Origin of the sequence: Photobacterium piscicola, assembly GCF_900166965.1 — a bacterium.
In the GTDB taxonomy this organism is placed as follows: Bacteria; Pseudomonadota; Gammaproteobacteria; order Enterobacterales; family Vibrionaceae; genus Photobacterium; species Photobacterium piscicola.
Window position 1 is genome coordinate 1 of sequence record NZ_FUZI01000009.1, and the last position, 57671, is coordinate 57671.

Below are 57671 nucleotides of genomic sequence, written 5' to 3' on the forward strand. Positions count from 1 at the left end.
CACCATCCATTTGAGCAGCACCAGTGATCATGTTTTTAACATAATCGGCGTGTCCAGGACAGTCTACGTGTGCGTAGTGACGAGTAGGAGTATCGTATTCTACGTGAGAAGTAGAGATTGTGATACCGCGCTCGCGCTCTTCAGGAGCGTTATCGATAGATGCGAAGTCTTTAGCAACACCACCGTACACTTTTGCAAGTGTAGTACAGATAGCAGCTGTTAGAGTTGTTTTACCGTGGTCAACGTGACCGATTGTACCAACGTTAACATGCGGTTTTAGACGTTCAAATTTTTCTTTAGACACAATTGTGTTCCTTCCTAGTTAAGATACGCCCCCTACTAGGTCGGGGACGGCTCTGAAGTTTGTATTTTATGCGCCAATAGCCATTGACGCAATAATGAAATTAAATACGTTCAGCAATAATTTTGTCAGTAACGTTCTTTGGCATTTCAGCGTACTCGCTAAACTCCATAGAATAAGACGCACGGCCTTGTGTTGCTGATCTTAAATCAGTTGCATACCCGAACATTGCTGATAGTGGAACTTGCGCACGAATAATTTTAATACCCGCGTTGCCTTCTTCCATACCTTCGATCATGCCGCGGCGACGGTTAAGGTCACCAACAACATCACCCATCCAATCTTCTGGCGTGGTAATTTCAACTTTCATCATCGGTTCAAGCAATACTGGAGTTGCATCAAGTGCACCTTGTCGTAATGCCATTGAACCTGCGATTTTAAATGCAATTTCGCTTGAATCAGTGTCGTGGTAAGAACCATCAACTAATGTCGCTTTGACATCAATCATTGGGTAGCCTGCTAGCACGCCACTCTTCATTTGTTCTTCGATACCTGTAGCAACAGCACTAATGTATTCTTTAGGTACGCTGCCACCAACAATTTCATCTACGAATACGAAACCTTCACCCGGTTCTGATGGTTCAAGCTTTAGCCACACATGACCATATTGGCCACGGCCGCCAGTTTCACCAGCTTGACGAATGAATTTACCTTCAACTTTAGTATTACCACGAATAGTTTCACGGTAAGCAACCTGGGGTTTACCCACGTTACAGTTGACGTTAAATTCGCGCTTCATACGATCGACGATGATATCTAGGTGAAGCTCACCCATGCCAGAAATTAGAATCTGACCTGATTCAACATCGGTCTCAACGCGGAAAGATGGGTCTTCTGCAGCTAGTTTATCTAGCGCGATTGTCATCTTATCTTGATCAGCAACAGAACGTGGTTCAACCACAATCTGAATAACCGGTTCAGGGAATTCCATGCGCTCAAGGATCACTTTATGATTTTGATCGCACAAGGTATCGCCTGTCGTTGCAAATTTAAGACCAATGGCTGCCGCAATGTCACCAGCGCGCACTTCTTTGATCTCTTCACGTTTATTCGCATGCATCTGAACAATACGACCTAAACGCTCACGTTTTTCTTTTACAGTGTTGAAAACAGTATCACCTGAATTAACAACACCTGAGTATACGCGCATGAAAGTTAACGTACCTACGAACGGGTCGGTTGCGATTTTGAACGCTAGTGCTGAGAATGGTTCGTCATCACTTGAATGACGCTCAACAGGGTTACCGTGTTCGTCTTCACCAGTAATTGCTTTTACTTCAGTTGGTGAAGGTAGAAAATCAACAACAGCATCTAGTACGGCTTGAACACCTTTGTTCTTAAATGCAGAACCACAAGTTGCCAGTACGATTTCGTTGTTTAGGGTACGTTGACGCAGACCAGCTTTAATTTCAGCTTCGGTCAGTTCACCTTCTTCAAGGTATTTATCCATTAGTTCATCATTAGCTTCTGCTGCTGATTCAACTAAGTTCATGCGCCACTCTTCTGCTAACTCTTGCATGTCAGCAGGAATATCTTCATAAGTAAAACTGGTGCCTTGATCAGCATCAGACCAGTTAATGGCCTTCATTTTGATCAGGTCAATTACACCTTTAAATTCATCTTCAGTACCAATATTTAATTGCAGAGGCACTGGTGTTGCACCAAGACGGTGTTTGATCTGCTCGATAACGCGGAAGAAATCTGCGCCCGTGCGATCCATCTTGTTAATAAAAACAATACGAGGAACTTCATATCGATCGGCTTGACGCCATACAGTCTCAGACTGAGGCTCTACACCTGAAGCACCACAGAACACAACAACAGCACCATCAAGTACGCGCAGTGAACGTTCAACTTCAATGGTGAAGTCTACGTGTCCTGGAGTATCAATAATGTTGATTCGGTGCTCGTCGAACTGCTTGTCCATACCGCGCCAAAAGGTGGTCGTAGCAGCAGATGTGATAGTGATACCACGTTCTTGCTCCTGCTCCATCCAATCCATAGTAGCAGCGCCGTCGTGTACTTCACCAATCTTGTGAGATAGACCTGTATAAAACAGGATGCGCTCGGTAGTGGTTGTTTTACCGGCGTCAACGTGAGCACAGATACCGATATTACGGTAGCGCTCGATAGGCGTTTTGCGAGCCACGGTTGTATCCTCTTACTAAGGTGAACCTTAGAAAATGGTTTAGGCACAGCAGGAAAACCTGCTGTGCCCAAGCGGTATTACCAGCTATATTACCAGCGGTAATGTGCGAACGCTTTGTTCGCATCTGCCATACGGTGAACGTCTTCACGTTTCTTAACAGCAGAACCTTTGTTGTCAGCTGCATCTAGCATTTCGCCTGCAAGACGCTGAGCCATAGATTTTTCACCACGCTTACGCGCAGCTTCAACTAACCAACGCATAGCTAGTGCATTACGACGTACTGGACGTACTTCTACAGGCACCTGGTAAGTTGAACCACCCACACGGCGAGATTTAACTTCTACCGCTGGACGTACATTTTCAAGAGCTTTTTCGAATACAGATAAGTGTTCTTCACCAGAACGCTCAGCCATAGTTTCTAGTGCAGAGTAAACAATTTTTTCTGCAGTAGATTTCTTTCCGTCAACCATTAGGATGTTAACGAATTTTGCCAGCAATTCTGATTTGAATTTAGGATCTGGAAGGATCTTACGCTGACCGATTACGCGACGACGTGGCATGGATTATCTCCGTTGTCTTCTTCAGGTTATCCAAAACTTTTCAGTTTCTTCAAAATTAAATAATTTTAGTGTTTGGCCTTACTTAACGGAATCCATTAAGACTTAGGACGCTTCACACCGTACTTAGAACGACCTTGTTTACGGTCATTAACGCCTGCACAGTCAAGTGCACCACGAACAGTGTGGTAACGAACACCCGGTAAGTCTTTAACACGACCACCGCGGATAAGAACAACTGAGTGCTCCTGAAGGTTGTGACCTTCACCGCCGATGTATGATGTTACTTCAAAACCGTTTGTTAGACGAACACGACAAACTTTACGTAATGCTGAGTTCGGTTTTTTAGGTGTAGTAGTGTAAACACGAGTACATACACCACGTTTCTGTGGGCACGCTTCTAGTGCTGGCACGTTGCTTTTTACAACTTGCTTAGCACGTGGCTTACGTACCAACTGGTTAATAGTTGCCATTAAATAGCTCCTGATTGTTACTTTCGTAAGGTGAAAAATCTGCCTCCCAACAACAGGAGGACGCGAAATTTTAGGCATCGCACCTAAAGGTGTCAAGATCTAACCAACGATCAATTAAGTGATCATTTCTTAAACAATCACTTTTTTGTCCATATATTGTTACTAATAATGGCTTGTTACGCCCATTTCATGTGCTTGTCATGTCTTTCAGTGAGCAAAACAAACCCTTTATAATCAATAACATCTAGATCTTTATCACATTTATCTTGCAAACCACGCGCAATAATATCGGCTTCTAGTAAATAAATTTTTACGCCGATATTTTTTATTAAATCAAAGTAAATATTTTCGCTCAAGGCGACAATTACAGCGTCTTCGAGCAATAAGATCTCATCACCAGCGCAAATAAACTGTAAACATTGTGCCAATGAGTGGCTCTGAAATGGTGATCGGGTCACAGTATGTAACATCGGCACCTCAAAATGTGAGAATTTGGTGGCAACAATGCAATCTTGTCACCAGCTCAGAATGGGGACAGATATTTACGTCAATTAATAAATCATCAACGCTTAATCCGCGTTCAATTAATGACTGCTGACAAACATAAATATTTTCGATGTCATACAAAGGTAGCATTTTAAAAGTCGCGATATAATTACGACTTAAAATAGCGTCTGGCTGCTGATGCTTAACCAGTTGTAATACCCCATCACCAATAAAAAATACGTCTAATGCTTCAGTGTAAGCAGAAGCCGCCAATAGCGCATCTAAACCTTCACGACCACAACTGCTACCATGAGGTGGTTGACGAAAAACAAACCCTAAGTTATTCACTCGATTAACCTCAAAATTGAATCACGCGATCTGCACTAAGTAATACTTCAGCTAAACCACCCAATCCAGCCGCTTCAAACCCATAGGCTAAATTATGACTGGGCAATTGATGTTGTTGTGCTTCTTGTTCACCAATAATGCCACGTCGTAATGCTGCAGCCACGCAAGTATGTAATTCAACCTGATGTGTTTGCGCCAACTGCTGCCATGCAGCAACCAGATCAAATTCATCGGATGCGGGTACTGTCAGCCCATTACCATTTAAAACACCATCTTGATAAAAGAATACGCGAGTTAAGGTATGTCCTAGCTCAATAAGTGCACATGAAAATTGATAAGCTGAACGTGCGGCTTGAGTACCATAGGCTGGGCCATTAACAACAATGGCGTAAGTTAAACTCACTTGTCACCATCCTCTGTTTTTCGCTGACGAATATAAAGATAAACAGTGTGCTTTGAGATATTCAATCGATCAGCAACACGGTTAATTGCATCTTTGATGTCAAAAATACCCTTATCAAATAGCTCCATCACTATCTGACGATTTTTAGCATTATTAGATACATTCTTATCTGCGTTTATTTCTTCAATAGTGCGTTCAACGGTTTGATCCACCAATTCATCAACATCACTGGCAAAGTTTACTTTTGATGCTGCTTGTTTGGCTTCATCCGTTGGCATAAACGATTGCAGTATTTGGGTAAATGGCACATCAAGATTAACGTTAATGCACAACAACCCGATAACTTTATTATCACCATTACGAATCGCAATAGTGATTGATTTCATTAAATCACCGCCTTTAGCGCGCGTGAAATAAGCACGTGAAAAATTCCGTTCTGAATTTTGAATATCACGTAAAGAGCGTAACGCAAGATCGGTGATCGGTGATCCTACTTTACGACCTGTATTCTGACCATTGGCTATTTTGATGGCCGAGGTATTTAAATCGGCTAAGGAGTGCAGAACAATTTCACAAAATGGCCCAATTAATGCGGCTAAACCGTCAACAACCGCTTCATACGCGCGCAGAATATTATCATCGTGTTCAGAAAAAATTCGTCTGTCAACGATGTCACTATCAACAATTATCTCTGTTCCAAAATTATCTACTGAAATCACGATATCACCTTCCATTTTGCTGCTTATCTACAATGCGATCGCCCTGATCTATCACCACAAGCATTCAATATAATTGATAAAATTTAAAATCTTCTCAGTAAGTTTATCAGATAATTGAACAAAAAAGACCCGACATATGCCGGGTCTGGATCAACAGTTACGCTTTTTTGTCACTAGAAAGTGATAACTTATTGCGTTTTTGTCGCTGTAGTTGTTGTTTTTACTGCTTCAACAACTGGCTGTTGAGCTTGCTTAGCATCTTTGATGCTTAATAATTCTACTTGGAAAACTAGAGTAGAATTAGCAGGAATGCTTGGATTAGCTTGTGCGCCATATGCAAGTTGTGGCGGAATAACAAATTCAAACTTAGAACCAACAGGCATTAATTGTACGCCTTCAGTCCAACCTGGAATCACTTGATTTAGTGGGAAGGTTGCTGGTTGGTTACGTTGGTATGAACTATCAAATACAGTACCGTCAGTTAGCATGCCTTTGTACTGCACTTCAACAGTATCAGTTGCAGCAGGTTTTGCGCCTGTACCTTCTTTCTCAACTTTGTACATCAAACCAGATTTAGTGGTAACTACACCGGCTTCTTTAGCAAATTTAGCGCGGAACTCTTCACCTGCTTTAATGTTCTTTTCAGCGTCAGCTTTTGCTTTCTGCTCAACAATCTTTGCAACACGTTGATCAAGAGATTGTAGTGCTTGTTGAGTTTGCTCTTGTGTCATCAGGCTCTTACCTGCAAACACATCTTCAACCCCCGCAAGTACATCTTGACGGTTCAGGTTAAGGCCAAGTTCTTTTTGTTGATCAAGGTTAGCTGATAGGTATTGTGCTAGTGATGCACCAATAGCATACGCTGCTTTTTGATCTTCAGTTTTAAATTCAACTTTAGCAGCATCCGTTGTTGCAACAGCAGCTGAAGCCGTTGTTTGTTCAACTTTTGCAGGCTCAGCAGACTTGTTGGTGTCTGCTTTATTATCGTCCTGACAACCCACAGCAAGGAAGATTGTTGCTGCTAATACAGACATCTTTAAAATAGGCTTCATGTATTTCTCCATCAGTCATTGAGGTCATGCCTCACTTTTACACTGTGTTTATTAGTATGAGTATGAAAACAAAATTATATCAATATACTACTACCAGTCTGATTAAGTAACTGTAAATACTTAGCGCTGCAGTTATTTAATCAGATTCATTTCTTCTATCTAGTTACCCTAATAAAGCGGAACCAGAGCTTAATGTACAAGAAATTTTTGTCAGTTAGTCTACTTTTCTCTACCTTTGCCTTAAGCGGTTGTTTTCTATTTAATTCAGAACTCCAACGCTGGCATCTTGCTCAACAAGGTAGCACGAGCTTAAGCCTTAGTCGTGATGGCCGTTTTGCACTTATTAGTACAAACATACAAGGTATCGCGCTATGGGATTTACAGCAAAACAAAAAGTTAGCTGATTTTGGTTCTCAAGATCAATATCACAATAGCGTGATAACAAGTTATATATCTGATAACAATCGTTATGCCATAACCGCAACAACTCAAAATTTTGCCGTATGGGATTTGGGATGGTCACAAGCCCATGGGTTATGGTCAATTGATAACGCAAAAATTCAAGATGTCGCTATTGCCAATAATGGCACTGACGTATTGTTAGCATTAAATAACGGTAAAGCCTTGTTTATTGATCTGACAAATGGTCGACGGCTCGAATTTTTAGCGCATCGAAACAATGTTAATAGTGTTGCCCTTTCTGCCAATGGCCGCTATGCCCTTTCTGGAGGCAATGATCACCACGCCTATTTATGGGATACCCGCAGCGGACAGATTATTTATTCATTTAAGCATAGCAGCCGTGTCAACCAAGTCGCACTGCAACGCGATGGAAAATTCGCTTTTTCTGCTACCGATAATAATGACAATATTATTTGGGATTTGACTACGGGTAACAAAATCACTCAATTAGCGATGAAAGTACGTTATCAAACCCTTTCAAGTGCACGTTTTTCTGATGATGGTCAATTTTTGGTAACGGGATCACCATCACGCCGAGTCGAATTATGGCGCACAGATAATGGTGAAAATATCAAAAATTGGCGTGCGGAAGTACAGCCAGGGGCTCGACCCGCCACAGCAGTGGTGTATGATGTCGCTATTAGCCCTACAGGTAATGTTGTCGCTGGCTCATCTGCTGGTTACGCTCAAGCCTGGTCAACCGACTGAAAGATATCCCATGAATGAGATACAACAACTACAAAGCCGTCTTGATGAACTCGAGATGAAACTCGCCTTCCAAGAACAGACCATTGATGAATTAAATGATGCGCTAACGAAGCAGCAATTTATGATTGATCGAATGGAAGTACAACTTAAGTTTATGGTCGGTAAAGTTAAAGGTATGCAAACCTCTAATATGGCAGATGAATCAGAAGAAACACCGCCACCACATTATTAAATAGAGGTTCGAGGTTCGAGGTTCGAGGTTCGACAAGATAAAAACAAAAAAGGAAGCCGAGGCTTCCTTTTTTTATGATCACAATAAATGTGATTAGTGAGAACAGCCGCAACCGCCCTTACCTTCGCCACCGCAACAACCTTCGTCGTTACCGTGATCATGGTCGCCGCCACAGCAATCGTCGTCACCGTGATCGCCACAACCGCCTTCACCACCACAACAACCGCCACCTTGGTGTAGGTGACCGTGTTCAATTTCTTCTTCAGTTGCAGCACGTACAGCAACAACTTCAACGTCAAAACCAAGTGTTTGACCAGCAAGCATGTGGTTACCATCAACAACAACTTCGTCGCCGTCAACTTCAGTTACTTCTACAGGGATTGGACCTTGATCAGTATCAGCTAGGAAACGCATACCAACAGTGATTTCATCAACACCTTGGAATACATTTGCAGGAACACGTTGAACCATTTCGTCCATGTGCTCGCCGTAAGCTTCTTCAGGAGCAACAGTGATTTCAAACTTGTCGCCTGCCACGTGGCCTTCAAGCGCTTTTTCCAGACCAGGAATAAGGTTGTTGTGACCGTGTAGGTAATCAAGAGGTACTTCAACTGTTGATTGATCGACAACGATACCTTCTTCAGTTTTCACTTGGTAAGCTAGGCTTACTACTGTGTCTTTAGCGACTTTCATGTTAACTCCAAAATTTAAGCTTGGGGTGATAGTTTTTGTTCCCATATCATACAGGATAATACCATTGAGATGCCATTATCACATTAGTCTGGTTTAAAAATCCCTATCACTTGTTGTTTGGTTGCTGAAGAAAGTTGTTCACTTTCTTTTACTGACTGTGGCAAACGTGTATCAAGGTGATGACACAGTGCACATTCAATATGTTCAATGTCATGTTGTTGCCACCAGCGTAATGTATCTTGTGCTTGGCAATTCGGACACACTGCACCTGCAATAAATCGCTTCTTGATCATTGAATCATTCCTTGATTAATCCCAATCTTGGTGACGTTGTTGCTCACCACGCATTTCACGATCAAAAATATCTTCCAACTCTTTACGAGCCTCTTTTTGACGTGATGCTAAATTGACATCTTCACTATGCTGAGGCAGTAAATCACGTAATGCTTGGCTATCGATTTTACGAAAATGCGCCTGAGCACGATTCGCTTTATAAGGATGTATACCCAAAGATATGAGGGCTTGGCGACCTAAATCAAGGGCACCTTCAAATGTTTCACGTGAAAAACATTCAACCCCATGACTTAATAACTGATGGGCTTCAACTCGACTACGTGCGCGCGCCATTAATTTCAATCGAGGAAAGTGCTGTTGGCATAACGCGACCACTTCCATCACTTCATTTGGGTCATCCGTACAGATAATCAAGGCTTCAGCATTCTCTGCTCCCGCCGAACGTAATAAATCCAATTGCGTCGCATCACCGTAATAGACCTTATAACCAAATTTACGCAAAAATTGAATTTGACTGGGATCGCGCTCTAATACAGTAACGCGAATTTTATTGGCAAACAGTAGCCGTCCCACCACCTGCCCAAATCGACCAAACCCGGTAATAATGACGCGCGGCTGACGATCAATGACATCCGAAACTGGTTGCTGTGAATCTTCTTCTTGAAAGCTACGGCGATACCACTGTTTTTGTAGCTGTAAAATTAATGGCGTCGTCATCATCGATAAACTAACAACCACTAATAACAGCGGTGCTAACTCACCACTTAATAATCCATCAGCTTTAGCTGCCGTAAATAACACAAAAGCAAACTCTCCACCTTGGCTTAAAATAACCGCCATTTGACTACGCGATTTTTCACCAACACCAAACAGGCGCGCCAATAGATAAAGAATGCCAGCCTTAAGGGTCACTAAGCCAATAACTACCGCGAGGATCTGTAATGGGTATTGTAATAACAGCCCCAGATTAACCGCCATGCCAACCGAGATAAAAAACAATCCCAGTAATAATCCTTTGAATGGTTCGATGGCTATTTCAAGTTCATGCCGATATTCACTTTCAGCCAGTAATACACCCGCTAAAAATGCACCAAGTGCCATCGACAAACCGATCATCTGCATTATCAATGCAATACCAATGACTAATAATAACGCGGCCACGTTAAACAACTCACGCACACCACTCATCACCACATAACGAAATAACGGCCGCAACAAAAAGTGGCCAGCAACTAAAAACAGTACAATGCAGCCTAACATCCAAATGCCATCCAACCAGCTGCCACCAGCATTACCTGCCAGCAATGGTAATAACGCTAACATTGGAATAACCGCGATATCTTGAAACAGCAGTACTGCAAATCCTGATTGACCCGTTTCGCTACCACTTAATTGTTGTTCGTCTATCACCCGTAATGCAATCGCAGTTGACGATAATGCCAACCCCATGCCGATAACAATCGCATCACGCCAACTAAGATCAGGAAAAAACCATCGCCAGCCAAGAGCAATTGCAGCAATAACCAGCGTCGAGATCACCACTTGGCTGCCACCTAATCCTAAAATTGGCTTACGCATTTGCCATAATTTTTTCGGGTTAAGTTCCAAACCGATAAGGAACAGTAACAACACCACCCCAAACTCAGAAAAGTGCAATATTGCATCCACATCAGAGATTAATCCCAATCCCCATGGTCCAATACCAATGCCAGCAATGAGATACCCCAATACCGAACCGAGACCTAATCGTTGTGCTAACGGTACCGCAATAATGGCTGCCCCTAAAAAAATCACCATCACCACTAAAAAGTCATTATCCATGGCTGGCTCCTGTGGCTAATGGTAATTGCGGATCGTATTGATGAGGGTTGATTAACCACTGCCGATACCATCGTGCGTACTGTTGTCGCTCCAATTCTGGAATTCGCCGAGCCCAATGCACCACTAATGGCGGCAACCATTGCATTCGGCAAAGATCAGCACACAATTCAAACGGCTTTAAAATATCGTCAATACTACATCGGTTATAGCCATCAGGACTGTAAGCTTCCGCAGCACCGCCAGTGGTGATCACTGAGCGCCAATATTTACCTGCCGTCGCTTTGCCATCACCATGGGCAAACCCTTTGGTTAACACTCGATCAAGCCACTCTTTCAATAGTGACGGACAAGAGTACATATACAATGGATGTTGAAATATGATCACATCATGAGCCACTACCCGTGCTCGTTCAGCGACCTCATCAATAAAAAAATCAGGATAAGTGGCATATAAATCATGCACAGTAACATGAGGTAGTTGCTCTATTTCATTGAGTAATGTTTGATTCGCAACGGATTCTTGAGGATCGGGGTGAGCAAAGATAATTAATATTTTTAAATCGGTCATATTGTCCTTTGCACGTCGTTAAATGATCCAAGTAATACTTTGCTAGAGTATTACGGTGCCCAATTGTTAACTATCATACCTAATTGTTACTTAATATGATCATTTAGTTGGCTTTTCTATTTTATACAAACCAGCATCTCCCCCATGTAAGTACCGTGTTAACTCGGTGTCAGGTTAGCCACTGGTTCAAGTTTGGGTTAGACTCCTGAACATAATTCCAGTTTAATTTTGTGGAGCGGGCACGTCCCCGGCGCTATCGATGATTATCTTCTCAGATATCCAACTTCTACGTGGTGGTAAAGTTCTGCTTGAAAATGCCACAGCAACCATTAACCCTGGCGATAAAGTCGGTCTGGTGGGTAAAAATGGGTGTGGTAAATCAACCCTATTCGCATTACTCAAAAATGAACTCAGCTTAGATGGCGGTAATTGTCAGTTTCCAAGTAATTGGGAATTAGCGTGGGTAGCCCAAGAAACTCCAGCACTGGAGCGAGCGGCAATTGAATATGTGATTGATGGTGATCGCGAATACCGCGAACTTGAACGTCAATTAATCGCAGCAGAACTGGCTGATAACGGCAATAAAGTCGCTGAACTGCATGGTAAAATTGATACCATTGGTGGTTATAGTATCAATGCTCGTGCAGCAGAATTATTGAATGGTTTAGGCTTTTCACAACATCAAATGCAGTGGAACTTAACCCAGTTCTCTGGTGGTTGGCGCATGCGTTTAAACCTTGCCCAAGCACTGCTATGTCGTTCTGACCTATTATTACTCGATGAGCCAACCAACCACTTAGATCTTGATGCGGTAATGTGGCTTGAGAAGTGGCTTCAAAGCTACCGTGGCACGCTAGTACTGATTTCTCATGACCGCGATTTCTTAGATCCGGTTATCAACCGCATTATTCACGTTGAAAACCAAACCATGAACAGTTACACCGGTAACTATTCCTCGTTTGAAGTTCAACGTGCAGAAAAACTGGTATTGCAACAAGCAATGTTTCAAAAGCAGCAGAAGCAAATGACGCACATGCAGTCATATATCGAACGCTTTCGTTACAAAGCCAGCAAAGCACGCCAAGCGCAAAGCCGTATTAAAGCATTAGAACGGATGGAGAAAGTACTACCAGCGCAGCTTGATAACCCATTTACGTTTGAGTTTAGAGAACCCAGCGCACTGCCAAATCCAATTTTGATGATGGATCATGTCGCTGCTGGTTATGATGATTTACTGATTCTAGAAAAGATCCGCTTAAACTTAGTACCGGGAAGCCGAATTGGATTACTGGGGCGTAATGGTGCCGGTAAATCAACCTTAATTAAAATGCTCGCAGGTGATTTACCCGCTAAAGCCGGTGATATGGCGTTCTCACAAGGGGTTAAAATTGGCTACTTCGCTCAGCATCAATTAGAAACTTTATACCTTGATGACACCCCGGTCCAACACATGGCACGTATCGCGCCAAACTCAACCGAACAACAACTGCGTGATTACTTAGGTAGTTTTGGTTTTATTGGCGATAAAGCACTAGAGAAAGTCGGTCCTTTTTCTGGGGGTGAAAAAGCGCGCTTGGTATTAGCGTTAATTGTTTGGCAACGTCCAAACCTATTGTTACTCGATGAACCGACTAACCACCTTGACTTAGATATGCGTCAAGCACTGACCTTCGCGTTGCAATCTTATGAAGGCGCAATGGTTATTGTTAGTCACGACCGTTACTTACTCCGTGCAACGACCGATGATTTATACTTGGTTCACGATCGCCAAGTAGTGCCTTTTGATGGTGATTTAGGTGATTACCACAAGTGGTTAGGCGAACAGCAACGCAATGAACGTCGTGAGCAGCAAGCAGCAAAACCTGAAACCAATAAAGACAATAGTGCTGCATCACGTAAAGAACAAAAACGTTTAGATGCTGAGTTCCGTAAACAAACCGCACCGATTCGCAAAGAGATCACTAAGCTTGAAAAGCAAATGGATAAGCTTAATGCGATCATCACCGCTGCAGAAACAGCATTAAGTGATAGCACCATTTATGAGCCTGAAAATAAAGCGCAAATGAATGAACAGTTGAAGCTTCAAGGCGATGCTAAATCCGATCTTGAAGACATTGAAGTCGCCTGGATGGAACTACAAGAACAACTAGAAGAAATGGAAGGCCAGCTTAACGCTGAGTGATCATTTAACGCCGTAGTGATAGTTTTATTACTCCGGCGTTTTTATTAAGATCAAGGACATTACATGCAACCATTTAGCGCTGCTACCGGATTAGGTAATCCTCACTTACAAACCTTATTACCTCGCTTTATTCGTCGCCAGCCCCTCTTTACCCCTATCACTCAACGCCTTGAAATGCCTGATGGCGATTTTATCGATCTTGCTTGGACAGAGCAGCCAGACCACACTAACCATCACCAGCCATTGATGATTTTATTACATGGTTTAGAAGGCAGTTTTAACAGCCCTTATGCTAATGGCTTATTGATGGCCGCCAAACAGCAAGGCTGGCTTGGAGTAATGATGCATTTTAGAGGCTGCAGCGGTGAATTAAATCGTCATCCACAAAGCTATCATTCCGGTGACATCAAAGATGTACGCTTCTTCATTCAATGGCTACGGCAGCAATTTCCACAACGCCCATTTATGGCTGTTGGGGTATCTCTGGGTGGTAATGTATTGATTAATTACTTAGCTAACTACCGTGACAATAGCGAACTGATTGCCGCTCAAGCGATTTCACCACCACTTAACCTTGCCTCCTGTTCTGATCGTATTCAGCAAGGGTTCTCACGAGTATATCAACGCTACTTACTAACATCGCTTAAACGCACCATTACCAAAAAGATTGAACGTCAGCCTCACACTATGCCCATTAATCAGCAACAGTTAGCATCGATTAACAATGTGTGGCAATTTGATCAAGCAGTAACAGCACCATTACATGGCTTCAAAAATGCTAATGACTACTATCAACGTTGCAGTGGCTTACTGCAACTGACAAATATTCGTCGTCCTTTACGAATCATTCATGCTAAAGATGATCCGTTTATGAACAGCGATGTTATTCCATCACAGCCATTACCCGCCAACATTCGTTATGATTTATCAGCCACCGGTGGTCATGTCGGTTTTATCAATGGCAGCTTACTCAAACCACAATTTTGGTTAGAGCACACAGTGCCTGCATGGTTTCAACAACAATTAGATCAACATCAAACAACCCAACCAAATAATGACTGACTTTCTTTCATGCTAATTTTAAGAATATACTGCAGCTATTATTTTATTAGTCATTTAAGAAGTTGTAATGATTATCCCTTGGCAAGACATCGCACCAGAAACACTCACTAACCTTATCGAACAATTTATTTTACGAGAAGGCACTGATTATGGCGAAGTTGAAATCAGCCTCAGTGATAAAGTGGCTTATGTACGACGCCAATTACAATCTGGTGATGCTGTAATTGTTTTCTCTGAATTGCATGAATCAGTAGATATTAAGCTCCGCAATCAAATGTAATCACTACATTATTGTAGCGATAACCATTAAAACTTGGTATCAGTTGCATTTTTATCACTTAATACCGACATTTTAGCAAACATGTAGTAACATTTATCGCTGACCATTATTTGTTATTAAACCTGTGCTAATCACAACAACAAGGTGAGTTATGTCGGTAAAACACCCTATTATTGCTGTCACTGGTTCATCAGGCGCGGGTACGACCACCACCTCTGAAGCCTTCCGCAAAATGTTTAATATGATGGACATCAACGCCGCATGGTTAGAAGGCGATAGTTTTCATCGTTTTACTCGCCCAGAGATGGATTGTGAGATTCGTAAAGCCAAAGAACAAGGTCGTCATATCAGCTATTTCGGTGCAGAAGCCAATGACTTTGAACAGTTAGCCCACTTTTTCGAGCAATATGCTCAAGACGGCAGTGGCAAGTTTCGGCGTTACTTACATACCTTTGATGAAGCCGTACCTTATAATCAAATGCCGGGTACTTTCACGCCTTGGCAACAGTTAGCTGAAAATACTGATGTGTTATTTTATGAAGGGCTACATGGCGGTGTGGTTGATGGTGAAACCAATGTCGCTCAGCATGTTGATTTACTGATTGGGATGGTGCCCATTGTAAACTTAGAGTGGATTCAAAAGATCATTCGCGACACTCGCGACCGCGGTCATTCAAGAGAAGCGGTGATGGAATCAATTGTGCGCTCAATGGATGACTATCTTAATTACATCACACCCCAATTTTCTCGCACCCATATTAATTTTCAACGAGTCCCTACCGTTGATACGTCAAACCCTGTCAGTGCGAAAGGTATTCCAAGTTTAGATGAAAGCTTTGTCGTGATCCGGTTTCGTGGCTTAAAAAATGTCGACTTTCCACATTTATTGGCGATGATTCAAGGCTCATTTATGTCACGCCACAATACCCTTGTGGTTCCTGGTGGGAAAATGAGTTTTGCGATGGAACTGATTATGCGACCGTTGCTTGAACAACTCATTGAAAATGGAAAAATAGCGTAAGCATTATTTCTTGTATGATACTCAGAAGTAAGTATCAGACGTAGCTCTCACTACTCGTTGATAAACGGTTACTGATATCAGCAACCGTCATCGTCATCGAGTTACGCCACAACAATCTCATAGCTGTGACTCATTTCAACACCTTTACCTAGCATCAAACAAACTGAGCAATATTTTTCAAGCGAGTCAGCCACCACCTTACTCACTAGTGCATCATTTAAATCATGGCCAGTAACAACAAAGTGTAAATTGGCATGAGTGAAAATTCGTGGCGCTTGTTCACGACGTTCGGCGAAGATATTCACTTCACAAGCCGTGATCTGCTGTTGTAAATCTTGTAAACCACTAACAACATCCACAGAGCTACATCCCCCGGCAGCCATTAATACCAACTCCATTGGACTTGGCCCTTTTTCACCACCGTTACCATCTAAAACGACGCTATGGCCCGATGCTGATTGGCCAACAAACGTCATGTTTTCTACCCATTTTACACGTGACTGCATTTTTATATCCTTGAGCTATATTATTTAAAATTTGATCTTATTTTTGTTGATAATTCCATCGATGTAAACGTTATTTATTTTGTTTGATGCTAATTGTGTTGCATATTTCTATTGCTAGAATTGGAGAGCAAAATCACTTTGAAACGGTGCTTTTGGTAACTAAGTCACAACGATGTGATCATGTGCACACTTATCTCTCATAAATGAGCGGGTCATCGAGATCAATATCAAGAAAAAGCCCCAAAAAAAGGATACACTCTAAACCAGTTTAAGTTAGCTCGCAGCCCATCAGCTGAGTGAATAACCCTGCCAACGCACAGTTTTGTCGAGTTATCTTTACAGAACATATTGTTGGGCAACATATGCAGAGGAAGTTAGTAATATGGTTCCAGGTAAACCGCAAACAGATCCAACTTTAGAGTGGTTTCTTTCCCATTGTCACATTCACAAATATCCATCAAAGAGCACGTTAATTCACGCAGGTGAAAAAGCAGAGACTTTGTACTACATCGTGAAGGGTTCTGTTGCTGTATTAATCAAGGATGAAGAAGGTAAGGAGATGATCCTTTCTTACCTAAACCAGGGCGACTTTATTGGTGAACTCGGCTTGTTCGAAGAAGACCAAGAACGTACAGCTTGGGTTCGCGCAAAAAGCCCTTGTGAAGTTGCAGAAATTTCATTTAAAAAATTCCGTCAATTAATTCAAGTTAACCCAGATATTCTAATGCGTCTATCTGCTCAAATGGCATGTCGTCTACAAGTGACAAGTCAAAAAGTGGGTGATCTTGCGTTCCTTGATGTTACAGGTCGTATTGCACAGACATTACTGAATCTTGCAAAACAACCTGATGCAATGACACACCCTGATGGCATGCAAATTAAGATCACTCGTCAAGAAATTGGTCAGATCGTAGGTTGTTCTCGCGAAACAGTCGGCCGTATTCTTAAAATGCTAGAAGAGCAAAATCTTATTTCTGCTCATGGCAAGACTATTGTGGTTTACGGTACACGCTAATTATTTTAGTCATACCAAAATCACCGATGAAACCGCAGCTTATGCCTGCGGTTTTTTTTTTATCACTCCCCAGATGATCACCGTAAAACAATCATTGAACACTCAGGCATTAGTGTTAAATTTTAACTTGTAATAACATCTATTTATGCTACATTTTGCTCACAAATGGATTTTAAATCGATGATGGTCAATATGGATATTGAACGCTTTTCAGTTAACAGTTACACCACGGTACCTGGGATATTAACTAGTCAGCCAACAACCATTGAAATGACAGGGTTTAGTGATAGTCGCTGTTATCTCGAACAACAAACCGGATTACGTCGCTGCCCTGCAGATGAATCAGGTGTTTGGGCTTCACCACTGGATAACTAACCCTTCAACAACAGTGCTTATGCGCTAAGCACTGTTTATTTGGCTTACAATTAACGATCTGTACTTTCAAAAATTTTATTCGCCGAAGCAACCACAAACCCTGAATATAACTCACCATTCGCTTGGGGATGGCGTTTTGCAAATTCATAAAATCCACCAGGGATGTTATGAATACCGTCTCGAAAACTGACCCCCACCTTGTCAGCCATGGTTGCTGATTGTTCCAACATCACCTCAGCATTACCTTTTATCTCCCCGCCCGCTTGATTAATAACAAACTGGTTATGGCGCAATAAATGATTAACCTCTTCAAGATTAGAGAACTGTTCTAATTGATTAATACTCACCGTAAAATGGTTAGCGCCAAAACCGTGTGCCGCAACCCACGCTGCATATTCACTTTCAGCCGCTAAAAATTGATAGGTCGCAAAGTCAAGTTGCCATGGACGGCCACGATAAATAAAATCAGGTTGGCGAAAATAATCATCATCAACCTGATCAAGCAAGGCTCGTATCGTATGTTGTAATTCAGCCGAGCACCCCGCTAATTGTAATTCGCTAATAAAGACTTTTGGCAACACCGGGTTTGCATGAATAAAGGATTCGGCATACAGCTTTTTGGCACTAAAATGATATTTTGCTTGCGGTTGGTAACCCAAAGCAATAAATGGCGCAGCCAGTACGGCTAAGCCACACTTCGGTAACCCAAAGCTGCGCAATGCAATATGATCATTAAGTAATGCTGTGTCCTCGGTTAACAACTGCTGTATTTGCACCGCTGAAGGGCATAAGCGGTGACTATAATCGTGCCATAAACCATCAAAAAGTTGGGTAATAGATTCCATAATCAGCCTGCCTATTGAAAGCATTATCACTCATTAAACCTTAGCTCAAGCTTACTCCTGGCGCTAATTGAGACGGTAATTGCACATCATCCCCTTCAACAGACGCCATAGGATAAGCACAATAGTCCGCAGCATAATAAGCGCTTGGGCGAAGATTTCCTGATGCGCCTGGGCCACCAAAAGGTGCATCACCACTCGCTCCCGTTAAGGGTCGGTTTCGATTCACAATACCAGCACGAATATGTTCAATAAAATAGAGCCATTGTTGCTCATCGGTTGAAATGAGCCCTGCCGCTAAGCCATAGCGAGTTTGATTGGCACTGACTACCGCTTGAGTAAAATCAACATAACGACTAACGTGTAATAGTGGTCCAAAATATTCTTCATCCGCAAGTTCAGTAATAGCACTAACATCGATAATCGCAGGCGTCACAATTGCGCCTTGTCCCCGCGTTGCCGTTAATAAAGCAACGCCACCAGCATCCAAAAGTTGTTGTTGATGCAATATGATGTGATCCGCCGCCACAGCAGAAATTAATGGCCCCATAAACGGTACAGGGGTTGCAAAGGGATCACCCACCAGCAATTGTGAAGCGACCGTCACTAAACGGGCTAACAGAGCATCGCCAGCTTTTCCTGTGGCGATATATAATCGCCGTGCACAAGTACAACGCTGTCCAGCACTTAAAAAAGCCGATTGAATGATGGTATATACCGCCGCATCAATGTCACCATACTCTTGGCCGATCACTAATGGATTATTACCTCCCATCTCTAAAGCCAACATAGTTTGCGGTTGCCCCGCAAATTGTTGATGTAACAAATGCCCCGTTTGCGCACTCCCGGTAAACAATACTCCAGCCACTCCCGTTGCCATGGCTAACGCCGCTCCCGTTGTACGTCCACCTTGTACTAAATTAATCACCCCATCAGCAATACCCGCTTGTTGCCATAATTCACACATTCGTTGAGCGGTATTAGGTGTCAACTCTGAAGGCTTAAATACCACGGTGTTACCCGCTAACAATGCTGGAATAATATGGCCATTAGGTAAGTGTGCGGGGAAGTTATATGGTCCAAATACCGCCATCACCCCCAAAGGACGATGGCGAACAATCATGGTAGTTCCGGCCTGCTGACGCTGACGAATACCCGTTCGCTCATGATAAGCTTGCGTTGATAACCCAACTTTGGCAATCATCGCCGCGATTTCCGTGGTACTTTCCCATACTGGTTTACCTGTTTCTGCCGCAATAATATGTGCCAATTGTGATTGATGTTGTTGCAGTAATTGAGCAAAGCGTTCAATAACGGCTAAGCGCTCATTAAACGTCGTATTTCGCCAGTTTAAAAACGCTGAATTTGCAGCAGCAACAGCATTCTCAACTTGCTCTACACTCGCAGCATTACCTTGCCAAACCACATCATCATTATAAGGATTGAGTGATTGAAATCGCTCACCATCGCCCACTAGCCATTGATTATTAATCCATAAGCTCATTCGTCTCTCCTTTTATGGTTGGGCTATTAACCTTACTTCATCACCCATTTCCACATTAAGTGCAGCGGCAACCTCAGCGGTCATCATGGCTTGTCCTTGTGCAGTAATCGCAATAGGAGCCACAACCGCTCGAAACCCTGCTAACTGACCATTTGAGATAAGATAATGTTGTTGGCTGCTATGTTCACCAATATTGACCGAATAACGCTGCGAATGACGCACAGTTTCAATATTACGCACGTCACATTCAACACTAGGACCGGCATCAAAAATATCAACATAACCGCGACAACAAAATCCTTCTTGTTCTAACAGTTGTAACGCGGGACGAGTATTGGTATGTACTTTCCCAATCACCGCTTGTGCTTCTTTGCTGAGTAAATTGACGTAAATCGGTAATTTCGGCATTAAATCAGCAATAAAGCCTTTGCGACCAATACCGGTTAAATAATCTGCATAAGTAAAATCAATCGAAAAGAAATGCTCTTTCAACCATTGCCAAAAAGGGGAATTCCCCTGTCCATCAGAGACACCACGCATTTCAGCAAAAGCCACCTTAGCAAATCGCTGTTGATGATCAGCCATCAATAAGAAACGTGACTTTGACAATAAGCGTCCGTTAGTACCTTGACGCCACTCGGGCAATAAAAATAAGCTACACAGCTCAGTTTCCCCAGTGTATTGGTTACCCAATGTCAGTACCTTAACGATGTTGTGTACGCCTAACTGACGCGAAGCATGGGTCACCGTACTTAAATGGTAATTATAAAAAGGCACATCAAGTCCAACCGTCGCTTCAATTGCTGTTGTACCAACGACTTGATTGGTATCACTATCAACGGCGACCAATAGATAACTTTCCTGGCCTGGAGAGGTAACACTGGCATTAAAACTGGCTTGAGAATGTTGGATACGGCGACGAAGTAAATCTTCATTGATGGGTAATGATGTAAAACCATGACCAGAGGCTTCTGCACATTGCATCAGTGCAGGATAATCAGCGGCAGTAATAGGACGAATAATGAGCATGGCATTCCCTCCTAAATATAGACAATGACTCCTGCCATTGTCTCGCTCAACATCAGCGTTAGAATGGGGCTATTGGTGTTAACTAACCCCGTAATAGCAATTCAATCACAGCTCAGCAGAATGCAGTTCATATAACGTTGCAATTGCCGCTTCTAAGCGTTGCATTCCTTCATCGATATCTTTTTTATCAATTACCAATGAAGGCGTAAAGCGCACCACATCAGTGCCCGCAACTAATACCATTAACCCTTCTTTACCTGCGGCAACTAAGATATCTCGTGCTCGGCCTTGCCATTGTGGGCATAACACCGCCCCAAGTAATAACCCTTTACCGCGAATTTCACTAAAAATAGGATAACGATGATTAATCTGCATGAGCCCATCACGGAACCATTGTTCGCGCTGTTTCACGCCGGCTAATACTGCGGGCTGACTAATGGTATTGATCACCGCTTCAGCAACCGCACACGCAAGAGGATTACCGCCATAAGTTGAACCATGGGTACCCACTTTAAGATGGGCTGCAAATGCCGTTGTTGTCAGCATTGCAGCAACAGGGAAGCCGCCACCTAATGATTTTGCTGTGGTCAAAATATCTGGGGTAACACCAAGACCTTGGTAAGCAAACAAGTCTCCCGTACGGCCATTACCCGTTTGCACTTCATCAAAGATCAACAGCGCATGGTGTTTATCACACAGCTCACGTACCCCTTGCACGAACTCAATCGTTGGGCTAATGACCCCACCCTCACCTTGTAAAGGCTCCATCATCACAGCACAGGTTTTATCTGACATTAATTCAGCAATTGCCGCTAAATCATTATAAGGAATATGGGTAACTGCTTGGGGTTTAGGACCAAAACCATCGGAATAAGTACTTTGGCCACCGACCGTCACGGTAAAAAAGGTACGTCCATGAAAACCATGATGAAAGGCGATAATTTGATCTTTATCGGCACCAAAGTTATCAACGGCATAACGACGCGCTAATTTTAATGCGGCTTCATTGGCTTCTGCGCCAGAGTTAGCGAAAAAGACTTTATCAGCAAAAGTGAGTTGGGTCAGTGTGTCAGCTAAGCGCAACGCGGGCTCATTGGTCATCACATTACTTAAATGCCACAATTTTTGTGCTTGCTCTGTTAATGCTTCCACCAGCACCGGATGGCAATGGCCCAAACAACTGACCGCAATCCCCCCCGCGAAATCAATATATTCCCGTTGCTGTTGATCCCATAAGCGCGAGCCTTGTCCACGAACGGGAATAATATCCATCGGCGCATAGCAAGGTACCATGACCTCATTAAACAATGAACGTTGCAGCTTCTCTTCTGTTGCCATCACACTATCCTTCTGTGCTGTATGCCGTATTATTAATAGTATTTACATTTTATTAACCTTTTGCCAAGCAAGTTAATGCTTTTTATTTCAGCAAAAGTGTTAATAAATGAATACACTAGCAATAGTTATGCATTATTTACGGAAGATTATTAACCACTATCATTGACCAACACTCTTTCCTCTAAGGAAATAATTCTTATCAAATGCATAAAATTGCATTTCAACAAAAACGAAACGACTCAAATAACGAAGATACGCAGTGATAACAACAGAAAAGCGTACTTACTCACGCAGTAATAAGTACGTTAGAAGAACAGTAGAGGAATTAGCGTTGCAGAAAATTAGCCAGCAATTGATGGCCTTGTTCGGTCAAAATGCTTTCTGGATGAAACTGTACCCCTTCAAGTGCCAGCGTTTTATGTCGAATACCCATAATTTCATCAAATTCACCGTTTAATTCTGTCCAAGCGGTGATCTCAAAACAATCAGGTAATGTTGCCGCTTTAACGACCAAGGAATGGTAACGCGTCACTGTTAGAGGATTATTAAGCCCCTTAAAAACACCACAATCAGTATGATAGATAGGTGACGTTTTACCGTGCATAACTTGGCGAGCACGTACTACATCGCCGCCAAATACTTGCGCAAGTGATTGGTGCCCAAGACACACACCGAGAATCGGTAATTTACCTGCGAAATATTCAATAGCTTGCAAAGAGATACCCGCTTCATTAGGCGTACAGGGACCAGGAGAAATGACTAAATGCGTGGGAGCTAACGCCTCAATTGCCGCAATATCAATTTCATCATTACGCACAACAACGACTTCAGCGCCTAATTCACAAAAGTATTGATAAAGGTTGTAAGTAAAGGAATCGTAGTTATCAATAAGTAACAACATACTACAACTAAGCTCTTATTCTTTTACTGCCAACGGCAGTAATTAACCCGCGATAAAAAAGCAGAGCCTTAGCCCTGCTTTATTATCATTGTTATTGCCTGCACTTATGGGCGAGCAACAAAACCGACTGCATGATAAGCTTTTTTCAACACTTCAGCAGCACGCGCAGATGCTTTATCCGCACCGGCTTTCATCACGCTATCAAGGTAAGCACGATCATGACGAATGCGTTGGTATTCAGCCTGTACAGGCTCAAGCATTGCGACTAATGCTTCACCGACATCTTTCTTAAATGGACCATACATTTCAACACCAGCATACTGCGCTTCAATTTCAGCAAACGTTTTGCCTGTTGCGCCAGAATACAAGCCCATTAGGTTTGAAATACCCGCTTTTTGTTCAATATCATGCGCGATACGAGGCGGCATTTCTGCGTCTGTTTGCGCTTTATTGATTTTCTTTAGAATTGACTTAGGATCTTCAAGTAACGTAATAACGTTCTTACGGTTATCATCTGACTTCGACATTTTCTTAGTCGCATCTTGTAAGCTCATTACGCGTGCACCTACCGTTGGAATATACGGTTCAGGTACTTGGAAAATTGGGCTTTGCTCTGTGCCATAAAGATTATTAAAACGGGTTGCGATATCACGTGCTAACTCTAAATGTTGCTTCTGATCGCTACCTACAGGCACTTGATGGGCGCCATACAATAAAATATCGGCAGCCATCAGTACTGGATAACCAAATAAACCCGCGTTAACGTCATTTGCGTGACGGGCTGATTTATCTTTAAACTGAGTCATGCGGCTTAGCTCACCCATTTGGGTATAGCAATTTAATAACCAGCCCAACTGTGCATGCTCAGGTACGTGAGATTGTACAAACAAGGTGCTTTTCTTTGGATCAACACCAACGGCTAAGCAAATCGCAAGAGCATCGAGAGTTGCTTCATGAAGGGCTTTGGGATCTTGGCGTACAGTAATGGCATGTAAATCAACCACGCAGTACTGACAATCATAATCATCCTGCATCTGTTCCCACTGACGCAGCGCACCAAGGTAGTTGCCGATACTCAATTCACCAGAAGGCTGTACGCCACTTAATACAATGGGTTTACTCATGATCAGGCTGTCCTGTTAATATCTGTAATTGTATTGACGATAGGTGCTGATAACACCGTTACCTGCACCTAATGTTATTGATTTTTTAGTGTACACCGTAATGTACTAGCAGCCTAGTTTAACCACATCAAGTAATTGCTTGAAGTGATCACAAACAACATCTGGCTGACTATCACTGATCGGTTGACCATAGTTATAACCATAAGTCAGCCCAAGCGAGCGACAACTGGCAGCTTGTGCCGCTAAAATATCGTTACGCGAATCACCCACCATCAGCAATTCAGTGGCTGCAACATGGTGTTTTTCCATCAACCAATGTAATGCGTAAGGATCTGGCTTTTTCAATGGAAAGGTATCACCGCCAATCACATCAACAAAGTAAGCACTCAAACCATGTTCTTCAAGTAAGTGAGGCACAAATTGTGATGGCTTATTCGTCACCACTGCCATCAAAACACCCGCTTGGTGTAAATCAGCTAGCGTCGTTTTCACATCCGCATATAGCGCACTTTTTTGATGACCACCCGCGGCATAATAATGATCAAATAGTTCACGCGCTTGACGCTGTAATTGCGGATCAATCTCAGGATCAATATCGATACTACGGCTTAATGCGCGACCAATTAAAATATCAGCCCCGTTGCCAATCCAAGTCGTCACCTGTTCAACCGTCACACCTTCACGGCCAAGATGACGCATAGTCAAATCAGCCGCATCGGCTAAATCAGGTACGCTATCTAACAACGTACCGTCTAAATCAAACGCTATAAATTTAATATTTTCAATCATGTTTTCAGAAACCATTAACGCTTAGCCTCAGCTAACTGTGCACGCATATTATCAATCGCAATTTTATAATCAGGTTCATTAAAAATAGCAGACCCCGCAACAAACATATCCGCACCTGCTGCTGCGATTTCCGCAATATTATTAACGTTAACACCACCATCCACTTCTAAACGAATATCTCGCCCTGAAGCATCAATACGCTGACGTACTTGACGTAATTTATCTAACGTACTTGGAATAAATGATTGACCACCAAAACCAGGATTTACTGACATGATCAAAATCATATCCACTTTATCCATAATGTAATCAAGGTGGTGTAATGGTGTTGCTGGATTAAATACCACCCCAGCTTGGCAACCATGTTCTTTAATCAGTTGCAAACTACGGTCAAGGTGATCGGTCGCTTCAACATGAACAGTGATCATGCTAGCGCCTGCTTTGGCAAAATCAGGAATAATACGATCGACAGGTTTTACCATTAAATGAACATCAATCGGCGCGGTAATACCATAATCGCGTAATGCTTGACAGATAGGCGCACCAAACGTCAGGTTAGGGACAAAGTGATTATCCATAACATCAAAATGCACCACATCAGCACCAGCGGCCAATACGTTTGCTACATCTTCACCTAAGCGGGCAAAATCAGCAGACAAAATAGATGGAGCGATCAAAAAGTCCTTCATGGTTAGCCTCTTTACACTAGCGATAAAAACACAGGCTCGGCGTACCAAGCTCATAAATTGCTGTCAGTCTACCCGATCCCCTAGGTGTTGTCTTAATGGATTTATTTATTACTGTAGTTAGCCATAATTATCAGTGTTACTACCAACATAGGCACTACAATCTAGCTAGCATTTAAATAAAACACTCACAGGAAAGTTGATGAATAAACACAGCAAAGCGATGTGGCAAATAATAAAGAGTGTCTTAGCTGCATTGTTTGGGGTGCAATCACAACAACAGCACCAACAAGACTTTCAACATTCAAGTCCATGGTTATTTATTGTCATTGGAGGGATTGTTATCGTGCTGCTAGTGAGCATATTGATTGCTATCGCTCATCAAGCAATAGCAATCTAAAAGCAGGGAGGGTTATTCGTTATCGGCAATAAGCGGGGTTTTAAATAACGCCAGTAGTTCATCAACCTTATTGCGGCTACTGCCATTACGACTAATCGTGCGCTTAACCCTTACTACGGATAAATCAGCACCGGTATATAAACGGCGGGTTAACGGCGTATCATGATTAGAAATCAATACCGCTATATCACGTTCAGTCGCGGCTTTCTCTGCAATATTAGCTAAGGTCGCCTGATCATCCAAACTAAAGCCATTACCAGAATAAGAGGTAAAATTAGCCGTAGTTGATAATGGCGCATACGGTGGATCGCAATAAATCACACTGCCTTTACGCGCCCGTGAAAATGTCTGGCTGTACCCTTCACAAATAAACGTCGCACGTTTAGCTTTTTCTGAAAAATAATACATTTCAGCTTCAGGGAAATACGGTTTTTTGTAAGAGCCAAAAGGCACATTAAACCCGCCCTTTTTGTTATAACGGCATAAGCCATTAAAACCATGTCGATTAAGATAGAGAAAATAAATCGAACGCTGGTAAGGATCAGTACTGTTATTAAAGTCTTCTCTAATACTCAAGTACGCCGCTTTAGTATTATATTCAGGCGTAAATAATCGACGTACATCTTCAATGTATCGCTCAGGCTCTTGCTTAATAATATTATATAAATTAATCAGATCTGGGTTGATATCTGCCAGTAAGTAATGCTCATAATCAGTATTTAAAAACACCGAACCAGCACCTACAAAAGGCTCAACCAATTTACGCGCAGGCGGTAGGTGTCGTTTAATATCCTCGACCAGAGAGTACTTACCCCCAGCCCACTTCAGGAATGCACGATGCTTTTTCATTAAGCTGACCCACCACCACTTACAAGAATGTCACGAAAGGTCGCGGATTGTACCTCATTTACACCCTGCGCTGATACCAATTCACATAAATAACTACTATTTATGGCTTTATTTTAAGCGATCTATTTCTTGCGTGATCTTACGATAAGATTTTAACCATGGTTTTAGCTGTTGTAATGCAGGTGATAATTGATTTTTTGCAGTGCGTGCCTGACTCGCGGTAGCGTAATCTCCGGTCACAACAATAAACCATGACTGCTGATTACGTACCGTTTGGTAAACTATCGCATCCATTACATTATGGGTTGTAATAAATTCTGCAGCGGCGGCAAGGCTCTGAGTTGCCGCCAGTTGTAACGCATAATGTGTTGGCTTTACGGCAATTAATCGTTGTTTATCTGCGGCTAATTTAAGTGACCAATCTAACTTAGAGACAGGCGATGATGTAACACTAACAGCCGCTGGCGTTTTGATTGCTTCTGTCGCAATGACAGGCGATTTTTCAGTCATTTCTGTAGCTTCTGTAGCTTCTGTAGCTTCTGTAGCTTCTGTAGCTTCTGTAGCTTCTGTAGCTTCTGTAGCTTCTGTAGCTTCTGTAGCTTCTGTAGCTTCTGTAGCTTCTGTAGCTTCTGTAGCTTCTGTAGCAGCAGGATGATCGTCCAACGTGTGATCGTCAATAATGGCATCAATTTGTTGATCAGAGATAACAACCCGCTCTTGACCCTTGATGTCATCTTGACGCCCCACAGTTAACCCCTGTGGATTAACTTGTGGTGGTAATGGCTCTTTATCAATTGTTACCGCCGCAGGCACAGGAGGCTGAGGTGCCGTTATCGTTGCAGATGCAGACTCACTACCAGAGCGGGATGCCATAAAGAAATAACCGCCCGCAATTAAAACAATGATCACGCCACCAATTACAATCGGTAATAACGGCTTCTTTTTCATATTTGAATTCATGGTTATCCCTTCTGCTTGCGGAAGATTATGTAATACGCCCGGACGAGGAAGCGCCATTAGTAAGCGCTGTTTTAATGAACGCCGACAAGGGGCATCTAATCCATCGGACGTCATTAGCATATCACTAAATAGCATCACTTCTTGCTGACTAAAATCATCAATATCAAGTTCAACAGGAGTAATACCTGAGCCATGAGCGACATGGGCTAAAGTTTGATTCAACTCGCCACGATTGGCAAATAGCACAATATTCAGTTGTCGCTCTGGATGTTGATTGGCATATTGTGCCAATGCCCACAATTCAGCAATTAACGTTGGGCTCAGACACTGGGCGTCATCAATCACCACCATTAATTTATAATGTTGGTTCGCTAATAGATGCTCAACACTCTGACATAAAGAGTCATGTTCATTAAACATAGCGTGGCTAACAAATTGTTGTAGCAGTAAGGTACGATATTGAACGTCTGTTTGTCCATGCTGACACATCAATAATACTTGATGACAATCGGTGGCGTAATCTTCAAGAAAAGCATGGGCAAGCCAAGTTTTACCTGAGCCAGGAGCACCAGAAAGGTGAATAAGGTGAGAGCTAAACCGAGTAATGAACTGTACTCGAGTCAGCAACTGGATCTGACTTTCCAGATCCAGACTTTTTCGTTTTGTCATGCGAGTTATCAATTGGTTACAGTTTAGCGACCAATTACATCCTGAAGCACATCAAAAGGAACATCAGCCACAACCTCAGCACTACCAATCGATGTTGGCAACACTAAGCGTAGCTGACCTGACAATACTTTTTTATCACGCATCATATGCTTAATAAAATCGTCAAAAAACATTGTATCAGGAGCAACAACGGGCAAATTTGCTCGTTGATGTAATGCAATAATACGCATTACATCAGCATCACTGATTAATCCCTGCTTTGCGGCAGTATGTGCTGCGAGAATTGTACCTACTGACACCGCTTCGCCATGCAGCCAATTACCGTAGCCCATTTCTGCTTCAATCGCATGACCAAAGGTATGGCCAAGATTAAGTAATGCCCTAACGCCTGATTCTTTTTCGTCGGCAGCAACAACATCGGCTTTAATTTGACAGCAACGGCTAATGGCGTAACACAACGCCTCGTTATCCAGTGCATGTAACCGTTCGATGTTATTCTCTAACCAAACAAAAAAATCATGATCGGCAATAATGCCGTACTTGATGACTTCTGCCAATCCTGCTGCTAACTCTCGTTGCGGCAAGGTATGTAAACAATAATTATCAATAATCACTGCTTTAGGTTGGTAAAAGGCACCAATCATGTTTTTACCCAGACGGTGATTAACCGCAGTTTTTCCACCAACAGATGAATCAACTTGTGCTAACAACGTGGTTGGCACCTGAATAAAATCAACCCCTCGCTGATAACTCGCAGCCGCAAAGCCAACGATATCACCAATTACGCCGCCGCCTAAAGCAACTAAAATCACATCGCGGCCATAATTACCTTCCAGTAAAAATGTCATGATGTGATTAAACGTATCAAGGGTTTTGTATTGTTCACCATCAGGCAGAGAAAGTAGTGCCACTTGGCACGATAATGAATTGATGGTTGCTATTACCTTATCCGCATATAACGGGGCAACAGTATCATTACTGACCACAACTACTTGCTTGCCTGCAGATATCGCAGATGCAAACAACGCCGAGTTGTCGAACAACTCGGCGCCAATTGAAATAGGGTAGCTTCTGTCATCTAAATTGACATTGATCCGTTCCATGGTCAGCTTCTCTTTTTAATGAATTAACGCTCTTCCAACATCTTGATGATTTGGTTAGCAACTACCTTCGCACTCTGATCATCAGTACGAACAACGTAGTCAGCAACCTCTTCATACAATGGGTTACGCTCTGCTGCTAGTTCTTCAAGTACTTCACGAGGTGTGTCAGTTTGAAGTAACGGGCGTTTTTTATCACGTTGAGTACGAGCTAATTGTTTTTCAATAGTCGTCTCTAGATAAACAACAATACCACGAGCAGAAAGGCGATTGCGGTTCTCTTTGTTAATAACAGAGCCGCCACCCGTTGCGAGAACAATACCTTGTTCTTGTGTTAGGTCATCAATTACAGCTTCTTCGCGAACACGGAAACCGTCTTCACCTTCAACATCAAACACCCAACTAATATCAGCGCCAGTACGTTCTTCGATCACAGTATCTGAATCAAAGAATTCCATATGCAGCTGTTGTGCAAGGTGTCTACCAATAGTGCTTTTGCCGGCACCCATAGGGCCAACCAAGAAAATATTTCGTTTTTCAGCCATTTTTAGCAATTTACGCGCGGTTAATAAAACGACACCACCCGCAGGCTCTATGTAATATAAGCCCGAGGCGCCAAGTTCCTCACATATAATTCGTGATAAGACAGAAAATTATCTCAGGACTGACTACTATTTTGCAATAGCTAGTCGACATCAATCGATATTTTATTAAGCCTGTCTTACCCACAGAGGTTGCCATAATGGCTTACCCGAGGTCAGAGGTCAATCGTATTAAGCTCGTAAATATCCTAATAATTGCCGAATAACATGCTCAACACCCATTCAACGGGCAAAGGTAACCAATAGAAATAAAACAACTTTTAGCGAGACTCACCCTGCTGAAGCATTGTTTAGAAGCATTATCAGCAAGGTGATTAGGTAAGTGAAAAATTATTGCATCACAATCTTTGGCGTCACAAAAATCAATAATTCACGTTTTCCAAGTTCTTCCATTTTATGCCTAAATAATGCACCAAGTACTGGAATATCACCAAGAATAGGCACTTTACGAACACTATTGTTGACTTGATTTTGATAAATACCACCTAATACAACTGTTTCACCGTTATTGACTAACACCTGTGTTCCAATACGTTGCGTTTTAATTGCAACCGCCGTACCGACGCCAGTTGGCACTTCTTCACCTTTACTGTCTTGCGTGACTTCTAAATCCAATACCAATTTATTATCAGGCGTGATTTGAGGGGTTACCATCAAGCTCAGCACCGCCTTTTTAAAATCAACCGACACCGCACCACTTGATGATGCTTCAAGATACGGAATTTCGGTACCTTGCTCGATATAAGCCGCTTTTTTATTGGTGGTCATTAAGCGCGGACTGGAAATAATCTCAGCTTTACGCTCTGATTGTAATGCTGATAATTCTAAATCTAACAATACATTACCCAGTTTTGCCACCTGAAAAGCAATACTAGAAGCACCCGCTTGAGTCGCACCTAAGTTCACATTAAGGAAATCATCAACGGTGGTATCATCAAGCAAACCAGAACTACCAAGGTTACCTTCAATTGAACCACCAATGGTAGTATCACCATCAATACTCGACACGCCCCAACGAACACCAAGCTCATCAATATTACCTTCATCAATGGTAACGATACGCGCTTCAATCTGTACTTGTTTGACTGGAATATCAAGCGCAACTACGATGTCTTTAATACTGGCTATATTCTCAGGAGTATCTTTAATTATCAATGCATTAGTACGTTCATCAACATGCAAAGAACCTCGTTCTGACAGCATTCCCACACCATCACTCGATCCACTTAATAACGCCGAAATGTCCGTTGCCTTGGCATAGTTCACTTGAATAAGCTCAGAGCGTAAACTCGCTAATTCTTGTTGTTTGCGTGCAGTTTCCATCACTTGATGTTCATTAGCCGCTAATTCAGCTTTAGGGGCAACTAATAACACTGAGCCACGGACACGTTTATCTAATCCTTTCGCTTGCAGGATAATATCGAGCACTTGCGGCCATGGCACATTATCTAAACGCAACGTAACGTTACCGCTCACCGTATCAGCAACCACCAAGTTAAAATCATTATAATCAGCTATTAACTGTAAGACATTACGCACCGGAATATCTTGAAAGTTTATAGAGATAGGTTTGCCTTTGTACGACACATTACCTTTGTTTGCCGTTGTTGCCGTTTTAGCTTGAGTACGTTTAATTAACGTCACTTCAAGGTTATTGCCTCGAATACGATAATCGTAATCATAACCACCAGTCATATTAAACATAAACCGCGCCCCACGAGGCACATTGCTAGTATCAATGCTATTAACGACCGTAGCAAAATCAATTACATCTAAAGTGTGTATTTGCTCATTGGTTAACTGAGTATCAAAAATATCCAGCTGTAATTGCTTACCTTGACGGCGAATATCAACCAATGACTGCGGCTGTTTTAACTTAACAGTTAATACGCCTCGACCTTTACCATCACGATGAAATTCAATATCTTGAACTTGATTAGTAATGCCACTCGCTGGCGCTGCTGTAACACTGGTTACCGTCAGCAACCCGCAGCACATTAACCATACACTGACGAAAATCTGGCGGCTAAGCCCCCATGTATTCCCTTTCATAACTCATCCTTGATTAATGCTGAACTAAAGCCAGCTTTGCAGGCCGTGTTAGCCAACAACCTTTGCCATCGGGTAATGTTTCTTCTATTTCAATGAGCTTATCACTCACCTTTATTACTTTGCCGCGATTAAGCCCAACAAACTGTCCTGGCTTAATTTTTACTAACTCGCCTTTAGGGGTATAAACCAGCCCCCACAATTGATGCTGATGTCCAATCGCCCCTTTCATCGAAAGTTGCTCTAATGGAAACGTTTCTAACGGCGTTGGCTTGTGATCAGCTAATGGTTGCCAACAACTACTATTCGCTTGTTTCGCCAATAATAGCTCTGGCCTTGGCCGTAAAAATGGCACTCGTTTACTGGTCATTACAAATGATTCAGCGACAAAAATATAAGGATCAGCCAATGGTTTTACTTTTGCTTTAGCATTGGTATGTGTTTTGGCAATAAACTGCTCAATTGAATCAGTGTTAGCCTGACACCCCATTAATCCGAATCCTAACGGTAACAGCCATAATAGTGTTCTCATAAGATCCTCATTACTGTGGGGTTTTAAAACGGTATGTCGTAGCAGAGACTGTTAACGACAACAATTCATCAAAACCTTGCTTATCCACCCGTCCCAACTCAACATTACGCAAGTTAACTATTCGTGGCAGCTGGGCTATCGCTTCAGCAAACTGACCAATCTGTTGATAAGAGCCCGTTAGCTGCATATTTAGCGGCAATTCATAATAAAGGTCATGTTCGATGCGTGATGCCCACTTAATTGACTGGAAGATCAATCCGTTTTTAACACCAATATCGTTAATACTTGCCAGTAAGCTCGCTAATTCTTGCTCTTCCGGTAATTGCTCTATCACCTCTTGATAGCGACGATTAAGCTCCGCAACTTGTTCTTTTACACGAGGTAAAGCAGCCACTTGAGCAGCACGACTGACCAACTGAGACCGCAACGTTATTTCCTGCTGTTTTTGCTGTTCTAACGCCTCAGTTAATGGTGTTAACCAATACCAATAGCCTAACATTGAGAGCAATATTGCCAACACCGCAGCAATTAAACCTTGTGGCAATAATGGCCATTCCGTGATTTCATCAAGCTCTAATTCACGCCAATCAATCATTGTTTTTCTCCACTATTGCAGTAGGAAAGGTCGCCTTTAACGGCTTGTTATTAATTACTGGCGTAGTTAAATCAAAAGAGGCATTGAACTGTGATTTTTGCTGTTTATCTGCACTTTTAGTGGTAACTAAAGAGTGCATCTCAATATTTTGAAACCACGGTGATTGCTCCGCTTTACCTAATAACGCGGCAAGGTGGCCATTGGTATCACCAAAGCCGTCAACTTTGACCCGCTGCGAAGCTAAATTGACGCCATCTAGATATACGCCAGCGGGTACCACTTCGGGTAACTGATTAAGTAACTGCGTGACGCGATTACGCGATAATTGAATATCGACAATCACCTTTAATCGCAACTCAATAGCATCACGCTGTTTATCTAATAACGGTAAGAAAGCCAATCGCTGCTCTAAGCTGTCCAATTCTTGCTGTAACTGATCATTACGGCTTTGCTGCTGCAATTGTTGATTTTCAATGTATTCACCAATTGCGCCATTCCCTATAAAGGCCACCACCACACTGACCAACAATAACCCGATAAAACGCTGTTTATGTTGTTTGCGCCGCTGCTCTCGCCACGGCAATAGATTGAGTTTATCGATCATGCTAGCCCTCGCAGTGCTAAGCCTGTAGCAACGGCATATTGACTCGACATCGAATGCGGTAATTCAACTTTTTTAGCACAGCTAAAATGCTGAAATGGGCTCACCCAGGTTACATCCAGTCCAATCAAACGTTGCAGCAAAGATTCAGACACCAAACTTTGCCCGCCGCCACAGAGCCATAAACCTTTAATGCCACTACGCGGATGAGTTGAGTTATACAATTGAATTTGGCGCTTTAATTGTTCCGCTAATTGTTTGGTAAATTGTTCTGAATGGTTGCTTCCAAGATCGGTTACTGCTTCTTGATCCTCAAACAAACCCGTACCAAATCGAATTTCACGATGATAAGCCGCACTACCTTGAGGTTTCATACAAAACTCAGTATGACGTTTACCTACATCAACGACGCCCCATTGGTTATAATGGCTGCCCATTTCAGCAAGGTATTCCGCTAACCATAATAAAGCATGAGTTTGCAGTTCCATTACCTTAGGCTTAAAACCTAACTTTAATAATGAGTTTAAACGGTTATCTATAGTCTCTCGGCGAGAAGCAAACACTTGAAATGGTGTCGTCGACGCTGAGTCACTAAAGCGATCACTGATAAGAGGAAAATAATCGAAACACAGCTCTTCCACCGGGAACGGCGAAGCCGCACCCAATGCTTGCACTATGGCGAATTCAGCCTCTTCTTCGCTGAGGTTGGTATCTAATTGAACAACTTTGCTGATCACAGCACTATCAGGTAAGGCTAAGGTAACGGCTTTGGCTTGCCATGGTAATTGCTTTTTAATTTGACGCATTGCTGACAACAGCTCAGCATTATTCACGCTATGCTGATCGTTTATGACAGTTTTAGTCAATTCAACTTCAACAAATGCAGCTAACTCAAACTGCTCTTTTTTTTGTTGTAGCACCACAGCTTTTATACTGTGATTACCAATATCTACCCCAACACTTAATGGGTTCCGAAACATCCGTGTTATGCTCCCATGTGGCGAAAAAACAAACTATTTCGAATAAACACCATCAACGGCATTAATTAATTTTTTGTTATCTTTATACTTGAAGGTAAAAGATAATAGATAATGACCGCCAGAACGATGGCGTAACGGGAAATCTCAAGTGAAGTTCATAAAGCGATTACTAATACTTGCAATAATTTGCATCACTCTTGGAGTGGGTACAATTTTTGGTTTTTATTTATACCTAAAACCAGACCTACCAGATGTTGCTAAATTAAAAAATATAGAACTGCAAACACCATTAAGGGTGTACAGTGCTGATGGTGAACTGATCTCACAGTTTGGTGAGAAACGTCGTATACCATTAACGCTAAAACAAATGCCACCACTACTGGTCGATGGTTTTATTGCGACCGAAGACAGTCGTTTTTATGAGCATCACGGTGTCGATCCGATTGGTATCGCTCGCGCCGCTTTTGTGATGCTAACCTCTGGTCACGCTCGTCAAGGTGCCAGTACGATCACACAACAGCTTGCACGTAACTTTTTCTTATCCAATAAAAAAACCTTCTCTCGTAAAATTCGAGAAGCATTTATTGCGATTCATATCGAGCAAATTTTAACGAAAGATCAAATTCTTGACCTTTATTTGAATAAAATTTACCTCGGTTATCGTGCTTATGGTGTCGGTGCTGCTGCACAGGTTTACTTCGGTAAAAGTGTTGATGAGCTAACATTAAGTGAAATGGCTGTTATTGCCGGCTTACCTAAAGCGCCATCAACCATGAACCCTATTTACTCCATCGATCGCGCAACAACTCGTCGTAATGTGGTTCTTGATCGTATGTTTAAAGAAGGTTACATCACTCAAGCACAAATGGATCAAGCGCGTTCAGAGCCGATTGTTTCCCATTACCATCGCGCTGAAATTCAATTGTATGCACCTTACGTTGCAGAACGAGCACGTGCATGGATGGTTAACCGTTATGGTGAAGATGCTTACACCAAAGGGATGGATGTTTACACCACCATTAACGCCAAGCTACAACATGCAGCTCAGCAATCTGCCGTTGATAACCTGCTAAGTTACGATGAACGTCATGGTTACCGTGGTGCAACTGCGGTGATATGGAAGCCGGGGCAAACACCACTGAATGCCAATCAAATTGTTGAAAAGCTAAGTAGCCAGCCAACTTACGGTGAGTTAATTCCTGCGGTCGTTACTCAGGTTAAGCAACAAACTGCAACAGTAGTGACCAAACAAGGTCAAACCATAACCTTAAATTGGAATGGTATGAAATGGGCGCGTAAGTTCCAGACAAATAGCGCTCAAGGACCAGCACCAACGACAGCGGCTCAAATCTTAACTGCAGGTCAACAAATCTGGGTTCAAAATAAAGCCACAACAGTTGCAGCAACGGCTGACACCGCCGCGGTAACAACTGACCATTGGGTATTGAGCCAAGTACCAGGAGCCAACACCTCGTTTGTTGCAATGTCACCAAACAACGGCGCCATATTGGCGATGGTCGGTGGTTTTAATTACACCCAAAGTAAGTTTAACCGTGCTACACAGTCAATTCGTCAAGTTGGTTCTGGCATCAAGCCCTTTATTTACTCAGCAGCCATTGAAAAAGGAATGACGCTAGCCACGCTAATTAATGATGCGCCGATAACTAAATGGGATAAATGGCAAGGTACCGCATGGCGACCAAAGAATGCTGATGGTCGTTATGGTGGCCCGACCCGTGCTCGCATTGGTCTAGCACGTTCTATCAACGTAATGGCAATTCGTGTATTACGTCTAGCAGGTTTAGATTTCACCATTAACTACCTCACTCGGTTTGGTTTTAAACGAGCTGATCTTCCTCGCGCAGAACCATTAGCGTTAGGTGCTGGTAGTTTAACGCCACTAGAATTAGCCCAAGGTTATTCTGTATTTGCTAACGGTGGTTATGCGGTTAAACCATTCCTTATCAATAAAGTTGATAATAGTAATGGTGAATTGATCTACAGTGCTAATCCTAAAATTGTTTGTGACGATGTTTGCCAAAGTGAAAATCCACAAGCGAAAATGCAAGTAGCACTCGCAACTGCCGCTCAAAATGCGCCAATCCAAAAAGTGCCATCATCGACAGCTGAAAAACCAACATTGGCACAGTTAGAGCAAGTGATCACACCACCTGAAGTACGTTATGCACCTGAAGTGATCAGTGAGCAAAATGCATTTCTTGTTCGTCAAATGTTGACCAGTAACATTTGGGGTGAGCCCGGTCATCCGTATGGAACTGGCTTTAGAGCTCGCGTATTAGATCGACATGATATTGGTGGTAAAACAGGTACAACTAATGATTCGAAAGATGCTTGGTATACCGGTTTTGGGCCTAATATTGTTGCAACTACTTGGGTAGGTTTTGACGATCACCGTCATGCATTAGGTCGTACTAGCTATAATAAAAACCTTGGTAAAAATCAGGTAATGGGGGGTGAATACGGTGGTAATGCCGCACAACCAGCATGGATTAACTTTATGCGTACTGCATTGAAAAATACGCCAGAGCAACCACTACAGGTTCCTGCTGATATCGTTAAAGTCCGTATTGACCGTGCAACGGGTAAACTGTCTGATCGAGATGGTTCAAGATCAATGTATGAGTATTTCATCAAGGGTACTGAGCCAACACAATCAGCTCGCCAAGTAACCTCTGAGCAAAAGTTTGATACTGAAACGGCTGAAGAGCTATTCTAATTACGGTTTCTAACCGCAATCAAAAAGAGCGCCTATTGGCGCTCTTTTTTTGCTCAAATATCATGTTTGATAATGAGTATTAACTATTGTTGTTTCTTATTGCTGCACATGCTTTTCAAAAATATCAGGCATTTTAGCCTTTATCACTGCTGCTAATTTCTCATAACGTGATTTTAATGGTGAGCCAGGACGATAAGCTAAGGTTATTAAACGGGTTGGCTGTGGATGCTCAGCTTCGATGTAACACACACCATCACGACAATGTTCTTTAGGGGTTGCTAACTGAGGCAATAAAGTAATCCCACTGCCCGCAGCGACCATATTACGTAATGTTTCGAGACTGGTCGCTTTAAAACGACCATCATCACGGGCACCAGCAGCAAAACAAAAACCTAATGCTTGATTACGTAAACAGTGGCCATCTTCCAACATTAATAAGGTTTCACCATGTAAGCGTGACATATCAATTTCTTTCTCTTGTGCCCATTGATGTGTTTCAGGCACTGCAAGCATCATAGGTTCATCATACAAAGGCAACTCAATAAACGGCTCGCTCTCTTTGACTGACGCTAAAATCATGCAGTCGAGCTTACCCTCTTCAAGTTGTTGAACTAATTGATGTGTTTGCGCTTCATGTAAAAACAGCTCTAACTCAGGAAAGGCTTCTTTAAGCGTTGGAATAATTTGCGGCAATAAATATGGACCAACCGTTGGAATAAAGCCAATATGTAACGGGCCGGCCATGCTTTCTCCTTGTAAACTAGCAAGTTCGGTCAATATTTTGACCTCAAGCAACACTTTTTGAGCTTGGGCGACTAAACTCAATCCCGCATCGGTAAAAAGTACGCGACGACTGGTTCGTTCTAACAACGACACCCCTAGTTCATCTTCTAATTTACGAATTTGACCACTTAGGGTTGGCTGACTGACGTAACATGCTTCAGCGGCTTTACGAAAATGCTTATGTTCAGATAGGGCGACAAGGTACTCAAGATCTCGAATATTCATTAGCTAAGGTTACCAATAGGAATCAACTATCAAAACCATAGCAGTAAACGATTAGAACTATCAAGAGTAAAATCGCATAATTACTTCATCAATATGGAGAACATATTTACGAAGCTCCGATTGCATTAAATTTATTTATATTTTTTAAGGAATCACATTATGTTCGCATCTAAAGAAGGTCAGCCAGTACCTCAAGTTACTTTCCACACTCGTAAGGGTGATCAATGGGTAGACGTAACAACTAATGAGTTATTTGCTAATAAAACAGTGGTTGTATTTAGCCTGCCAGGCGCATTTACACCAACATGTTCTTCTAGCCACCTACCTCGTTATAACGAGCTAGCATCAGTATTTGCTGACAATGGCGTTGACGACATTCTATGTGTATCGGTTAACGATACGTTCGTAATGAATGCATGGAAAGCAGATCAAGAAGCAGAAAATATCACTTTTATTCCTGATGGTAATGGTGAGTTCACTAACGGCATGGGCATGTTAGTTGAAAAAGACGACCTAGGTTTTGGTGCGCGTTCATGGCGTTACAGCATGCTGGTTAAAAACGGCGTGGTTGAGAAAATGTTCGTTGAAAACGAAGAACCAGGCGACCCATTCAAAGTTTCTGACGCTGATACAATGTTAAACTACATTGCACCTGAGCAAAAACTACAAGAATCAATCACTGTATTCTCAAAGCCTGGTTGCCCTTTCTGTGTTAAAGCAAAACAGAATCTAATCGACAAAGGCCTACAGTATGAAGAAATCATTCTGGGCAAAGACGCAACCACAGTTTCTCTACGTGCAATTACAGGCCGTAGCACTGTGCCTCAAGTCTTCATCGGTGGTAAACACATTGGTGGTAGCGAAGAACTGGAAATTTTCTTAGGCTAAGCAATAGTCATTAGCTACAAAAAAGCCCTTACTTTACAATAAAGTGAGGGCTTTTTGATATCAATCCATCGCGAATATTGAGCTAAGCAACATTCACCGTTGGAATATGCTGAGCTTGATCAAGCCAGACCTCTAGAGCGACCTCATCACATGCATGTTGACGTGGGCAACGATCACAGTCTTTCATTACTTTCTCTGGTAATAAGGCTTTTGAGGTTGGCGTAAAACCACGTTTCATAAAGAATTCAGGCACTCGAGTTAACACAAATACTTTTTTAATCGCCATTTGAGTGGCTTTATCAAGCAAATGTTCAACAATCGCTTTTCCTTGGCCTTGCTGTTGCCAGCCCGCTTCAACCCCTAAAGATCGTATCTCAGCCAGTCCAGAATCATAGACATACAATGATGCACACCCGGTTACTACACCATGATTTTCAGCCACTGCAAACGAGCCAATATCGCGCACTAACTCATTACGATTACGCGGTAAATTCTCACCTAGTCCCGCCCAATACACCACCATGCCTTCAATAGCATCAAGATCGGTGAGTCGTGCGCCTCGTACTTTAACATTAGGCGAATAACGCTTATCAAGCCGCTTCTCTGCTTGACCAATGGCATAGTCAACTTGGTTTGGTGCAACACCACCTAAAGCACACCGTTTATCTAAACATGATTCAATGGTCAAAATCGGATAGACATCATTTTCAATCACCGTCGAAAATTGTTTCATCTCCTCAAGAGAGAGTTCTTCTAACGCACAGCCTTTGGCAATCGCGGCCACCACAGCCACCCCAACAATATGATGCGCTTCTCGAAAAGGGATCCCTTTCGCCACTAAATAATCGGCTAATTCGGTCGCATTTGAATAACCTTGCATCGCCGCTTCTAAAGTACGATCTTGATTAATCTTGATCCCTTCAAAACATAATGCAGCCATTTCCATACAATCATGCCAGCTATCTAACGCATCAAATAGCCCTTCTTTATCTTCTTGCATGTCCTTATTGTAAGCCAGCGGTAATGCCTTAACGGTCATCATCATCGCCGCCATCGCGCCATACACTCGGCCACACTTGCCACGAATAAGCTCTAGGGCATCAGGATTTTTCTTTTGCGGCATCAATGATGAACCAGAGGTCACCGCATCATCAAGTTCAATAAAATTAGATTCGCCAGAATTATAGAAAATTAAATCTTCTGCCATTCGTGATAAATGCAACATTGAAATTGATGCGGTGGATAATAATTCCATCACGTGATCACGATCAGACACCGAATCAAGACTATTACGGGTTGCGCGCTGAAAACCAAGGTTATGGGCTAACACTTCACGATCTATCGGATACGCCGTTCCCGCCAGTGCGCCAGAGCCTAACGGGCAGGTATCAAGTCGCGTCATTGCATCATTCAACCGTGAATGATCACGCTCTAGCATTTCAACATACGCTAAACACCAATGGGCAAAAGTGACGGGCTGCGCTCGTTGCAAATGGGTATATCCGGGTAATACCGTTGCTTGATGCTGGCGGGCGACGGTAACTAACTGTTGCTGTAATTTATCCAACATCAACAATAATTGCTGACCTTGCTGACGACACCATAGTTTAAGATCCGTCGCCACCTGATCATTACGAGAACGACCGGTGTGCAGTTTTTTACCCAAATCCCCCACTTTAGCAATCAGCTGTTGCTCCACCCAACTGTGAATATCTTCAGCATCGGAAGCGAGAATTTGTTCAGGATCTTCCATTACCGCTAATTTAAGTTCATTTAGTGCCAATTCAAGCTGTTGTTGCTCTGTTTCAGTAAGTACATTCACTTGGCGCAGGGCTTTTGACCAAGCTATTGAACCGACAATATCTTGCTCTGCGAGTCGATAGTCAAAACGCAACGAATCATTAAATTGCTTAAATCTGATGTCAGCTGCCTGACTAAACCGCCCACCCCATAATGCCATGCTGAATCTCCTGTTACTGTCTAAGCGAAGTCATATTGAGAAGCTTACGTTGCAATGAATAGCGTCATCATTACAGCGCAAGCAACAATATTGATTGGATTATTTATTTTTGACTATTAAGCGCACGAATACGGCTAGCCAAAGAATACAAACGAATAAAACCGCCAGCATGACTATGATCATAAACATCATCTTCACCAAACGTAGCAAACTCTTCCGAGTACAAACTATTGCCTGAACGCTTTTGAATAACGGTGGCTTGGCCTTTATATAGTTGAATCACGACTTCACCCGTTACATCTTGTGCCAACGTATCAGCCGCGGCTAACAACGATTGGCACAATGGCGTAAACCAGCGGCCATCATAAATAAGATGCGATGCTTTAAGACCAATGGTTTGACGGAACTCAAACGACTCTTTATCAAGCACTAATTGTTCAACAGCACGCAATGCTTCCATCATGATGGTGCCACCTGGGGTTTCATAGCAACCACGAGATTTGATTCCTACGAGACGGTTCTCAACAATATCAATCCGTCCAATTCCGTGCTCAGCACCTTTGCTATTGAGATAATTAAGCGCGTTATAAGGCGTCATCGGCTCACCATCAACCGCAACCACTTCACCTTTTTCAACTAAAACAGACACCGTTTCAGCGATATCAGGCGCCTGTTGTGGATCTTTAGTCCACACCCAACATAACTCATTAGGTGCATTCCACGTATTTTCAAGTACACCACCTTCAGTTGAAACGTGCCATGCATTAGCATCACGTGAATAAATTTTTTCTAACGATGCAGTACAAGGAATATTACGCTCAGCCAAATAATCAAGCAGTGCTTCACGGCTACGTAAATTCCATTCACGCCATGGTGCAATCACTGTCAATTGTGGCGCAAGAGCCGCAAATGCCCCTTCAAAGCGCACCTGATCATTTCCTTTACCTGTACAACCATGACATAACGCATCAGCACCAACTTCTAATGCACACTCTACTTGCGCTTTAGCAATAATGGGACGCGCCATTGAAGTGCCCAGTAAATATTTACCTTCGTAAGTTGCTCCCGTTTTAAGGGATGGATAAATATAATCTTTGACCATCTCTTCTTTTAAATCAGCGATGTAACATGCAGATGCACCAGAGGCGAGTGCTTTGGCTTCAATGCCAACCAACTCTTCTTCACCTTGACCGACATCTGCCACAAACGCGACCACTTCACAGTCATAGTTCTCTTTTAGCCATGGAATAATGGCTGAAGTATCTAAACCACCTGAATAGGCCAATACCACTTTGTTAATCTTGCTCATCTGCTGCTCTCCTTTTCAGCCTTGTCGCGGTCATCCCGTTCAGGCACTATTTTCAAAAATATTAATTCGTCGTAATACATCAATGAACTGTCATCAATACAGGCTAATCACCCATTACTGGCACCGTAAATCGAGTCCCGATACTGTCGCCCGCTAATAAAGCATTAAGCTTGTCGGGATAACGCCAACTGGCGACTTCAATCGAACGGCCTAACGCTTTAGCCGCTGTAAATGCTGCTCGTACCTTTACGATCATGCCATCGGTGATCACAGCTTGTGCAATTAATGCTTCTGCTTCCGCTTCCGTTAACTGCTTAATTAAATTACCTTTACCATCAAGTACACCCGTCACATCAGATAGCAACACCAACTCACCACCAACAGCCGCAGCAACGGCAACCGCCGCTTGATCAGCATTAACATTCATCATTTCACCCTGAGCATCGAGCCCAATAGAGCTAATGATTGGTACAAAACCTAACTGCATAATTTGACCCACTAAAGCGCCGTTATTTGGTTCAGCATGTCCCACAGCGCCTAACTCTGGATCTAATTGACTAACTGTACATAAACCGCCATCAGCTAAACTTAATCCTACGGCTGCCACGCCAGCTTTAACCGCTTGCCCTTGCAGCATTTTATTGGCAGTACCAGCTAACGCACCGGTAATCAAGCCAATTTGATCACTAGGAGTAACCCGTAACCCTTGTTTTTTAACTGTCGACAATTGCAATTTTTTCATTAGGTCGTCAACAAGATAGCCACCACCATGAACAAATAAGATCGAGCGTTGTGACCGCGATTGGTACGCATTGATGGTTGAAAACAATCGCTCTAAGGTGACATTACATTCCAATGCAGCACCACCAAGTTTAATCACTAAAGGAACTTGATTCATTGTGTTACTCCTATACCAACGCGGTTAATTGAGGGAATCCATTGCGAATATTTATGCATTGAACTGCTTGTGATGAAGCCCCTTTCAATAAATTATCAATCGCGGCAGTTAAAATAATATGCTCACCTTGAACCTGCCAGCCGATATCACAAAAACAGCTACCAACAACATCATCCAACTTAGCGGTATTATGGTTAAGTAGCCGTACCGCATGTTGATCGGTCGGGTTTAGATAAGCTGATGCCATTGCTGCAGTCACTTCTTCTGCGGTTACACCATCGGCTAATTTAGCGATAATAGTGGCTAAAATACCGCGTTTAAAATTCCCGAGATGAGGCGTGAAAATAATATCGCAATTAAGATGATGGGCAATTTCAGGCTGGTGTCGATGCGTAAACAAGCCATAAGCCTGTAAGCTCACCTCACAAAAACTATTGGTCATGGTGGCTTTACGACCCGCACCCGACACACCACTGACGGCATTTATCACTGGCCATTGATCGCAATCAAGCAGACCTGCAACGAGCAATGGTTTTAACGCTAATTGAGATGCGGTGGGATAGCACCCAGGAACCGCAATTAATTGGGCTTGGCGAATTTGATCATGATTCCATTCAGCTAACCCATAAACAGCACTGTCTAGCAATGCCTCATATTGGTGCTTAAAACCATAATATTGATCATAGAAACCATCCGCTTTCACTCTAAATGCACCTGACAAGTCAAACACCTGACAACCCATATTTAGACATTCAGCTGCAATATCATGACTCACTTCGTGGGCAGTAGCTAACAACACAATATCGATGTTTGCCACTGCCATTCTAATATCTGTTAGCGGCTGCAACGGTAAATCAACCACACCATGCAATTGACCATGCAGCGCACTTAATGGTTTTCCTGCATCAACACTGGTGGCTGAAACATACAAACCGCAAAGTGTTAATTGCGGATGACGACTTACTATTTTTGCCAGTTCTGCGCCGGTATACCCACTGGCGCCAACAATAACCGTGTTTAACATCGCTCATTCCATATCATTGTAGTGTTATCGAGCCGTCATCAAATAATTGGAGCTATGGCTAAGTAGTGATGATTGTCATAACGGCTAACAGAGGTGTGCTGTAAACAGCATAGAAAAGGCACGTAAAAGCACCTAAGGCAAAAGACTTAGCGTCGTCGAAGGGAGGAGATAAAGGCAGAGGTATAGATTTGGTTCATGATAATAACTTCCTGCATCGAACAATAAACCCTGAGCGTTCCGTTGCTCAAGGATAAATAAACAGCTAACACCATTTATTCATAAATTTGAATTAATATGTTTACTGGTTAAATTACATACTGTCAATAGTGCAACGATAAAAAAATATATTTTATTATCTTTTCATTAACTTTTACAACATTAAACCATAACAGAACTGATTATTTTTAATGGCGTTTTTTTGCCCTATCTCTTTAATAATGAACAAAAATGTGGGCTGACACAGGCAGGAATGAAACAAAATTACAAAATTCAATCAAGATTATGACCAAAATCAATATCGATAGTTTTTATTAGCGATAAATACAATCTCTGTTGACCTGTTACTAACTTCACGGCTAGATTGTGGGGTAAAGGTTAAATTGGATGTAACAAAATTACGAGATGGATACGATATGAACGAGAAATACAGTGCGTTAACAAGTAATGTCAGTATGCTTGGCCATTTGCTGGGTAATACGATCAAAACAGCCTGCGGTGATGAACTCTTAGAAAAAGTTGAAACGATTCGCAAACTTTCTAAATCAGCAGGCACAGGTAATCAAGATGACCGCGAGAAACTGATTGCTGAATTACAAAACCTACCCGATGATCAATTACTTCCTGTAGCTCGAGCTTTTAGTCAATTCCTTAATCTCACCAATATTGCAGAGCAATACCATACGATTTCACGCCAACGTGAAACGACATTATGCAGCCCAGATGCACTCGATGAATTGTTTACTAAATTAGTCCAGCATGATGTTAACCCTGCTGATTCTTTAGTGGCGATTAATGAATTAAATATTGATTTAGTTCTTACCGCGCACCCAACAGAAATTGCACGCCGTACCATGATCCATAAATTGGTACAGATTAATAAATGTTTATCACAATTAGAATTAAGCGAATTATCAACCGCTGAACGTGCACGTGTTGAGCAACGCTTAGAACAACTGATTGCTCAAGCATGGTATTCCGATGTTATTCGCCAGCAACGCCCAACCCCACTTGATGAAGCAAAATGGGGTTATGCCGTGGTTGAAAATTCATTGTGGCAAGCGGTACCAGAGTTTGTACGCCTGTTTGATGAAAAACTGCAACAGCATTTAGATAAGAAACTACCATTAGACGCAGCGCCAGTAACCTTCTCCTCATGGATGGGCGGCGACCGCGATGGGAACCCATTTGTAACGTCTGATGTTACCCATGAAGTTTTACGCCTTTCTCGTTGGAAAGCGGCCGAACTTTATCTTGGTGACGTGCAAGAATTGATCAATGAATTATCAATGATTCAATGTAATGCTGAGGTGCGAGAGCTCGCAGGTGAAGCACATGAACCTTACCGTGCAATTTTAAAACAACTACGTACTAAGCTGATTATTACTCGAGACAGCTTAGAAGCACAAATCAACGGTAATGCTCCCCTTTCTAAACATATTATTAATGATGTTGCTGAGCTATGGGATCCACTATTTGCGTGTTACCAGTCATTACATCAATGTGGTATGGCGATCATTGCTGACGGCTTACTGCTTGATTCACTACGTCGTATCAAATGTTTTGGTGTGCATCTGGTTAAACTGGATATTCGTCAAGAAAGCACTCGCCACGAAAATGTTATTTCAGAGCTAACGCGTCACCTTGGTTTAGGTGATTACAGTCAGTGGTGTGAACAAGATAAGATCGCGTTCTTAGTTCGTGAATTATCGTCTAAGCGACCATTACTACCACGAAAGTGGGAACCATCAGCTGACGTTCAAGAAGTACTCGAAACCTGTAAAGCAATTGCAGAACAACCACGTGAAGCATTGGGTGCCTATGTTATTTCAATGGCACGTACAGCATCTGACGTATTAGCCGTTCACTTATTACTGCAAGAAGCAGGTTGTCCATTCCGCATGGATGTGTGTCCATTATTTGAAACACTTGAAGACTTAAATAACGGCGCTGATGTTATTGAACAACTGCTTAATATTGACTGGTACCGTGGTTTTATTCAAAACCATCAGATGGTGATGATTGGCTATTCTGATTCAGCCAAAGATGCCGGTGTAATGTCAGCGGGATGGGCGCAATACAGTGCGATGGAAAAACTGGTCGATGTCTGTGAAAAAGCAGACGTTGAAATTACCTTATTCCATGGCCGTGGCGGTAGTATTGGTCGTGGCGGTGCACCCGCTCATGCGGCATTGTTATCTCAACCACCACGTAGCCTAAAAGGTGGTTTACGTGTAACCGAACAAGGCGAGATGATTCGTTTTAAGCTCGGTTTACCTGAAGTGGCAATTAATAGCCTCAGCCTTTATGCCAGTGCAACGTTAGAAGCAAACTTACTACCACCACCAGCACCGAAACAAGAATGGCGCCATATTATGGACCAACTTTCTCATGTTTCCTGTGAATCGTACCGTAATGTAGTTCGAAACACGCCGGAGTTTATTCCTTATTTCCGCGCCGCAACGCCAGAGTCTGAACTAGGTAAGTTACCGCTGGGCTCTCGCCCTGCAAAACGTAATCCTAATGGTGGCGTTGAAAGTTTACGTGCTATTCCATGGATTTTTGCTTGGAGTCAAAACCGTCTATTGTTACCAGCATGGTTAGGTGCGGGTGAAGCGATTCAACACTCGATTGATAATGGTGATACTGCACAGCTAGAAGAAATGTGCCGTGAATGGCCATTTTTCTCGACTCGCTTAGGTATGCTAGAAATGGTGTACAGCAAAACCAGCTTGGGTATCACAGAGTACTATGATCAACGTTTAACTGATGAAGCTTTATGGCCGCTTGGTAAACAATTACGTTCACAGTTAGTGCAAGATATTAAAGCTGTATTAACCGTTGAAAATAATGATCATTTGATGCAGCAAGACCCATGGGGTGCTGAGTCTATCCGTCTACGTAATATTTATGTTGAACCACTTAACATGTTGCAGGCTGAATTACTTTACCGTACTCGCCAGCAAAAAGAGTTACCAATAGAGCTTGAAGAAGCATTGATGGTAACCATTGCAGGTATTGCAACAGGTATGCGTAATACTGGCTGATCTACAATAAATGACACTAAGGCTATCTTCGGATAGCCTTTTTTTTTAATCGTTATTTACAATGTTGTTAAAATATATTGTAAATTCTCAACTATGACACAGCATTATATTGCTCATAAAGACTAAGATAGAAAAGTATCAATATGAGAAAAGATGAATATATTTCAATCAAGTTATTATTTTTTTAGCGCTAAATTAACTTAGTGATAGTTCACAAGATAATAAATTGAAACGCCTCAGTAACAGATAATTGAACTAGAAGTATCGATATTGAGTCAATTAATGATATTCTATGCGACCGCAATTAGGCAGTGCAATAGCACGATTATAAATTAAAAACGTCACCTGAAGCGTTACATAATCTAAGCCCTATTGTGTTTTTTATTTTATATATTTAACGGATAGAAGAGATGTCACTACCACATGTAATTTTAACAGTGCTTAGCACTCGCGAAGCGACTGGTTACGATATAACCAAAGAATTTTCACACAGTATCGGTTATTTTTGGAAAGCGAGCCACCAGCAGGTGTACCGTGAACTCAATAAAATGGCGACGAATGATCAAGTAACCTGCCGTCTTGAACCTCAAGATGGTAAACCTGATCGTAAGGTATATTCGATTACCGATCTTGGCCGTCAGGCACTATTTGAGTGGTTCCAAGAACCAGCACGTAATCCAACCACGCGTGATGAGTTTTCTGCAAAACTATTGATTTGTGGTGTTCACAATTCAGTACCAATGCAGCAGCAACTTGAAGCTTTAATTGATGAATCACATATTTTAATGGGTCATTATCAAGAGCTAGAGCAAATTCATTTTAGCGATTACAAAAACATGGATCGTCAACAACGTCTCGACCGTTTAACCTTACGCCGCGGGCTTCATAACCGCCAAGCTTGGATATTATGGGCTGAAGAAGTTCTCGCTGAACTGAAAGATATGGACAGTGAAAATAGCGCAATCGCTATTAACTAAATCAATATCAAAAAATAAAGCCGCAGTTTAAACTGCGGCTTTTTTATTACTACTAATACGGTATACGCCTACAACATCGTCGCTAAGCGATTGATATCAGATATTAACGCCCCAGCTGTTACATCTCGTCCAGCCCCAGGACCTCGAATCACTAATGGATTCTCGCGATACCATAGGCTTTCAATTGCAAAAATATTATCACAAGGTAGTAAGTTTGCTAATGCATGCTCATGAGGTAATGCTTCTAAGCCAACATATGCTTTACCATGGCGATCTAAACGGGCCACATAACGTAAAACTTTATCTTCACGAGCTGCTCGTGCTAATTTTTCAGCTAATACACCATCAAGTTCTGGTGCTTGCTCAAAAAACGCATCAACCGTTAATTTACGTAAACACGGCGGAACCAATGATTCAACGTGCACTTGCTGTGGGTCAATTTCAAACCCCGATTCACGAGCAAGAATAACCAGCTTACGCATCACATCGCTGCCATCCAGATCATGACGCGGATCGGGCTCAGTTAACCCCTGCTGCCACGCCTGTTCAAGCAATTCAGAAAACGGCTGTCGACCATCAAATTGTTGAAACAACCATGATAATGTGCCAGAAAAAATACCCGAGATAGCTAAAATACGATCGCCACTTTCGCGCAGATCGCGTACGGTATGATTGATAGGTAAACCTGCACCAACCGTCGCGTTATACAACCAATAACGGCTACTTTTAGCAAACGCATCAACCACCGCCTGATACTCTATCGTCGCCGCTGATCCTGCGATTTTATTAGCAGAAATAAGGTGTAATCCACTCGCTGCAATATGTGGGTATAACGCAGCTAACTGATGACTTGCGGTTACATCAACCACAACCACATCATCATAATCAACCGCTGCTAGCTGAGACAATAACTGCGGTAATTGATAATCTGTTGCCTGATCTTGAAACTGCTCTAATGCTGTTTGCGGCGTAATTCCAACACTATTAATCCAACATTGATGCTGACCAACAATGCCAATCAAATTAAATTGCATGCCGTGTCGTAGCTCTAATGCCGCTTTTTCACGACCAAATAACCCCAACCAATGTTTCCCTATATTGCCTTTACCACACAACACAATACCCACGCTTTTTTGCGCTTGAAATAACGCTTGATGGATATCATTGACTAACTTATCCGTTTCAATATCACGTAGCACTGCCACTAAACTTAAACCTGATTCAGCCTCAGTCATAAATTCAACGGGTAAGCCTTTAAGTTGCTGATAGAAACCATGGCAATGATTAGGATTATTCAACACGCCAGCACCAACTGCCGCAACCATTGAAAAGCCTTCTCGTAATCGAAGTTCAGCCGCAACGCCACTATCTTGCAATAGCCCTAGCACGCTATTTACCATTTCTTGGGTATAGGCCAAAATAATTCGCCGCTTACCTTTATCCATAGTTTGAGCCAACGGCTGTAATTGCGCTCGATCTAATAATAACTGCACATCTTGTTGAGTATGTGCCAACGCCATTCCTTGCGGTACATCAAGCTCAATTAAACACACATCATTGAGTGATGAAATAATTTTAGCCCCACGACCAGATGCTAATACCCTTTCAACCCGTGTTGATCCAGATTCAGGTTGATGACTACAACGTAAGGTTAAATCAAGACTACTTTGGGCGACGGGTTGAAGTGTTCGGCTATGTAAAACTGGCGCAGCAAGACGTGCTAATTCATTGGCTTCATCTAATCGTAATAAGGGCAATAGACAAGCATTGGTGACCTTATGAGGATCGGCACTATAAACACCCGCAACATCACTCCAAATTGTTACTCGGTCAACCTTGGCTAAAGCACCAATAATCGTCGCAGAATAATCAGACCCATTACGACCAAGTAACACCGTTTGCTGGTGCTGATTCGCCGCCATAAAACCAGTGATCACTAATCGTTGCTGTTGATATTGCGCTAACAATTGATCCAATAATGGTGCAGATAAGACTTTATCCACTTCAGGCTGCACCGCATGATCGGCCCGTAAAAATAAACGTGAATCAATATCTATCGCCGCTAATTGGCATTGGTTTAATAAGGCACTTAATAACCGTGCAGACCATAATTCACCATGACCTAAAACCGCATTTTTCACCTCGGCCGTCATGGTTAATTGTCCCCACTGAGCAATTAACGCCAACTCCGCATATAACTGCTGTTGTAGTGGCTCTGCGTCTTGAGGATCAAGTAACTCATTGATCAATTGCTGCTGAAATACTCGAATAGAGAGTAAGGTTTCATGGGCTAAGCGGCCATCAGTGACTAATTGTTCTAGCCATAATAATAATTGATTGGTGGTTTTCCCTGCCGCCGATACCACCACTAAATCATTATAATTAGAATACGCACGTAAAATATCAGCGACACGACGATAACAATCAGCATTGGCAAGGCTACTTCCGCCAAATTTATGTAATTGGCGCAGATCTTTTTTCATCAGCAGCCCTCCTTTGCAATAGCGAACGCCTGTTTAAGATCAGCAATCAAATCTTGTGGGTCTTCTAAACCTACCGATAACCGTAACAAAGAAGTAGAGATCCCAGCGGCTCGTTGCGCTTCATCACTCATGGCACGGTGAGTCATTGAAGCGGGATGAGCAATTAAACTCTCCGTCCCCCCTAATGATTCTGCCAATGAAAACAATTGTAATGTTTTAACAAACAACGCCAGTTGTTGATAACTTCCAGCAAATTCAAAACTCATCATCGAGCCAAAACCACGTTGCTGACGCTTCGCTATCTCATGCCCAGGATGGGTGGGCAAACTTGGATGATAAATAGTGCCAACCAAGGGTTGTTGCTGCAAATAAGCCAGCACTGCTGCCCCATTTTCTTCATGCATCCTCATTCGAGGCGCCAATGTTCGCAATCCACGCAAGGTCAAATATGCATCAAAAGGGGCTCCTGTCGCCCCAATACAATTAGCCCACCAACTTAGATTTTCAGCTGCAGCTTGGTCTTTAGCAATTAAAACACCCCCGACCACATCAGAGTGACCATTAATGTATTTAGTGGTTGAATGCACCACAAAATCAGCCCCAAGCGATAACGGCTGCTGTAATAATGGCGATAGGAAAGTGTTATCAACGGCAACTTGGCAACCAACCACCTGTGCTTGTTGGCAAACCACCGTAATATCAATCACGCGCACTAAAGGATTTGAGGGAGTCTCAAGCCATAACAACGTCGGCTTTTGTGCCAATGCTGCCGCTAAGGCATCAGGATCCGACTGATCTATAAACAGGACCTTAAAGTCCCCTTTTTGAGCACGGGTATTAAACAATCGATAACTGCCACCATAACAATCATGGGGAGCTATCAATAAATCATCAGGTCCTAAAAGCGCAGACACCAATAAATTCATCGCAGCAGTACCACAACTGGTGACGACGCCCCCCGCGCCGCCTTCCATATCACTCAGAGCATCAGCTAATGTATTTCGAGTTGGATTGCCTGAACGAGAATAATCATATTGCGGTAACTCACCTAGTGCAGGAAAACTGTAGGTGGACGTTAAGTAAATTGGCGGCACAACTGCATTATATTGTGAATCAACGTCAATACCGCTACGAACGGCAATAGTCGCAGGCTGCTTATCACTCATAATAACGTTCCTTGTTATAAGGGGGTGAACCCTGTAAATAAATAATGATGGCTGTTAACAACCTTAACCACATCAAAACAAGACGTCAACACCTCTAGACGTCTATATGTCTTTGCTTATAGCGGTAAATCCCGCTAAAATTCAGTCATTGAAAAAAATAGTCGTGATCTAGCAACTGTTGTCTATCACTGTAGAGGACAAATCAGTGATGTTCACGTAATATCGCCGCCTATCATGACTATGTACTAACAACCGTCATCGCGACATTGTTATCATCATTAATTAAACATCGCTGAGAAGGTAAAACATGGCAAAGTGGAATGGCGAATATATTAGCCCTTATGCAGAACACGGTAAGAAAAATGAACAAGTAAAAAAAATTACAGTGTCTATTCCATTAAAGGTTCTCAAAATTCTTACTGATGAACGTACTCGCCGTCAGGTCAATAACCTGCGCCACGCTACCAACAGTGAACTACTCTGTGAAGCTTTCCTACATGCCTACACAGGACAACCACTACCCACTGATGATGATATTCGTAAAGATCACCCCGACGATCTGCCCGCAGAAGCGAAAGCATTGATGGAAGCGATGGGTATCAGCTACGAAGACATTAATGAATAATATGGACATGAAATAGCAAAAAACCAGCACTTCTGCTGGTTTTTTTATAATTGCCAAATCTCAGCCATAAAAAAAGGGATGCTTGCGCATCCCTTTTTTGTAAATTCATCTGGCAAATAATTACTTGCTAGAAAGCGCACCAAAACGCTTGTTGAATTTGTCCACACGACCGCCAGAGCTAACTTGACGTTGCTTACCAGTGTAGAATGGGTGACACTTATCGCATACATCAAGGTTGATGTCTTTGCTCATAGTAGAGTTAAATACGAAAGTGTTGCCGCAAGAACAACGTGCGTTTACTGCTTTGTATTCTGGGTGGATACCTTGTTTCATGGGGAAACCTCAAGTTAAGGCCGTGTCGCTCTCCCGATCCAAAGCCGGGCACCACACGTGGTTAATAAAATAGTCTGTCGTTAATTTACGACAAATCAGGCGGCGTATAGTAATCAATCATTCCACAGAGATCAACTCAGTCACTGTTTTTTTATCGCTCTTTTATTGATCACTAAAACAGTCAATAATAGTTGCAACATAGCAGTACTTATCCCTTATCACGTGATCTGTTACTATTTAGTACAAGCTCAATTAAAGCGATAAAATATGAACCACCCAATAGCACGCGTTGCTTTACCTGTCCCACTTGATAAAACTTTTGACTATCTCATCAAACCCAACACCACTCCAATTATTGGTGGTCGCGTGCTGGTGTCTTTTGGTCGACAACGATTAGTCGGGATTGTGGTTGCTATCGGGCATGATTCTGATTTTCCTATTCAACAGTTAAAACCTATTCAGCAAGTATTAGATAATCAACCTTTATGGCAACCTGCTTTATTTAGCTTATTAAAATGGGCCAGTAGCTATTATCAATATCCATTAGGTGATGCCCTTGCCAATGCGATGCCTGCATTACTGCGTAAAGGTCGAGAAGCATCAACCACGCCACTAAAGTATTGGCACCTAACTGAAACAGGTCGAGATCAGCCGCTAAATGGCTTAAAACGCGCGCCTAAACAAGCACAAATCCTAAATCTATTACGTCATGGTCCACTCAGTCATGAAAACTTACTCACTCATGACGTCAGCAGCACCACCCTCAAAACTGTCGAGCAAAAAGGTTGGATCAGCGAACAACAACATCAACCACAACAACGTCAGTGGCTGCCACAATTTGAAATTACAGAACAGAAACCACGTTTAAACGAAGAACAAGCATTAGCGATTGCAACGGTAAACAGTAATCCAGGATTTGGCTGTTATCTACTCGATGGTGTTACAGGCTCAGGCAAAACCGAAGTTTATCTTAATTTACTTGAGCCCATTTTAGCAGCGGGTAAACAGGCGTTAATTTTAGTGCCAGAAATTGGCCTAACACCACAAACAATCAATCGTTTTAAGCGCCGTTTTAAGGTGCCATTAGAAACCGTACATTCGGGTTTAAACGATAGCGAACGCATGGCGGCATGGCTTGCTGGACGAGATAATCAAGCTGGAATCATTATTGGCACCCGTTCAGCACTGTTTACACCTTTTGCTAACCTTGGCATTATCATTGTCGATGAAGAACATGATGCTTCATATAAACAACAAGATAGCTTACGTTACCACGCTCGTGATCTGGCCGTAATGCGAGCCAATAAAGAAAATATCCCGATAGTATTAGGTTCAGCAACGCCAGCACTGGAAACACTGCATAACGCCCAAACAGGCAAATATCACTATCTGACACTCTCTAAACGTGCAGGTAATGCAAGTGCTGCACGTCATGGTGTTATTGATGTCAAAGGCCTGTATTTAAACGCGGGGTTATCAGCACCATTAATTGCAGAAATGCGTAAGCACCTCAATGCGGGCAATCAAGTGATGCTGTTTCTTAATCGGCGTGGATTTTCACCCGCGATGATGTGCCATGAGTGCGGCTGGATCGCAGAGTGTGATCGTTGTGATGCGTATTACACCCTCCATCAGCAATCAGGGGAATTACGGTGTCATCACTGTGCCACTCAGCGGCCGATCATGCACCAATGCCAGCAGTGTGGTTCTACTCAGTTGTTACCTGTTGGTGTGGGTACAGAACAACTTGAAGCCCAATTAGCCGAATTATTCCCTGAATTTAAAACAGTACGTATTGACCGTGATAGTACTCGTCGTAAAGGGGCATTAGAAAACTATTTAGAAGCCATTAAAAATAATGAATATCAAATTTTAATTGGCACCCAAATGCTTGCTAAAGGCCACCACTTTCCCAATGTAACCTTAGTGGCATTAATTGATGTTGATAGTGCATTATTCAGTAATGATTTTCGCGCCTCAGAGCGATTAGCACAGCTGTTTATTCAAGTTGCAGGTCGTGCAGGTCGCGCCAGTAAACCAGGATCAGTATTATTACAAACCCACCATCCAGAACATCAACTGCTACAATCATTACTGCATAAAGGCTATGGCGTTTTTTCTCAGGCTGCATTAACGGAACGTCGTCAAGCATTGTTGCCACCGTTTACTCACTTAGTGTTATTGCGTGCAGAAGCCAATGATAGCGACCTTGTGTGCCAGTTCTTACAACAAGTAAGAGGGATTTTTGAAGCAAGCCCAGTGTATGACCAAGACTGTTGTGTTTTAGGGCCAAATCCAGCTCCCCTTGCTCGTCGTGCTGGACGATTTAGATGGCAATTAATTTTACAAATACCTAATAGAAATAAACTTCAACAAATACTCAGTATTGCTAAGCCTGCAATTCAGCTCTTACCGTTAGCGAAAAAAATTAGGTGGTCGATTGATGTTGAACCGCAAGATTTAACTTAAACTACACAATGCGATGCATCTCACATAGCGAATGTAATTTATGCTATTGAAAGCATGTTTCAGCTTATGCATCCATTCTACAATATGTATATGAATTGACGTTTTTCAGTCAGTTACAATTAGTTGGCGAGCATATCTGAATACATTTTTGCGTCAGATAGCCAACTGTAAATTAGTAAGATATAGCACAAGAGGAAAGCACTATGGCGACAATGAAGGACGTTGCCCAGCTAGCCGGGGTATCAACCGCGACAGTTTCACGCGCGCTCATGAACCCGGAAAAAGTATCGGCCTCAACCAGGAAAAAGGTCGAGCAAGCCGTAATGGAAGCTGGATATTCACCAAACTCACTAGCACGCAATTTACGCCGCAATGAATCGAAAACTATCGTTACCATTGTTCCCGACATCTGTGATCCCTACTTCACAGAAATCATTCGTGGTATTGAAGAAGCGGCAATGGAAAATGGTTATTTAGTGTTGCTCGGTGACAGTGGTCAGCAACAACGTCGTGAAAATTCATTCGCTAATTTAGTCTTTACTAAACAAGCTGATGGTATGTTGCTATTAGGTAATAATTTACCGTTTGACGTCAGTAAACCTGAACAAAAAAATCTGCCGCCATTAGTCATGGCATGTGAATATGCGCCGGAACTTGAATTACCAACAGTGCACATTGATAACTTAACCGCTGCCTTTGATGCGGTGAATTACTTGACGCAAATGGGCCATAAGCGCATTGCTCAAATCACCGGACCTGATAAAGCCGCTTTATCACAATTTCGTCAGCAAGGTTATCAGCAAGCTCTTCGTCGTGGGGGCATCACTCTAAACCCGGCTTACACCATTAAAGGTGATTTTAGTTTTGCTGCAGGTGCTCGTGCAATCACAGCATTACTTGCTTTACCCGAACCACCAACAGCATTATTTTGCCACTCTGATGTCATGGCTATTGGTGCCATGCAACAGGCGAAACGATTAGGTTTACGCGTACCACATGATATTTCTATTGTTGGTTTTGATGATATTCAATTTGCAGAATATTGTGATCCACCATTAACGACGGTCTCACAACCACGGTATGAAATTGGCCGTCAAGCAATGTTAATGTTGCTAGAATTACTCAAAGGTAAAGATGTTCAGGCAGGGTCGCGATTATTAGACGCCAAACTGGTTATTCGTGAAAGTGCAGCGCCACCTAGTCGTTAATTGATCG

General features: G+C 42.5%; 55 protein-coding genes. 16 read left to right on the forward strand and 39 right to left on the reverse strand.

Annotation, left to right across the window (positions count from 1 at the left end; all coding sequences use genetic code 11):
- From CZ809_RS16900 to fkpA, 9 genes are all read right to left on the reverse strand, one after another.
- A partial coding sequence (locus tag CZ809_RS16900; RefSeq protein ID WP_235865964.1) for a GTP-binding protein occupies positions 1-304 on the reverse strand: 304 nt, incomplete at its 3' end.
- Between the two features lie 100 nt (positions 305-404).
- Complete coding sequence (gene fusA, locus CZ809_RS16905; RefSeq protein ID WP_080158723.1) at positions 405-2510, reverse strand: elongation factor G; 2106 nt, start codon at positions 2508-2510, stop codon at positions 405-407.
- 89 nt (positions 2511-2599) lie between these two features.
- On the reverse strand, positions 2600-3070 hold the full coding sequence (gene rpsG / locus CZ809_RS16910) for a 30S ribosomal protein S7 (RefSeq protein ID WP_080158724.1): 471 nt from the start codon (positions 3068-3070) through the stop codon (positions 2600-2602).
- A gap of 95 nt (positions 3071-3165) precedes the next feature.
- Positions 3166-3540, reverse strand: coding sequence for a 30S ribosomal protein S12 (gene rpsL / locus CZ809_RS16915; RefSeq protein ID WP_004399892.1), 375 nt, complete (start codon positions 3538-3540; stop codon positions 3166-3168).
- Between the two features lie 176 nt (positions 3541-3716).
- Positions 3717-4010 (reverse strand): sulfurtransferase complex subunit TusB, encoded by a 294-nt coding sequence (tusB, locus tag CZ809_RS16920; protein WP_080158725.1) that lies wholly within the window; start codon positions 4008-4010, stop codon positions 3717-3719.
- 7 nt (positions 4011-4017) lie between these two features.
- Positions 4018-4374, reverse strand: a complete 357-nt coding sequence (gene tusC / locus CZ809_RS16925; RefSeq protein WP_080158726.1) for a sulfurtransferase complex subunit TusC — start codon at positions 4372-4374, stop codon at positions 4018-4020.
- 10 nt (positions 4375-4384) lie between these two features.
- Complete coding sequence (tusD, locus tag CZ809_RS16930; RefSeq protein ID WP_080158727.1) at positions 4385-4777, reverse strand: sulfurtransferase complex subunit TusD; 393 nt, start codon at positions 4775-4777, stop codon at positions 4385-4387.
- Positions 4774-5496, reverse strand: a complete 723-nt coding sequence (locus CZ809_RS16935) for a helix-turn-helix transcriptional regulator (protein WP_080158806.1) — start codon at positions 5494-5496, stop codon at positions 4774-4776. Before CZ809_RS16935 ends, tusD begins: the two co-directional genes overlap by 4 nt.
- Positions 5497-5684: 188 nt before the next feature.
- Entirely contained in the window at positions 5685-6548 is an 864-nt protein-coding gene (fkpA, locus tag CZ809_RS16940; RefSeq protein ID WP_080158728.1) for an FKBP-type peptidyl-prolyl cis-trans isomerase, read from the reverse strand.
- Between the two features lie 192 nt (positions 6549-6740).
- Here fkpA and CZ809_RS16945 point away from each other — a divergent pair, with 192 nt between their 5' ends.
- Together CZ809_RS16945 and CZ809_RS16950 are read left to right on the forward strand one after the other, a co-directional pair.
- Positions 6741-7718, forward strand: coding sequence for a WD40 repeat domain-containing protein (locus CZ809_RS16945; protein ID WP_080158729.1), 978 nt, complete (start codon positions 6741-6743; stop codon positions 7716-7718).
- A 10-nt stretch (positions 7719-7728) separates the two neighbouring features.
- Positions 7729-7950 (forward strand): SlyX family protein, encoded by a 222-nt coding sequence (locus tag CZ809_RS16950; RefSeq protein WP_045035979.1) that lies wholly within the window; start codon positions 7729-7731, stop codon positions 7948-7950.
- A gap of 93 nt (positions 7951-8043) precedes the next feature.
- Here the strand turns inward: CZ809_RS16950 and slyD are convergent, their stop codons facing one another.
- The 4 genes from slyD to kefG form a co-directional block, all read right to left on the reverse strand.
- Positions 8044-8643 carry a peptidylprolyl isomerase gene (slyD, locus tag CZ809_RS16955; RefSeq protein ID WP_045028976.1) on the reverse strand — a complete coding sequence of 200 codons (600 nt, stop codon included), beginning with the start codon at positions 8641-8643 and terminating at the stop codon, positions 8044-8046.
- An 83-nt stretch (positions 8644-8726) separates the two neighbouring features.
- Positions 8727-8936, reverse strand: a complete 210-nt coding sequence (locus CZ809_RS16960) for a YheV family putative zinc ribbon protein (protein WP_080158730.1) — start codon at positions 8934-8936, stop codon at positions 8727-8729.
- 15 nt (positions 8937-8951) lie between these two features.
- Positions 8952-10757 carry a glutathione-regulated potassium-efflux system protein KefB gene (gene kefB / locus CZ809_RS16965; protein ID WP_080158731.1) on the reverse strand — a complete coding sequence of 602 codons (1806 nt, stop codon included), beginning with the start codon at positions 10755-10757 and terminating at the stop codon, positions 8952-8954.
- On the reverse strand, positions 10750-11325 hold the full coding sequence (gene kefG / locus CZ809_RS16970) for a glutathione-regulated potassium-efflux system ancillary protein KefG (RefSeq protein ID WP_080158732.1): 576 nt from the start codon (positions 11323-11325) through the stop codon (positions 10750-10752). The genes kefB and kefG overlap by 8 nt, the downstream gene beginning before the upstream one ends.
- A 259-nt stretch (positions 11326-11584) precedes the next feature.
- On the opposite strand from kefG, the gene CZ809_RS16975 reads away from it, so the two are divergent.
- The 4 genes from CZ809_RS16975 (at position 11585) to CZ809_RS16990 (ending at position 15870) form a co-directional block, all read left to right on the forward strand.
- Complete coding sequence (locus CZ809_RS16975; protein WP_080158733.1) at positions 11585-13507, forward strand: ABC transporter ATP-binding protein; 1923 nt, start codon at positions 11585-11587, stop codon at positions 13505-13507.
- 63 nt (positions 13508-13570) lie between these two features.
- The gene (locus CZ809_RS16980; RefSeq protein ID WP_080158734.1) at positions 13571-14569 is read left to right on the forward strand and encodes a hydrolase; all 999 of its coding nucleotides are present in this window, start codon (positions 13571-13573) and stop codon (positions 14567-14569) included.
- Positions 14570-14636: 67 nt separating this feature from the next.
- Complete coding sequence (locus CZ809_RS16985; RefSeq protein ID WP_080158735.1) at positions 14637-14849, forward strand: YheU family protein; 213 nt, start codon at positions 14637-14639, stop codon at positions 14847-14849.
- 151 nt (positions 14850-15000) lie between these two features.
- Positions 15001-15870, forward strand: coding sequence for a phosphoribulokinase (locus CZ809_RS16990; protein WP_080158736.1), 870 nt, complete (start codon positions 15001-15003; stop codon positions 15868-15870).
- Positions 15871-15971: 101 nt separating this feature from the next.
- Here the strand turns inward: CZ809_RS16990 and CZ809_RS16995 are convergent, their stop codons facing one another.
- Positions 15972-16376: an OsmC family protein gene (locus CZ809_RS16995; RefSeq protein WP_080158737.1), complete on the reverse strand. Its 405-nt coding sequence runs from the start codon at positions 16374-16376 to the stop codon at positions 15972-15974.
- A 382-nt stretch (positions 16377-16758) separates the two neighbouring features.
- Here CZ809_RS16995 and crp point away from each other — a divergent pair, with 382 nt between their 5' ends.
- Together crp and CZ809_RS17005 are read left to right on the forward strand one after the other, a co-directional pair.
- Positions 16759-17391 (forward strand): cAMP-activated global transcriptional regulator CRP, encoded by a 633-nt coding sequence (gene crp / locus CZ809_RS17000; RefSeq protein ID WP_036789513.1) that lies wholly within the window; start codon positions 16759-16761, stop codon positions 17389-17391.
- A gap of 180 nt (positions 17392-17571) precedes the next feature.
- Positions 17572-17766 (forward strand): hypothetical protein, encoded by a 195-nt coding sequence (locus CZ809_RS17005; RefSeq protein ID WP_235865966.1) that lies wholly within the window; start codon positions 17572-17574, stop codon positions 17764-17766.
- 50 nt (positions 17767-17816) lie between these two features.
- Here CZ809_RS17005 and CZ809_RS17010 read toward each other — a convergent pair whose 3' ends face one another.
- From CZ809_RS17010 to rpe, 8 genes are all read right to left on the reverse strand, one after another.
- The gene (locus tag CZ809_RS17010; RefSeq protein WP_080158738.1) at positions 17817-18611 is read right to left on the reverse strand and encodes a DUF1338 domain-containing protein; all 795 of its coding nucleotides are present in this window, start codon (positions 18609-18611) and stop codon (positions 17817-17819) included.
- A 40-nt stretch (positions 18612-18651) separates the two neighbouring features.
- Positions 18652-20112 (reverse strand): succinylglutamate-semialdehyde dehydrogenase, encoded by a 1461-nt coding sequence (astD, locus tag CZ809_RS17015; RefSeq protein WP_080158739.1) that lies wholly within the window; start codon positions 20110-20112, stop codon positions 18652-18654.
- A 12-nt stretch (positions 20113-20124) separates the two neighbouring features.
- Positions 20125-21141, reverse strand: coding sequence for an arginine N-succinyltransferase (gene astA, locus CZ809_RS17020; protein WP_080158740.1), 1017 nt, complete (start codon positions 21139-21141; stop codon positions 20125-20127).
- Positions 21142-21246: 105 nt separating this feature from the next.
- Complete coding sequence (locus tag CZ809_RS17025) at positions 21247-22479, reverse strand: aspartate aminotransferase family protein (RefSeq protein WP_080158741.1); 1233 nt, start codon at positions 22477-22479, stop codon at positions 21247-21249.
- Between the two features lie 325 nt (positions 22480-22804).
- Positions 22805-23380: an aminodeoxychorismate/anthranilate synthase component II gene (locus CZ809_RS17030; protein ID WP_080158742.1), complete on the reverse strand. Its 576-nt coding sequence runs from the start codon at positions 23378-23380 to the stop codon at positions 22805-22807.
- A 104-nt stretch (positions 23381-23484) separates the two neighbouring features.
- The gene (gene trpS, locus CZ809_RS17035) at positions 23485-24504 is read right to left on the reverse strand and encodes a tryptophan--tRNA ligase (protein WP_080158743.1); all 1020 of its coding nucleotides are present in this window, start codon (positions 24502-24504) and stop codon (positions 23485-23487) included.
- Positions 24505-24609: 105 nt separating this feature from the next.
- The gene (locus CZ809_RS17040; RefSeq protein ID WP_080158808.1) at positions 24610-25293 is read right to left on the reverse strand and encodes a phosphoglycolate phosphatase; all 684 of its coding nucleotides are present in this window, start codon (positions 25291-25293) and stop codon (positions 24610-24612) included.
- A gap of 14 nt (positions 25294-25307) precedes the next feature.
- On the reverse strand, positions 25308-25982 hold the full coding sequence (rpe, locus tag CZ809_RS17045; protein ID WP_080158744.1) for a ribulose-phosphate 3-epimerase: 675 nt from the start codon (positions 25980-25982) through the stop codon (positions 25308-25310).
- Positions 25983-26181: 199 nt separating this feature from the next.
- On the opposite strand from rpe, the gene CZ809_RS17050 reads away from it, so the two are divergent.
- Complete coding sequence (locus CZ809_RS17050; protein WP_080158745.1) at positions 26182-26379, forward strand: DUF2970 domain-containing protein; 198 nt, start codon at positions 26182-26184, stop codon at positions 26377-26379.
- A gap of 12 nt (positions 26380-26391) precedes the next feature.
- Here CZ809_RS17050 and dam read toward each other — a convergent pair whose 3' ends face one another.
- The 9 genes from dam to pilM all read right to left on the reverse strand — a co-directional run bounded on the left by dam (position 26392) and on the right by pilM (position 35316).
- A complete protein-coding gene (gene dam / locus CZ809_RS17055; protein ID WP_080158746.1) occupies positions 26392-27228 on the reverse strand; it encodes an adenine-specific DNA-methyltransferase in 837 nt (278 codons plus the stop codon).
- 108 nt (positions 27229-27336) lie between these two features.
- On the reverse strand, positions 27337-28857 hold the full coding sequence (locus tag CZ809_RS17060) for an AAA family ATPase (protein ID WP_080158747.1): 1521 nt from the start codon (positions 28855-28857) through the stop codon (positions 27337-27339).
- Between the two features lie 23 nt (positions 28858-28880).
- A complete protein-coding gene (gene aroB, locus CZ809_RS17065; RefSeq protein WP_080158748.1) occupies positions 28881-29960 on the reverse strand; it encodes a 3-dehydroquinate synthase in 1080 nt (359 codons plus the stop codon).
- A 23-nt stretch (positions 29961-29983) separates the two neighbouring features.
- Positions 29984-30502: a shikimate kinase AroK gene (gene aroK / locus CZ809_RS17070; RefSeq protein ID WP_045035958.1), complete on the reverse strand. Its 519-nt coding sequence runs from the start codon at positions 30500-30502 to the stop codon at positions 29984-29986.
- A gap of 387 nt (positions 30503-30889) precedes the next feature.
- A complete protein-coding gene (locus tag CZ809_RS17075) occupies positions 30890-32611 on the reverse strand; it encodes a type IV pilus secretin PilQ (protein ID WP_080158749.1) in 1722 nt (573 codons plus the stop codon).
- A 13-nt stretch (positions 32612-32624) separates the two neighbouring features.
- Positions 32625-33140 (reverse strand): pilus assembly protein PilP, encoded by a 516-nt coding sequence (locus tag CZ809_RS17080; protein WP_080158750.1) that lies wholly within the window; start codon positions 33138-33140, stop codon positions 32625-32627.
- A 10-nt stretch (positions 33141-33150) separates the two neighbouring features.
- Entirely contained in the window at positions 33151-33735 is a 585-nt protein-coding gene (locus CZ809_RS17085; protein WP_080158751.1) for a type IV pilus inner membrane component PilO, read from the reverse strand.
- Positions 33728-34339 (reverse strand): PilN domain-containing protein, encoded by a 612-nt coding sequence (locus tag CZ809_RS17090; protein ID WP_080158752.1) that lies wholly within the window; start codon positions 34337-34339, stop codon positions 33728-33730. The genes CZ809_RS17085 and CZ809_RS17090 overlap by 8 nt, the downstream gene beginning before the upstream one ends.
- Entirely contained in the window at positions 34336-35316 is a 981-nt protein-coding gene (gene pilM, locus CZ809_RS17095; RefSeq protein WP_080158753.1) for a type IV pilus biogenesis protein PilM, read from the reverse strand. Before pilM ends, CZ809_RS17090 begins: the two co-directional genes overlap by 4 nt.
- Positions 35317-35464: 148 nt before the next feature.
- On the opposite strand from pilM, the gene CZ809_RS17100 reads away from it, so the two are divergent.
- Complete coding sequence (locus CZ809_RS17100; protein WP_080158754.1) at positions 35465-38053, forward strand: penicillin-binding protein 1A; 2589 nt, start codon at positions 35465-35467, stop codon at positions 38051-38053.
- 96 nt (positions 38054-38149) lie between these two features.
- Here CZ809_RS17100 and oxyR read toward each other — a convergent pair whose 3' ends face one another.
- A complete protein-coding gene (gene oxyR, locus CZ809_RS17105; RefSeq protein ID WP_080158755.1) occupies positions 38150-39061 on the reverse strand; it encodes a DNA-binding transcriptional regulator OxyR in 912 nt (303 codons plus the stop codon).
- Between the two features lie 159 nt (positions 39062-39220).
- On the opposite strand from oxyR, the gene CZ809_RS17110 reads away from it, so the two are divergent.
- Positions 39221-39949, forward strand: a complete 729-nt coding sequence (locus tag CZ809_RS17110) for a glutathione peroxidase (protein WP_080158756.1) — start codon at positions 39221-39223, stop codon at positions 39947-39949.
- 82 nt (positions 39950-40031) lie between these two features.
- Here the strand turns inward: CZ809_RS17110 and argH are convergent, their stop codons facing one another.
- From argH to argC, 4 genes are all read right to left on the reverse strand, one after another.
- Positions 40032-41909 (reverse strand): argininosuccinate lyase, encoded by a 1878-nt coding sequence (gene argH / locus CZ809_RS17115; protein ID WP_080158757.1) that lies wholly within the window; start codon positions 41907-41909, stop codon positions 40032-40034.
- A 103-nt stretch (positions 41910-42012) separates the two neighbouring features.
- On the reverse strand, positions 42013-43218 hold the full coding sequence (locus tag CZ809_RS17120; RefSeq protein ID WP_080158758.1) for an argininosuccinate synthase: 1206 nt from the start codon (positions 43216-43218) through the stop codon (positions 42013-42015).
- A gap of 103 nt (positions 43219-43321) precedes the next feature.
- Complete coding sequence (gene argB, locus CZ809_RS17125) at positions 43322-44116, reverse strand: acetylglutamate kinase (protein ID WP_080158759.1); 795 nt, start codon at positions 44114-44116, stop codon at positions 43322-43324.
- 10 nt (positions 44117-44126) lie between these two features.
- Positions 44127-45140: an N-acetyl-gamma-glutamyl-phosphate reductase gene (gene argC, locus CZ809_RS17130; protein WP_080158760.1), complete on the reverse strand. Its 1014-nt coding sequence runs from the start codon at positions 45138-45140 to the stop codon at positions 44127-44129.
- A 632-nt stretch (positions 45141-45772) separates the two neighbouring features.
- Between argC and ppc the strand changes: the two genes are divergently transcribed.
- Together ppc and CZ809_RS17140 are read left to right on the forward strand one after the other, a co-directional pair.
- Positions 45773-48403 (forward strand): phosphoenolpyruvate carboxylase, encoded by a 2631-nt coding sequence (ppc, locus tag CZ809_RS17135; protein ID WP_080158761.1) that lies wholly within the window; start codon positions 45773-45775, stop codon positions 48401-48403.
- A 410-nt stretch (positions 48404-48813) separates the two neighbouring features.
- Entirely contained in the window at positions 48814-49380 is a 567-nt protein-coding gene (locus tag CZ809_RS17140; RefSeq protein ID WP_080158762.1) for a PadR family transcriptional regulator, read from the forward strand.
- Positions 49381-49448: 68 nt separating this feature from the next.
- On the opposite strand, the gene CZ809_RS17145 is transcribed toward CZ809_RS17140, so the two are convergent.
- Together CZ809_RS17145 and CZ809_RS17150 are read right to left on the reverse strand one after the other, a co-directional pair.
- Positions 49449-51863: a bifunctional aspartate kinase/homoserine dehydrogenase II gene (locus tag CZ809_RS17145; protein ID WP_080158763.1), complete on the reverse strand. Its 2415-nt coding sequence runs from the start codon at positions 51861-51863 to the stop codon at positions 49449-49451.
- A complete protein-coding gene (locus tag CZ809_RS17150) occupies positions 51863-53029 on the reverse strand; it encodes an O-succinylhomoserine (thiol)-lyase (RefSeq protein WP_080158764.1) in 1167 nt (388 codons plus the stop codon). Before CZ809_RS17150 ends, CZ809_RS17145 begins: the two co-directional genes overlap by 1 nt.
- A 307-nt stretch (positions 53030-53336) precedes the next feature.
- Between CZ809_RS17150 and metJ the strand changes: the two genes are divergently transcribed.
- Complete coding sequence (metJ, locus tag CZ809_RS17155; protein WP_036789456.1) at positions 53337-53654, forward strand: met regulon transcriptional regulator MetJ; 318 nt, start codon at positions 53337-53339, stop codon at positions 53652-53654.
- A 120-nt stretch (positions 53655-53774) separates the two neighbouring features.
- Here the strand turns inward: metJ and rpmE are convergent, their stop codons facing one another.
- Positions 53775-53987 (reverse strand): 50S ribosomal protein L31, encoded by a 213-nt coding sequence (rpmE, locus tag CZ809_RS17160; RefSeq protein WP_080158765.1) that lies wholly within the window; start codon positions 53985-53987, stop codon positions 53775-53777.
- 267 nt (positions 53988-54254) lie between these two features.
- Between rpmE and priA the strand changes: the two genes are divergently transcribed.
- The gene (gene priA, locus CZ809_RS17165; protein WP_080158766.1) at positions 54255-56456 is read left to right on the forward strand and encodes a primosomal protein N'; all 2202 of its coding nucleotides are present in this window, start codon (positions 54255-54257) and stop codon (positions 56454-56456) included.
- A gap of 182 nt (positions 56457-56638) precedes the next feature.
- A complete protein-coding gene (gene cytR / locus CZ809_RS17170) occupies positions 56639-57664 on the forward strand; it encodes a DNA-binding transcriptional regulator CytR (RefSeq protein WP_255418369.1) in 1026 nt (341 codons plus the stop codon).
- The last annotated feature ends 7 nt before the right edge of the window (positions 57665-57671 follow it).

Coding starts and splice junctions, on each gene's coding strand:
- ppc (WP_080158761.1), top strand. CDS start 45,773: ATGAACGAGAAATACAGTGCGTTAACAAGTAATGTCAGTATGCTTGGC.
- crp (WP_036789513.1), top strand. CDS start 16,759: ATGGTTCCAGGTAAACCGCAAACAGATCCAACTTTAGAGTGGTTTCTT.
- CZ809_RS17145 (WP_080158763.1), bottom strand. CDS start 51,863: ATGAAAAAAGATCTGCGCCAATTACATAAATTTGGCGGAAGTAGCCTT.
- CZ809_RS16950 (WP_045035979.1), top strand. CDS start 7,729: ATGAATGAGATACAACAACTACAAAGCCGTCTTGATGAACTCGAGATG.
- argC (WP_080158760.1), bottom strand. CDS start 45,140: ATGTTAAACACGGTTATTGTTGGCGCCAGTGGGTATACCGGCGCAGAA.
- kefB (WP_080158731.1), bottom strand. CDS start 10,757: ATGGATAATGACTTTTTAGTGGTGATGGTGATTTTTTTAGGGGCAGCC.
- CZ809_RS17085 (WP_080158751.1), bottom strand. CDS start 33,735: ATGATTGATTGGCGTGAATTAGAGCTTGATGAAATCACGGAATGGCCA.
- CZ809_RS16990 (WP_080158736.1), top strand. CDS start 15,001: ATGTCGGTAAAACACCCTATTATTGCTGTCACTGGTTCATCAGGCGCG.
- CZ809_RS17080 (WP_080158750.1), bottom strand. CDS start 33,140: ATGAGAACACTATTATGGCTGTTACCGTTAGGATTCGGATTAATGGGG.
- fkpA (WP_080158728.1), bottom strand. CDS start 6,548: ATGAAGCCTATTTTAAAGATGTCTGTATTAGCAGCAACAATCTTCCTT.
- CZ809_RS17050 (WP_080158745.1), top strand. CDS start 26,182: ATGAATAAACACAGCAAAGCGATGTGGCAAATAATAAAGAGTGTCTTA.
- aroK (WP_045035958.1), bottom strand. CDS start 30,502: ATGGCTGAAAAACGAAATATTTTCTTGGTTGGCCCTATGGGTGCCGGC.
- CZ809_RS16985 (WP_080158735.1), top strand. CDS start 14,637: ATGATTATCCCTTGGCAAGACATCGCACCAGAAACACTCACTAACCTT.
- kefG (WP_080158732.1), bottom strand. CDS start 11,325: ATGACCGATTTAAAAATATTAATTATCTTTGCTCACCCCGATCCTCAA.
- CZ809_RS17040 (WP_080158808.1), bottom strand. CDS start 25,293: ATGATTGAAAATATTAAATTTATAGCGTTTGATTTAGACGGTACGTTG.
- CZ809_RS17110 (WP_080158756.1), top strand. CDS start 39,221: ATGTTCGCATCTAAAGAAGGTCAGCCAGTACCTCAAGTTACTTTCCAC.
- CZ809_RS17120 (WP_080158758.1), bottom strand. CDS start 43,218: ATGAGCAAGATTAACAAAGTGGTATTGGCCTATTCAGGTGGTTTAGAT.
- priA (WP_080158766.1), top strand. CDS start 54,255: ATGAACCACCCAATAGCACGCGTTGCTTTACCTGTCCCACTTGATAAA.
- CZ809_RS17025 (WP_080158741.1), bottom strand. CDS start 22,479: ATGGCAACAGAAGAGAAGCTGCAACGTTCATTGTTTAATGAGGTCATG.
- rpsG (WP_080158724.1), bottom strand. CDS start 3,070: ATGCCACGTCGTCGCGTAATCGGTCAGCGTAAGATCCTTCCAGATCCT.
- CZ809_RS16960 (WP_080158730.1), bottom strand. CDS start 8,936: ATGATCAAGAAGCGATTTATTGCAGGTGCAGTGTGTCCGAATTGCCAA.
- CZ809_RS17150 (WP_080158764.1), bottom strand. CDS start 53,029: ATGAGTGATAAGCAGCCTGCGACTATTGCCGTTCGTAGCGGTATTGAC.
- slyD (WP_045028976.1), bottom strand. CDS start 8,643: ATGAAAGTCGCTAAAGACACAGTAGTAAGCCTAGCTTACCAAGTGAAA.
- CZ809_RS17005 (WP_235865966.1), top strand. CDS start 17,572: ATGATGGTCAATATGGATATTGAACGCTTTTCAGTTAACAGTTACACC.
- rpe (WP_080158744.1), bottom strand. CDS start 25,982: ATGAAGGACTTTTTGATCGCTCCATCTATTTTGTCTGCTGATTTTGCC.
- CZ809_RS16945 (WP_080158729.1), top strand. CDS start 6,741: ATGTACAAGAAATTTTTGTCAGTTAGTCTACTTTTCTCTACCTTTGCC.
- rpsL (WP_004399892.1), bottom strand. CDS start 3,540: ATGGCAACTATTAACCAGTTGGTACGTAAGCCACGTGCTAAGCAAGTT.
- CZ809_RS17030 (WP_080158742.1), bottom strand. CDS start 23,380: ATGTTGTTACTTATTGATAACTACGATTCCTTTACTTACAACCTTTAT.
- CZ809_RS16975 (WP_080158733.1), top strand. CDS start 11,585: ATGATTATCTTCTCAGATATCCAACTTCTACGTGGTGGTAAAGTTCTG.
- CZ809_RS17010 (WP_080158738.1), bottom strand. CDS start 18,611: ATGGAATCTATTACCCAACTTTTTGATGGTTTATGGCACGATTATAGT.
- argH (WP_080158757.1), bottom strand. CDS start 41,909: ATGGCATTATGGGGTGGGCGGTTTAGTCAGGCAGCTGACATCAGATTT.
- aroB (WP_080158748.1), bottom strand. CDS start 29,960: ATGGAACGGATCAATGTCAATTTAGATGACAGAAGCTACCCTATTTCA.
- CZ809_RS16995 (WP_080158737.1), bottom strand. CDS start 16,376: ATGCAGTCACGTGTAAAATGGGTAGAAAACATGACGTTTGTTGGCCAA.
- pilM (WP_080158753.1), bottom strand. CDS start 35,316: ATGTTTCGGAACCCATTAAGTGTTGGGGTAGATATTGGTAATCACAGT.
- trpS (WP_080158743.1), bottom strand. CDS start 24,504: ATGAGTAAACCCATTGTATTAAGTGGCGTACAGCCTTCTGGTGAATTG.
- tusB (WP_080158725.1), bottom strand. CDS start 4,010: ATGTTACATACTGTGACCCGATCACCATTTCAGAGCCACTCATTGGCA.
- oxyR (WP_080158755.1), bottom strand. CDS start 39,061: ATGAATATTCGAGATCTTGAGTACCTTGTCGCCCTATCTGAACATAAG.
- metJ (WP_036789456.1), top strand. CDS start 53,337: ATGGCAAAGTGGAATGGCGAATATATTAGCCCTTATGCAGAACACGGT.
- CZ809_RS17060 (WP_080158747.1), bottom strand. CDS start 28,857: ATGACAAAACGAAAAAGTCTGGATCTGGAAAGTCAGATCCAGTTGCTG.
- CZ809_RS17090 (WP_080158752.1), bottom strand. CDS start 34,339: ATGATCGATAAACTCAATCTATTGCCGTGGCGAGAGCAGCGGCGCAAA.
- rpmE (WP_080158765.1), bottom strand. CDS start 53,987: ATGAAACAAGGTATCCACCCAGAATACAAAGCAGTAAACGCACGTTGT.
- astD (WP_080158739.1), bottom strand. CDS start 20,112: ATGAGCTTATGGATTAATAATCAATGGCTAGTGGGCGATGGTGAGCGA.
- CZ809_RS17140 (WP_080158762.1), top strand. CDS start 48,814: ATGTCACTACCACATGTAATTTTAACAGTGCTTAGCACTCGCGAAGCG.
- argB (WP_080158759.1), bottom strand. CDS start 44,116: ATGAATCAAGTTCCTTTAGTGATTAAACTTGGTGGTGCTGCATTGGAA.
- CZ809_RS17075 (WP_080158749.1), bottom strand. CDS start 32,611: ATGAAAGGGAATACATGGGGGCTTAGCCGCCAGATTTTCGTCAGTGTA.
- astA (WP_080158740.1), bottom strand. CDS start 21,141: ATGCTCATTATTCGTCCTATTACTGCCGCTGATTATCCTGCACTGATG.
- CZ809_RS16980 (WP_080158734.1), top strand. CDS start 13,571: ATGCAACCATTTAGCGCTGCTACCGGATTAGGTAATCCTCACTTACAA.
- dam (WP_080158746.1), bottom strand. CDS start 27,228: ATGAAAAAGCATCGTGCATTCCTGAAGTGGGCTGGGGGTAAGTACTCT.